At 59.3% G+C, this 57,671-nt stretch carries 49 protein-coding genes (1 of these 49 running past the window's edge); 19 read left to right on the top strand and 30 right to left on the bottom strand.

What is annotated here, in order from left to right; all coding sequences use genetic code 11:
• The 4 genes from BZL43_RS04945 to BZL43_RS04960 all read right to left on the bottom strand — a co-directional run.
• Positions 1-1,046, bottom strand: a 1,046-nt coding sequence (locus BZL43_RS04945) for a malate:quinone oxidoreductase (RefSeq protein WP_143517828.1), incomplete at its 3' end; no start/stop codon positions are given.
• A 315-nt stretch (positions 1,047-1,361) separates the two neighbouring features.
• The gene (locus BZL43_RS04950; protein WP_095631271.1) at positions 1,362-2,072 is read right to left on the bottom strand and encodes a GNAT family N-acetyltransferase; all 711 of its coding nucleotides are present in this window, start codon (positions 2,070-2,072) and stop codon (positions 1,362-1,364) included.
• Positions 2,073-2,131: 59 nt separating this feature from the next.
• Positions 2,132-2,701 (bottom strand): YceI family protein, encoded by a 570-nt coding sequence (locus BZL43_RS04955; RefSeq protein ID WP_095631272.1) that lies wholly within the window; start codon positions 2,699-2,701, stop codon positions 2,132-2,134.
• Between the two features lie 160 nt (positions 2,702-2,861).
• Positions 2,862-4,193, bottom strand: a complete 1,332-nt coding sequence (locus BZL43_RS04960; protein WP_095631273.1) for a PLP-dependent aminotransferase family protein — start codon at positions 4,191-4,193, stop codon at positions 2,862-2,864.
• A gap of 88 nt (positions 4,194-4,281) precedes the next feature.
• Here BZL43_RS04960 and BZL43_RS04965 point away from each other — a divergent pair, with 88 nt between their 5' ends.
• Together BZL43_RS04965 and BZL43_RS04970 are read left to right on the top strand one after the other, a co-directional pair.
• Entirely contained in the window at positions 4,282-5,178 is an 897-nt protein-coding gene (locus BZL43_RS04965; protein ID WP_095631274.1) for a DMT family transporter, read from the top strand.
• A 144-nt stretch (positions 5,179-5,322) separates the two neighbouring features.
• Positions 5,323-5,871 carry an Hsp20/alpha crystallin family protein gene (locus tag BZL43_RS04970; protein ID WP_095631275.1) on the top strand — a complete coding sequence of 183 codons (549 nt, stop codon included), beginning with the start codon at positions 5,323-5,325 and terminating at the stop codon, positions 5,869-5,871.
• Between the two features lie 67 nt (positions 5,872-5,938).
• Here the strand turns inward: BZL43_RS04970 and BZL43_RS04975 are convergent, their stop codons facing one another.
• Positions 5,939-6,856 carry a universal stress protein gene (locus BZL43_RS04975; RefSeq protein ID WP_095631276.1) on the bottom strand — a complete coding sequence of 306 codons (918 nt, stop codon included), beginning with the start codon at positions 6,854-6,856 and terminating at the stop codon, positions 5,939-5,941.
• 438 nt (positions 6,857-7,294) lie between these two features.
• Between BZL43_RS04975 and BZL43_RS04980 the strand changes: the two genes are divergently transcribed.
• A complete protein-coding gene (locus tag BZL43_RS04980) occupies positions 7,295-8,215 on the top strand; it encodes a universal stress protein (RefSeq protein WP_095631277.1) in 921 nt (306 codons plus the stop codon).
• Between the two features lie 45 nt (positions 8,216-8,260).
• Here BZL43_RS04980 and BZL43_RS04985 read toward each other — a convergent pair whose 3' ends face one another.
• Together BZL43_RS04985 and BZL43_RS04990 are read right to left on the bottom strand one after the other, a co-directional pair.
• A complete protein-coding gene (locus BZL43_RS04985; protein ID WP_218228024.1) occupies positions 8,261-11,101 on the bottom strand; it encodes a cation-translocating P-type ATPase in 2,841 nt (946 codons plus the stop codon).
• Between the two features lie 44 nt (positions 11,102-11,145).
• Entirely contained in the window at positions 11,146-12,534 is a 1,389-nt protein-coding gene (locus BZL43_RS04990; RefSeq protein ID WP_095631331.1) for an MBL fold metallo-hydrolase RNA specificity domain-containing protein, read from the bottom strand.
• 290 nt (positions 12,535-12,824) lie between these two features.
• Here BZL43_RS04990 and BZL43_RS04995 point away from each other — a divergent pair, with 290 nt between their 5' ends.
• Positions 12,825-13,472, top strand: a complete 648-nt coding sequence (locus BZL43_RS04995; protein WP_095631278.1) for a BON domain-containing protein — start codon at positions 12,825-12,827, stop codon at positions 13,470-13,472.
• Positions 13,473-13,520: 48 nt separating this feature from the next.
• A complete protein-coding gene (locus tag BZL43_RS05000) occupies positions 13,521-13,946 on the top strand; it encodes a potassium channel family protein (protein WP_095631279.1) in 426 nt (141 codons plus the stop codon).
• Between the two features lie 10 nt (positions 13,947-13,956).
• Here the strand turns inward: BZL43_RS05000 and BZL43_RS05005 are convergent, their stop codons facing one another.
• The gene (locus tag BZL43_RS05005; protein ID WP_095631280.1) at positions 13,957-16,236 is read right to left on the bottom strand and encodes a heavy metal translocating P-type ATPase; all 2,280 of its coding nucleotides are present in this window, start codon (positions 16,234-16,236) and stop codon (positions 13,957-13,959) included.
• A gap of 227 nt (positions 16,237-16,463) precedes the next feature.
• On the opposite strand from BZL43_RS05005, the gene BZL43_RS05010 reads away from it, so the two are divergent.
• On the top strand, positions 16,464-17,006 hold the full coding sequence (locus BZL43_RS05010; RefSeq protein ID WP_095631281.1) for an Hsp20/alpha crystallin family protein: 543 nt from the start codon (positions 16,464-16,466) through the stop codon (positions 17,004-17,006).
• A 158-nt stretch (positions 17,007-17,164) separates the two neighbouring features.
• Positions 17,165-18,532, top strand: coding sequence for an erythromycin esterase family protein (locus BZL43_RS05015; protein ID WP_095631282.1), 1,368 nt, complete (start codon positions 17,165-17,167; stop codon positions 18,530-18,532).
• 6 nt (positions 18,533-18,538) lie between these two features.
• On the opposite strand, the gene BZL43_RS05020 is transcribed toward BZL43_RS05015, so the two are convergent.
• Positions 18,539-19,216 (bottom strand): dienelactone hydrolase family protein, encoded by a 678-nt coding sequence (locus BZL43_RS05020; RefSeq protein WP_095631283.1) that lies wholly within the window; start codon positions 19,214-19,216, stop codon positions 18,539-18,541.
• 1 nt (position 19,217) lies between these two features.
• The gene (locus BZL43_RS05025) at positions 19,218-19,913 is read right to left on the bottom strand and encodes a phosphoribosyltransferase (protein WP_095631332.1); all 696 of its coding nucleotides are present in this window, start codon (positions 19,911-19,913) and stop codon (positions 19,218-19,220) included.
• A gap of 253 nt (positions 19,914-20,166) precedes the next feature.
• On the opposite strand from BZL43_RS05025, the gene BZL43_RS05030 reads away from it, so the two are divergent.
• Entirely contained in the window at positions 20,167-20,733 is a 567-nt protein-coding gene (locus tag BZL43_RS05030) for a phosphoribosyltransferase family protein (protein WP_095631284.1), read from the top strand.
• A 37-nt stretch (positions 20,734-20,770) separates the two neighbouring features.
• Here the strand turns inward: BZL43_RS05030 and BZL43_RS05035 are convergent, their stop codons facing one another.
• The 7 genes from BZL43_RS05035 to BZL43_RS05065 form a co-directional block, all read right to left on the bottom strand.
• A complete protein-coding gene (locus BZL43_RS05035; RefSeq protein WP_095631285.1) occupies positions 20,771-21,034 on the bottom strand; it encodes an acyl carrier protein in 264 nt (87 codons plus the stop codon).
• A gap of 9 nt (positions 21,035-21,043) precedes the next feature.
• Positions 21,044-22,159: a dihydrolipoamide acetyltransferase family protein gene (locus tag BZL43_RS05040; protein WP_095631286.1), complete on the bottom strand. Its 1,116-nt coding sequence runs from the start codon at positions 22,157-22,159 to the stop codon at positions 21,044-21,046.
• 40 nt (positions 22,160-22,199) lie between these two features.
• Entirely contained in the window at positions 22,200-23,174 is a 975-nt protein-coding gene (locus BZL43_RS05045) for an alpha-ketoacid dehydrogenase subunit beta (RefSeq protein ID WP_218228025.1), read from the bottom strand.
• Between the two features lie 8 nt (positions 23,175-23,182).
• The gene (gene pdhA / locus BZL43_RS05050; RefSeq protein ID WP_095631288.1) at positions 23,183-24,166 is read right to left on the bottom strand and encodes a pyruvate dehydrogenase (acetyl-transferring) E1 component subunit alpha; all 984 of its coding nucleotides are present in this window, start codon (positions 24,164-24,166) and stop codon (positions 23,183-23,185) included.
• A complete protein-coding gene (acsA, locus tag BZL43_RS05055; RefSeq protein ID WP_095631289.1) occupies positions 24,163-25,926 on the bottom strand; it encodes an acetate--CoA ligase in 1,764 nt (587 codons plus the stop codon). Before acsA ends, pdhA begins: the two co-directional genes overlap by 4 nt.
• Before the next feature lie 70 nt (positions 25,927-25,996).
• Positions 25,997-26,887, bottom strand: coding sequence for a universal stress protein (locus BZL43_RS05060; RefSeq protein WP_095631290.1), 891 nt, complete (start codon positions 26,885-26,887; stop codon positions 25,997-25,999).
• 212 nt (positions 26,888-27,099) lie between these two features.
• The gene (locus BZL43_RS05065) at positions 27,100-27,597 is read right to left on the bottom strand and encodes a BCAM0308 family protein (RefSeq protein ID WP_095631291.1); all 498 of its coding nucleotides are present in this window, start codon (positions 27,595-27,597) and stop codon (positions 27,100-27,102) included.
• Positions 27,598-27,918: 321 nt separating this feature from the next.
• On the opposite strand from BZL43_RS05065, the gene groL reads away from it, so the two are divergent.
• Positions 27,919-29,535: a chaperonin GroEL gene (gene groL / locus BZL43_RS05070; RefSeq protein WP_095631292.1), complete on the top strand. Its 1,617-nt coding sequence runs from the start codon at positions 27,919-27,921 to the stop codon at positions 29,533-29,535.
• Positions 29,536-29,562: 27 nt separating this feature from the next.
• The gene (gene ftsH, locus BZL43_RS05075) at positions 29,563-31,389 is read left to right on the top strand and encodes an ATP-dependent zinc metalloprotease FtsH (RefSeq protein ID WP_095631293.1); all 1,827 of its coding nucleotides are present in this window, start codon (positions 29,563-29,565) and stop codon (positions 31,387-31,389) included.
• 6 nt (positions 31,390-31,395) lie between these two features.
• On the opposite strand, the gene BZL43_RS05080 is transcribed toward ftsH, so the two are convergent.
• Complete coding sequence (locus BZL43_RS05080; RefSeq protein ID WP_095631294.1) at positions 31,396-33,777, bottom strand: phosphoketolase; 2,382 nt, start codon at positions 33,775-33,777, stop codon at positions 31,396-31,398.
• A 211-nt stretch (positions 33,778-33,988) separates the two neighbouring features.
• Between BZL43_RS05080 and BZL43_RS05085 the strand changes: the two genes are divergently transcribed.
• Together BZL43_RS05085 and BZL43_RS05090 are read left to right on the top strand one after the other, a co-directional pair.
• Complete coding sequence (locus tag BZL43_RS05085; RefSeq protein ID WP_095631295.1) at positions 33,989-34,735, top strand: cyclic nucleotide-binding domain-containing protein; 747 nt, start codon at positions 33,989-33,991, stop codon at positions 34,733-34,735.
• Between the two features lie 34 nt (positions 34,736-34,769).
• Complete coding sequence (locus BZL43_RS05090; RefSeq protein WP_095631296.1) at positions 34,770-35,753, top strand: zinc-dependent alcohol dehydrogenase family protein; 984 nt, start codon at positions 34,770-34,772, stop codon at positions 35,751-35,753.
• Here the strand turns inward: BZL43_RS05090 and BZL43_RS05095 are convergent.
• Entirely contained in the window at positions 35,743-36,663 is a 921-nt protein-coding gene (locus BZL43_RS05095) for a universal stress protein (protein ID WP_095631297.1), read from the bottom strand. The genes BZL43_RS05090 and BZL43_RS05095 overlap by 11 nt on opposite strands.
• A 223-nt stretch (positions 36,664-36,886) precedes the next feature.
• Here BZL43_RS05095 and BZL43_RS05100 point away from each other — a divergent pair, with 223 nt between their 5' ends.
• Positions 36,887-37,450, top strand: coding sequence for a GNAT family N-acetyltransferase (locus BZL43_RS05100; protein WP_095631298.1), 564 nt, complete (start codon positions 36,887-36,889; stop codon positions 37,448-37,450).
• 228 nt (positions 37,451-37,678) lie between these two features.
• Positions 37,679-39,487: a DAHL domain-containing protein gene (locus tag BZL43_RS05105; protein WP_095631299.1), complete on the top strand. Its 1,809-nt coding sequence runs from the start codon at positions 37,679-37,681 to the stop codon at positions 39,485-39,487.
• A 180-nt stretch (positions 39,488-39,667) separates the two neighbouring features.
• On the opposite strand, the gene BZL43_RS05110 is transcribed toward BZL43_RS05105, so the two are convergent.
• Both BZL43_RS05110 and BZL43_RS05115 read right to left on the bottom strand, forming a co-directional pair.
• Positions 39,668-40,486 (bottom strand): aldo/keto reductase, encoded by an 819-nt coding sequence (locus BZL43_RS05110; RefSeq protein ID WP_095631300.1) that lies wholly within the window; start codon positions 40,484-40,486, stop codon positions 39,668-39,670.
• 122 nt (positions 40,487-40,608) lie between these two features.
• On the bottom strand, positions 40,609-41,892 hold the full coding sequence (locus BZL43_RS05115; RefSeq protein WP_095631301.1) for an NTP/NDP exchange transporter: 1,284 nt from the start codon (positions 41,890-41,892) through the stop codon (positions 40,609-40,611).
• Positions 41,893-42,013: 121 nt separating this feature from the next.
• On the opposite strand from BZL43_RS05115, the gene BZL43_RS05120 reads away from it, so the two are divergent.
• Positions 42,014-42,802: an alpha/beta hydrolase gene (locus BZL43_RS05120; protein ID WP_095631302.1), complete on the top strand. Its 789-nt coding sequence runs from the start codon at positions 42,014-42,016 to the stop codon at positions 42,800-42,802.
• A 1-nt stretch (position 42,803) separates the two neighbouring features.
• On the opposite strand, the gene BZL43_RS05125 is transcribed toward BZL43_RS05120, so the two are convergent.
• The 8 genes from BZL43_RS05125 to BZL43_RS05160 form a co-directional block, all read right to left on the bottom strand.
• A complete protein-coding gene (locus BZL43_RS05125) occupies positions 42,804-43,316 on the bottom strand; it encodes a DUF6644 family protein (RefSeq protein ID WP_095631303.1) in 513 nt (170 codons plus the stop codon).
• Positions 43,316-43,666 carry a DUF6152 family protein gene (locus BZL43_RS05130; protein ID WP_095631304.1) on the bottom strand — a complete coding sequence of 117 codons (351 nt, stop codon included), beginning with the start codon at positions 43,664-43,666 and terminating at the stop codon, positions 43,316-43,318. Before BZL43_RS05130 ends, BZL43_RS05125 begins: the two co-directional genes overlap by 1 nt.
• Before the next feature lie 319 nt (positions 43,667-43,985).
• Positions 43,986-44,801 (bottom strand): YfaP family protein, encoded by an 816-nt coding sequence (locus BZL43_RS05135; protein ID WP_095631305.1) that lies wholly within the window; start codon positions 44,799-44,801, stop codon positions 43,986-43,988.
• A gap of 3 nt (positions 44,802-44,804) precedes the next feature.
• On the bottom strand, positions 44,805-46,424 hold the full coding sequence (locus BZL43_RS05140; RefSeq protein ID WP_095631306.1) for a DUF2300 domain-containing protein: 1,620 nt from the start codon (positions 46,422-46,424) through the stop codon (positions 44,805-44,807).
• 1 nt (position 46,425) lies between these two features.
• A complete protein-coding gene (locus BZL43_RS05145) occupies positions 46,426-51,000 on the bottom strand; it encodes an alpha-2-macroglobulin (RefSeq protein ID WP_095631307.1) in 4,575 nt (1,524 codons plus the stop codon).
• Positions 50,997-51,662 carry a DUF1175 domain-containing protein gene (locus BZL43_RS05150; RefSeq protein ID WP_371916201.1) on the bottom strand — a complete coding sequence of 222 codons (666 nt, stop codon included), beginning with the start codon at positions 51,660-51,662 and terminating at the stop codon, positions 50,997-50,999. Before BZL43_RS05150 ends, BZL43_RS05145 begins: the two co-directional genes overlap by 4 nt.
• Positions 51,632-53,356, bottom strand: a complete 1,725-nt coding sequence (locus tag BZL43_RS05155; RefSeq protein WP_095631309.1) for a DUF2138 domain-containing protein — start codon at positions 53,354-53,356, stop codon at positions 51,632-51,634. The genes BZL43_RS05150 and BZL43_RS05155 overlap by 31 nt, the downstream gene beginning before the upstream one ends.
• A 48-nt stretch (positions 53,357-53,404) precedes the next feature.
• Positions 53,405-54,196 carry a YfaP family protein gene (locus BZL43_RS05160; RefSeq protein WP_095631310.1) on the bottom strand — a complete coding sequence of 264 codons (792 nt, stop codon included), beginning with the start codon at positions 54,194-54,196 and terminating at the stop codon, positions 53,405-53,407.
• Between the two features lie 348 nt (positions 54,197-54,544).
• On the opposite strand from BZL43_RS05160, the gene BZL43_RS05165 reads away from it, so the two are divergent.
• From BZL43_RS05165 to BZL43_RS05175, 3 genes are all read left to right on the top strand, one after another.
• Positions 54,545-55,294: an SDR family oxidoreductase gene (locus BZL43_RS05165; protein ID WP_095631311.1), complete on the top strand. Its 750-nt coding sequence runs from the start codon at positions 54,545-54,547 to the stop codon at positions 55,292-55,294.
• Positions 55,295-55,556: 262 nt separating this feature from the next.
• Positions 55,557-56,072 carry a cupin domain-containing protein gene (locus tag BZL43_RS05170; RefSeq protein ID WP_095631312.1) on the top strand — a complete coding sequence of 172 codons (516 nt, stop codon included), beginning with the start codon at positions 55,557-55,559 and terminating at the stop codon, positions 56,070-56,072.
• Positions 56,073-56,093: 21 nt separating this feature from the next.
• A complete protein-coding gene (locus tag BZL43_RS05175) occupies positions 56,094-56,387 on the top strand; it encodes a putative quinol monooxygenase (RefSeq protein ID WP_095631313.1) in 294 nt (97 codons plus the stop codon).
• Between the two features lie 84 nt (positions 56,388-56,471).
• On the opposite strand, the gene BZL43_RS05180 is transcribed toward BZL43_RS05175, so the two are convergent.
• Positions 56,472-57,359, bottom strand: coding sequence for a LysR family transcriptional regulator (locus BZL43_RS05180; protein ID WP_256582806.1), 888 nt, complete (start codon positions 57,357-57,359; stop codon positions 56,472-56,474).
• 148 nt (positions 57,360-57,507) lie between these two features.
• On the opposite strand from BZL43_RS05180, the gene BZL43_RS05185 reads away from it, so the two are divergent.
• Positions 57,508-57,671, top strand: the start of a protein-coding gene (locus BZL43_RS05185; protein ID WP_095631315.1) for an SDR family NAD(P)-dependent oxidoreductase. Its footprint extends 625 nt past the window's final position; the window shows 164 of its 789 coding nt (coding positions 1-164); its start codon is at positions 57,508-57,510; its stop codon lies beyond the right edge, outside the window.

The following is a 57,671-nucleotide window of genomic DNA, read 5'->3' on the forward strand; positions in this document are numbered from 1 at the left end:
AGGAACTTGGTGCTGAAGGTCGCGAATGGGCCAAACAGGATGACGCGCTTGCCGTCCAGGACACGGGTGTCCAGGTGCGGAACCGACATGGGCGGTGCGCCAACCGAGGCTTTGCCGTAGGCCTTGGCCAGGTGTTGCTCGGCCAGGGTCGGGTTTTCGGTCACGAGGAACGAACCACCAACCGGGAAGCCTGCGTATTCCTTGGCTTCAGGAATGCCGGACTTCTGCAGCAGATGCAGTGCACCGCCGCCCGCGCCGATGAAGACGAACTTGGCGTCGGTTTCGGTTTTGGTGCCGTCTTTCAGGTTTTTGTAGCTGACGCGCCAGCTGCCGTCTTCGTTCTTGGTGATGTCTTGCACTTCGCTAGACACTTTCAAGTCGAACTTTGGCGTGGTTTGCAGGTGTGCGACGAACTGGCGGGTGATCTCGCCGAAGTTGACGTCGGTACCGAGCGGGCTCCAGGTGGCCGCGACTTTCTGGCTCGGGTCACGCCCTTCCATCATCAGCGGAACCCACTTCTTGATCACAGCCGGGTCTTCGGAGTACTGCATGCCGGCGAACAGCGGGCTCGCTTGCAGGGCTTCGTAGCGCTTCTTCAGGAACTTGATGTTGTCATCGCCCCACACAAAGCTCATGTGCGGAGTGGAGTTGATGAACGAACGCGGGTTCTTCAGCACGCCTTGCTGAACTTGCCAGGCCCAGAACTGACGGGAGATCTGGAAGGCTTCGTTGATTTCAACGGCTTTCGGGATCTGGACGTTGCCCTTGTCGTCTTCCGGGGTGTAGTTCAACTCGGCCAGGGCAGAGTGACCGGTACCGGCGTTGTTCCAGCCGTTGGAGCTTTCCTGGGCGACGCCGTCGAGGCGCTCGACCATTTCCATCGACAGACCAGGTTCCAGCTCATTGAGCCAGACACCCAGCGTTGCACTCATGATGCCGCCGCCAATGAGCAGCACATCGACTTTCTTTGCCTCTTCCGCTTGAACGGACGTGATCCCCATCGACAAAGTCAGCCCCAGCAGGGCCGTGTTCAGTTTCTTAAACATCTGTAGCACCTATGATAAACGCCATCCGCCCTCATTCCTCAACATGAGCAACCCAGGTGTACGGATACGCAGGCAGCGTACCGTGAGTTCCTGCATCGATAAGGATTTGAAGGTGGGCACACAAGGCCGACGTGTCTCCATCGACCTCAGTTATATGTCCCTCGTGCACTGACTTTTTATCATTATTGGCTCAGTTACTTGAGCGACATTGATTCTGTCGGACGTCTGTGAACGTACGAACCGAATAAGTCAAACCAAGTTAATGCGACAGAATATCACGCCTCGGCCAGCCTGCGCGCCCGAAAGGACTGCACGCTAGTCGGGACGAGACCCACACCCGGCATCTTTGCTCAAACGATCCAGCACAAACGCCTTGGCGTTGCGCGTCATTTGGTCGAGATGCCGGTCGCGCTGCTTCTCCGCATCGATCATTGCCCGCTTGCCGTGTTTTTGCAGCAGATACGTATGTATCTGCCGCACCTCCACAGAACTGTAGATCGAGGTGACATCCAGCAAGCCCATCAAGCCTTCGGTGCCGTGATCACGGGTGTTCATCAGCACCTGAGTGCCGCGCACACCCAGCACCTGGAAGCCCATCGATTCGAACCAGGGCACCTTGGCGACGGTGCAGGTCAGTTCGGTATGCGGGTAGCGGTCGAGCATGTCTTGCAGCATCGCCCGGGCGACGCCCCGCCGCCGGTGGCTGGCCTGCACCGCCATGTACGCCACACCGCACGCCTGGGGGTCGTCCTTGACCGGCAAATACAGCAGAAAGCCGATGACTTGCTCCGGGTCTTCATCATCCGTGGCGACGATCAGTTCGACCGCGATGCCTTTGGCGCCACTGAGCGCTTCGAGGTAGAGATGAACCTCATAACCCACCGCGTATTGATAGATGTTGTACAACGGGTTGCTCGGCGCGATGCCCACCATGCTGATGTCGGTCAGGTTGTCGACGACCATCTGCAGAATCTGGCTGTTGATGGGCTCCGGGCACGGGGTGGCGAAGTGGGTGAGCTGGGGCATTGCGTTTTAGACTCCGGGTTAAGCCCGCTATTGTCACAGATCGAGCCCTCGCAGGAAAATCACCGCTCGGGCGCGACGATGCGGAAACGGATATTGATGTCGTTGGAGACAACATTGTCCGCCCACTCCCCTTCGCCGATCTTGAAGTCCCGGCGTTTCACGATGATGTCGCCATCGAAGAGGCCGATGCCCTTCTCCGGCTTCAGCAATACCGTGACCTGCAACTTTCGCGTCATGCCCCGAAGGTTGAGATTGCCGGTGATCAGGTAGCGGTGATTGCCCAGCGCTTTTACCCCAGTCGATTCAAAGGTCGCCACCGGATACTCCGCCGTGTTGAACCAGGCAGGTTTTTGCAGCTCACTGTTGGCATCGCTGCCCCCGGCGTCGATGCTGGCAAGGTCGATGGTCAGCTTGGCGTGGGCCGCGGTGGGGTTCGCCGTATCGAAATCGAGCGTGGCGTCGAACTTGCCGAAGGTGCCGTACGCCCTGGAGCCGAACTGTTTATAGGTGAACGAGATCTTGCTGGCGGTGGTGTTTACTTGCGTGTATTCGACGGCATGGGCGCAGGGCAAGGTGCCGGCCAGGAGGATGGCGAGCAATGCGGCGAAACGCGGGAATCGAGGGAACATGGGATTCTCCGGTTGAAGCGCCTTGGGATTCAATCACCACACAGGTGTGTCAATGGACTTAAGCAAATATTCGTTGAATACGCTAGGTCCATGGATAAATGCGATCCATAGCCGCTGGCGAAGCCGGAGCTCGACAGCTGCTACAAGGATTGGCGGCTTATTACGAATAAGCTCCAATCATCCACTTCACTTTTTCCAGCGCCGCCCTCAATGCGCCCAGCTCCACCGAGCCCAGCGCCAGACGAAACGCATGGGGAACGTTGGCTGACGTGGCGAACGGTTCGGCGGTGGAAACCGAGACATTTACGCGCATCAACGCCATGGCGATCTGGTCGGCCCTTGCGTCTTCCGACAACGGCAGCCAAAGAAAATACGACGAGGGATGGCGAATGCAGCGCAGCCCCGCCAGTACCTCGCCGGCCACGACTTGCCTCGCTTGCGCGTCCTGGCGCTTCTCGGCTTCCAGTTGCATGACGGTGCCATCGTCGAGCCAGGCAGTGGCGATTGCTGTCATCACACCGGGAGTGTTCCAGGTGGTGGCTTTGACCGTGCGTTCCAGCGCGGGCACGTGTTGAAGGGGGGCGACGACGAAGCCGACGCGCAACCCCGTGGCCACGCTTTTGGAGAGCCCTGACACGTAAATCGTCCTCTCAGGGGCGAGTACCGCCAGCGGCGCAGGAGGATTCTCCGCGAGGAAGGCGTAAGCGGCGTCCTCAATGATCAGCAGCCCATGCCGGCGCGCAATCGTCACCAGAGAATCGCGTTGATCGGCACTCATCACCCATCCCAACGGGTTATGCAGAGTCGGCATCGTGTACACGGCCCGTACGCGCCTGTGCCGGCACAGGCTTTCCAGCGCCTCCAGATCCGGGCCGTGATCGAGCACGGGAATGGGCACGATTTCAAGGTGCAATGAGTCGGCCAGGGCCTTGAAGCCTGAATAGGTCAACGCGTCCGCTGCAATCACGTCACCGGGTTGCAACAGCGCCATCATGGTCACGGCCAGCCCTTGCTGGGCACCGGTGACGATCAGCACCTGCTGCGCCTCGACCGCCAGGCCTCGGACGCGCAAATGACGCGCCACCGAAGCACGTTCATGCAGACGCCCCGCGTGTGGCTGGTAGCGCAGCAGCGATTCCAGATCGCCGGCCGAGGCGAGCTGGCGCAGGGCATTTCGCAGCAGTTCCGCCTGCCCTGGAAGCGCCGGATAGTTGAAGTTCAGGTCCGTCATGCCGGCGGCAACGCTATGCTGATCGATACTCTGGCCCGGCGACCACGAGGTTTCTCTCACGAAGGTGCCCCGCCCCATTTCCCCGCTGACCAGGCCCATGGCTTCCAGCTCCGCGTAAACCCGGCTAGCCGTCACCAGTGCCAGGCCTTGCGTTGCCGCCAACTGACGGTGGGTCGGCAGGCGCGTGCCTGGCAACAGTCGTCCTGAACGGATGTCCGCGGCAAATTCATCGACCAGTGATTTGTAGCGTGAACGAGGCATGGGCAAGTGTATCCATGACAATATTTTGATTGTATTGAGTTTCGTCCATACGATGCCTCCTATGCAACTGGCATAAAGGGAGTCCTCAATGGAACGCACATCGAACCTGCAAACCCACACCACGGTAAAGAGCGCGAGCGGCTGGCTCAACGGGTTCCTCGGCGTGCTCATTTTCAGCGGCTCGCTGCCAGCGACGCGGGTGGCTGTCCTGGAATTTGACCCGGTCTTTTTGACGGTTGCCCGGGCCAGCATCGCTGCCTTTCTGGCGCTGGGGATGTTGCTGCTTTTCAACGAAAAACGGCCGGCCAAGGGTCAGCTGCTTTCCCTGGCAATTGTGGCTTTTGGCGTTGTAGTGGGGTTTCCGCTGCTGACGGCGCTGGCGCTGCAATATGTGACGTCTGCGCACTCCATCGTCTTCGTTGGCCTGTTGCCATTGGCCACGGCAGCCTTTGGAGTCTGGCGCGGTGGTGAGCGTCCGCGGCCGGTCTTCTGGTTTTTCTCGGTGTCGGGAAGCCTGCTGGTGGTGGGGTTTGCCGTCTCCCAAGGCCTGAGCGCTTCTCCTGCGGGGGACATTCTGATGTTGCTGGCCATCCTCGCCTGCGGATTGGGCTATGCAGAAGGCGCCAAGCTTTCAAGAACACTGGGCGGCTGGCAGGTGATTTCCTGGGCCCTGGTGCTGTCGCTGCCGGTCATGATCCCGCTGACCTGGTTCCTGAGCCCGCCTTCGCTTTCGGGAATAACGCCGACTGCATGGTTCAGCCTGGCTTACGTCTCGCTGTTCAGCATGTTTCTCGGCTTCGTGTTCTGGTATCGCGGATTGGCCCAGGGCGGGATTGCCGCCGTCGGTCAACTGCAGTTGTTGCAGCCGTTTTTTGGCCTGGCGCTGGCGGCCACGCTGCTGCATGAACACGTCAGCCTTGGCATGTTGGGTGTGACCGTTGCGGTGATCCTTTGCGTGGTCGGTGCACGCAAGTTCTCGAAATAGACTGCTCGCCGTCAGAAACCGACTGTTGGTCGGTCTGGCCGTCGCAGGAATACTAACCTTTTAAGGTAAGGCCTGAATCGTCATGGTGGACCGGCCTCCGAGTTGTTTCCGGCCCACCGCAGTACTCGAGAGGAGGAATGAAAAATGGCCGATTTAGAGAAGAAAATGCCGGTGCAGACCGACGAAGAAAAAACCAATCAACAACAGATGGCGACATCAGACCCTTGGCGTCCTCTGGAAAAACTGCGCCAGCAGGTCGATCACCTGTTCGAAGACTTCAATCGTGGCTCGATGCTGACGCCTTTCCGGCGTGGGTTATTCGATGTCGAACCGTTCTGGAATCGGGAATTCATCGGTCGCAGCGTGCCGGCGGTGGACATTACCGAGAAAGATGAAAGCTTCGAAATCACCGCCGAACTGCCAGGCATGGATCAGGAAAATATCGACATCAAATTGTCCAACGGCAATCTGATCATCAAGGGTGAAAAGAAAGAGGACAAGGAAGAAAAAAGAAAGGGCTATTACTTGTCAGAGCGTCACTATGGCGCCTTCGAACGGGCATTCAGCCTGCCAAAAGGTGTCGATCCCGACAAGATCGAAGCAAATTTCAGCAAAGGTGTGCTGAGTATTTCGCTGCCGAAAAAACCCGAAGCCATGAAAGCGGAGAAAAAGGTGCAAATCAAATCCAGTTGAATCGCCTGCAGTAACAAACAAAGCCCTTGCCGGGAAACCGGGGGGCTTTTTTGTTGTTTTGCGCCTGTCAGTCGACCTGGGACGATGGCTTGATGATCGTCAGACTGCAAGGTGCCCGGTTCAATACGCTTTCGGCTGTACTGCCGATGAAAATATCGATCCCGTGATGGTAGGTTGTCCCCAATACCACCATGTCGAAGGCGTGTCGTTGTGCAAAATGTGCGATCACCTCAGAGGGGATCCCAGGCAATAGATGTTGCTGTTGTTTCTCGATTCCGTAGCGCTCGGCAAGCACCTCGAAGGCCTCCAGCTGAGCATCGATGACCGCGTCTCGCAAACTGCCATCCAGTGTGGCTGTCGGCACGTTCACCTCAGACTCCCCCAACTGCGACCAGCCGTTGACGTTGAGCAGGTGCAAGGTGGCGCCGCAGGATTGCGCCAGTGTCGAAGCGAGGTCGAGAATCCGGTCATTCAGCCCTTGGGTCAGCGCCTCCAGATGGGACAGGTCGACGGTGGCGAGTATGCTCGACGGGTTTGGGTGTACGGCATCGGTGACCAGGTGCAAAGGCGCCGGACAGCCTCGCAGCAATTGCCAGTCCAGCGGTCGGTGGAAGGCCCGGTCGAGTGCCGACACACGGTGGGTGTCCTTGATCACCAGGTCCGCATGGAAGTCATTCACGTACTCAAGCAGATGCGCCAGGCTCGGTCTGGCCCAGACTACTTCAGTGGTCACCTGCAACCCCTCGCATCGTTGAAACCGGGCTTGCTGTTCCAGCCAGTGGCGATGCACCTGCAAGTAACCTTCCCGCGCCTGGGCCATTGCGTCGTGATCGAACAGGCCGGCCACCGCCAGTGCCTGAACATGATCGAAAGCGACGATGTGCAACATTGCACCGGTTGCACAGGCCAGGGCTCGCGCCCGATCGAAAGCCGGTGTATGGACCATTTCGGTCGGGGCAATCAATAGCAGACGTTGAATGTTCACCTCTACTCTCCTTGCACCATCGGCCATTGCATCGCACGGGCCAACAGGGCGGCCCGGTCGAACGCCGGAGTACGAGTCATGGCACAAGGAGCGATCAATAGTAAACGCTGTGTCTGCGACATAGGGCACCTCGGCGCACGGCCATCTCGATGCAGCGGATAGAACCACAGAGTGAGCGTTTCAGAGCCGCAGGATTTGATCTTTGTCAGCTATCGGGTCGACCGTTCTTCTGAATCGTCAGTTTGCTGCAAACAAACCCGAAAGCGGCTCTGCAACGCCTCCACCACACGTCGGGCTGCATGCGGCATCACTCGCCCGGTTGATAAAGATCAATCCCGTTCCCCCCGTCAGTGACAGGATAAATACAGGGTTTCGGTGCCCAAACGCAGGGGGCCATGAAGCACAGGTGTTTATGCAATTTTTGACGGGAGTTTTGTCATGTCTGAGCAATTACGCTTCATGCTGGTCGTCTCGCCGCTCATGGAAAACAGCCCCGCGTTCGACCGGGCCGCCGCGTTGGCCAAGGCCTCGGGCGCGGCCCTGCACATCGTCGCCTTCGATTACCTGGAAGGTTTGGCAACGGCCAACCTGGTCAATGGACAAGTGCTGGAGCAGATGCGGCTCGGGTATGTCGAGCGCCATCGCCAATGGCTCGAAGAACAGGCCCGTCCCTTGCGTAAAATCGGCGTGCCCGTCACCACTGAGGTGGTTTGGGTTGAAAGACCGTTGCAGGAAATCCTCGTTCACCTCAAAGAACAACCGATGGCAGTCCTGATCAAGGCTCTGGAATACGAGTCGCTGCTGTCACGGATCATGTTCACGCCTTTGGATATTCATCTGCTGCGCGAATGCCCGGTTCCGCTGCATTTTGTCAGCCATGTGCAGCACGCGTTGCCGCGCAAGATCGTCGCCGCGGTCGACCCCTTCCACAGCAATACTCAGTACAAGGATTTCAACGACAGGATTCTGCGCGAGGCGTCAAAACTGGCCAGCACCTGCAACGCCGAGCTCGATGTTATCTACGCCCATGACCTGTCATCGATCAGCGCGGACGAGTTCGATTTCGATAACAGCTCGACGTTTTTCGCTTCAGGCAAAGCCAAGACACTGTTCGACGCACAAGCCGATGCCTTCCGCGAACTGGCCGAACGCAACGGTATTGCGCCGGAGCAACAGCACATGATCATGGGCAACCCGGCCAAGGTCCTTACCCATTACGCCGATGCGTACAACGTCGATGTGATTGTCATGGGCCGGGTCGGCCATCGTGGCATGGATCGACTGGTGGGCAGCACCGTGGAGCATTTGCTGTACAAAATGCCGTGCAGCGTATGGGTGCTTTCACCTGAAGACCTGTAGAGCGAAGCCGGGACCTCGCTCGGGCGCTGAGCCGGGCCAGCAAACTCAGGACAATTTCTGGCACAGGTTCTTTTCTCGCCACGGGCTGCTCAAACGCAACACAAGTTTGCGCAATTCACTGAACCAGAAAACTGTGCTGGCCATAGCAAAACACAGGCCCCACTGGCCCAGCGTCAATGCACTCGTATTGAAAGCCTTGTTCAGTGGTGGCCAGTGCACCACGGCAATCTGCAAGGTCATCGCCAGGACTATTGCACCCCAGAGCCACTGGTTGGCGAATAATCCGATGAATGCACTGGCTGATTCCGAGCGAGCACTCAGTGCATTGAACAGTTGCGCCAATACCAGCACCGTAAAACAGGCCGTACGGGCCTGAACCAGCGATTCATTGCCCGGTATCAGGCCACCAGGCAGCATCCAGTCGACCGTCAGCAAACTCGCCAACGCCATCGCCAGACCGACCTGGAGCACGCCGCTCCACATGTTTGTGTCGATGATTCGATCCGTTGGCTTGCGCGGGCTGCGTGTCATCACATCCTCACTGTGCGGATCGAGCCCCATCGCGATGGCAGGCGCCGCATCAGTGATCAGGTTGATCCACAGAATCTGTGTGGCCAGCAGCGGCAGGATGATCCCGCCCTTCTCGTCTACCAAGCCAATAATCCCGGCACCGACGACGGCAAGAAAGACCGTTAGAACTTCCCCCATATTGGAAGACAGCAAGTAACGAAGAAACTTGCGGATATTGTCCAGAATCCCGCGCCCTTCGCGAACGGCCAGCACGATGGTCGCGAAGTTATCATCAGCCAGAATCATTTTTCCCGCCTGCTTGGTCACCTCCGTCCCGGTGATGCCCATGGCAATGCCGATATCGGCTGACTTCAGTGCCGGTGCATCATTCACACCATCCCCGGTCATCGCCACCACATGCCCCTGCGCCTGAAGCGCGTCGACAATCCTCAGCTTATGCGAGGGCGCCACGCGTGCATAAACAGATGTCGATTTGACCGCCTCGGCCAAGGCCGCATCGTCCAGTTCATCCAGGTCGGCACCGGTCAAAGCCCCTCCACCGGCCTGGATGATGCCCAGGTCCTCGGCGATGCGGGCAGCCGTTCGCGGATGGTCGCCAGTGATCATGATGATGCGGATGCCTGCCCGATGGGCCTCGGCAATGGCTGGCGCGACTTCTTCGCGCGGTGGATCACTGATGCCGACCGTCCCGATGAAAACCAGCGCTTTCTCAAGGGGTTGACCGGCCGTGACATCCTCTTCGGGTGACAACGGACGGTACGCCACGGACAGCGTGCGCAAAGCGGCACCCGATAATTCATTCACATCGGCCACGGCTTTGGCACGCAGGTCGTCGGTGAGTGGCACGACATCCATGCCGACCTGAACGTGTGTGCAATGTTGAAGAAGCACATCCGGCGCGCCCTTGCTGATCAGCAATCGCTCATCGTTGCGCTCATGATCGATGACCAGTACCGACATCATTTTTCGATCAGAGGTAAAGGGTATTTCCGCCACGCGCTCGAAGCGTTCCGTGCTGCGAACCGGGGCATCAAGCTTGCGCTCCGCCACCAGAAAAGCGCCCTCGGTCGGATCGCCTTGAATCACCCAGCTGCCCTCTTCCTGCTGCGTCAGCGCGGCATTGCCCGCCAGGCTTCCACCACGCAGTAACAGCACATTTTCGCTGTGCACCGGGCCGCCGCTCATGGGCAGGTCCTGGTGGTGAATCTGCCCCTGCGGGGCATAACCGACGCCGCTGACGACCCCTTTGCCTGATGCCGTCATGGTTTGCTGGATGGTCATTTCAGAACGGGTCAGCGTGCCGGTCTTGTCGGTGCAGATGACCGATGCAGACCCCAGGGTCTCAACCGAAGACAGTCGCTTGATGATGGCTTTGTTGCGGGCCATCCGCAGCATGCCGAATGCGAGCACCAGTGATAAAACCGCAGGCAGCCCCTCTGGCACCGCCGCGACCGCCAGAGACACACCCAGCAGAAGCACCCGCAGCACGTCGTCGACCGTGTGAACATCAGTGAGCATCAGCACTGCCGCAACGACAACCGCCGCGATCAGCAGAACCGCCATGCCGAGCATCCGCCCTATGGCGCGTACTTCCTTTTGCAGTGGCGTCACCTCTTCGGGCGTGACGTCCAGCAGATGAGCGATCGCCCCGATTTCAGTCGCCATACCAACGGCCGTGACGATGCCGAGCCCCGAACCCTGGGCGATGGCTGTGCCTTTGAACACCATATTGGAGCGCTCTGCCAAAGGGACTTCGGTGCTCGAACACGTAGTGTTTTTCGAGACCGCTTCACTTTCTCCGGTCAGCGATGCTTCCAGGACCCGCAAGGCATTGGCCTGAACAAGACGAGCATCGGCGCCCACCGAATCACCTTCGGATAACACCAGCAGATCGCCGACTACCAGTTGCTCACTGGGGATACGCGTCAAGGCTCCATTGCGAATGACGGAGGACGAGGTTTGGGTCAGTCTGGCCAGCGCTGCCACAGCTCGCTGTGAGCGGGTTTCCTGGAAAAATCCGAGGAATGCATTAGCCAGCACAATCAGGGTGATGACCAATGCATCAACAGGCCAATCGCGGCTATCGCTCAGCCACCAGATGGCCAAGGTAATGGCCACTGCGACGAGCAGCAGATACACCAGCGGATCCTGAAACTGCACCAGTAGATAATGCCAGGCGGGTTTGACCGGTTGAACCCGTAACGCATTGGGCCCGTCTCGGTTCAGACGGGCCTGGGCTTGTGCACTGGACAAGCCCAGGCCGATGTCAGTGTCCAGCTCACGGGCAACCATTCCCACGTCTTCAAGGTGAGGGTGAGTGATCGTGTGGCTGCCAGACTCGACTGTCATGCTCATCTTATCCCCGGCTCCTTGCCGGACAACCGGCCAAGGGGTTTATGTCACAGTGATGAGCTTGAGGGCTGATCGAGGGGGGTTAATTCAACACTGTCGCGGTACTCCGGCACCGACACCGACCAGCCCAGTTCCAGACTGATACGCCGGCGCAGTACATCCGAGGCATTCGGTTCCCCATGCACCACATAAGTGTGTTTCGGCGGCCGTTTGAACCCGCGCAACCACTGCATGATTTCATCCGCATCGGCATGAGCGGACAGCGTTTGCATCGGTACCACCTCGGCCCGGATCGGCACGTCTTTGCCATGAATACGCACCGATGGCGCACCGGCGACGATCTGCGCACCACGGGTACCGCCCGCCTGGAAGCCCGGCACCAGCAACGTGTTCAACGGGTTGGGGGCCAGTGCCTTGAGGTGATGAAGGACGCGCCCACCGGTGGCCATGCCGCTGGCGGCGATGATCACCGCCGGGGTGCGTTGCTGGTCCAGTTCGATTGAGTCTCGGGTCGAGCGCACGAACTGCGCGACATGGCACATGCCCTCGCACTCTTGCAGTGATAAGCGGTGTTCACTGCGAAAACGCTGATAAAGGCGCGTAACGTCGGTGGCCATGGGGCTGTTGAGGTAGATCGGCAGGTCCGGAATCGCCCGTGCCTGGACAAGCCTGTACAGGTAATACATCAGCAATTGCGCGCGTCCGACCGCAAATGAGGGCACCAGCGTGATGCCGTGGCGCAAAGCGGTGCGGGTGATGACCTGAGCCAGTTGCTCCTCCGGGGATTCAACCGGGTGCTGGCGGTCACCGTAGGTCGATTCCACCAGCAGATAATCGGTCTGCTCGATGATTTGCGGGGCGAACATCAATGGATCGTTCGGCCGCCCCAGGTCCCCGGAGCACACTAGCGTCATGCCATCGGCCACCACTTCCACCGTGGCGGCGCCCAGTATGTGCCCGGCGCAGCGCAACAGGATGCTCATGCCCGGAACAATCTGGACCCGGTGATGCAACTCCACCGGATGCAACAGCTTGAGCGCCTGCTCGGCGTCGTGCTCGGTATAAAGCGGCAGCGCCGGACTGTGTTTGGAGAAGCCATGGCGATTGGCAAACTCGGCTTCTTCTTCCTGCAAGCGGCCACTGTCGCGCAACAGGATTTTCACCAGTTCACAGGTTGCGGGGGTGGCATACACCGGCCCGCGATAACCGTTGCGCACCAGCACCGGTAAATAGCCACTGTGATCCAGATGGGCATGGGTCAGCACGATGGCATCGAGGTCGCGAACCGGTACCTGGAAACGGTCCCAGTTGTGCAGACGCAGTTGTTTATAGCCCTGGAACAAACCGCAATCGATCAGCACATGGTGGTCGTGATGTTCCAGCAGGTACTTGCTGCCGGTCACCGTGCCCGCCGCACCGAGAAATGTCATACGCATCATCATTTCCTCATGCCAGGTATCGCTTTACCCGACGGATAAATGCTTATCCATGGTTTTCCCCTCGGTTCATGGCGGCAGGGAAGTGTCAGGTTGTGATGAACAGTAGCTGGCGGATGGCCGTGGGACTCTGATTTTTGTCAATGAATGACCGCTAGTGACAGCCGGACGCACCCACAGAAGCGTTGTTGATTTAACTCAATGTCTTGATGCCATTCACGTGTAAAAAAACCTGATCGGGCCAGGCTTTGCGCCCGCTGCAATCCATCCATCGGACAGAGGGCATCACCATGAGCGACTTGAGTTTGCGTCAACGCATTCTGGAAGAGCTTGAGTTCCAGCCAGGTATCGATGCTGCCAACATCGGTGTGACCGTGGACAACGGCGTCGTTACCCTCTCCGGCCACGTCAAGAGCTACATACAGAAAATCAATGCGGAACGCGCGGTAAAAAGCATCAAGGGCGTACGCGCGCTGGCCGAAGAAATTCAGGTCAGACCAGAGAAAAACGCTGGTACGGCGGATGACACCATCGCTGCCCGGGCCTTGAACATCATCGCGTGGAGCTCAGACGTTCCCGAAGATGACATCGAAATCACGGTGCAGAACGGCTGGGTCACCCTTGAAGGCGAAGTGGACTGGCAATACCAGAAAGAAACCGTGGAGCGGGCCGTGCACAAATTGTCGGGAGTGGTCGGCATCGACAACCTGCTGACCCTTCGTGCGCGGGTGAATGCAGTCGATGTCCAGCAACGTATCGAAGATGCCCTCAAACGCAATGCCGAAGTCGATGCCAAGGAGATCCACGTCAAGGTCGAAGGCGACACCGTGAAGCTTGAAGGCAGGGTTCATTTGTGGCGCGAACGCAAGATCGCGGAACGTGCAGCCTGGTCGGTGCCCGGCGTGAAGCAGGTTGAAGATCATTTGCTGCTCGCCTGAGTCAATGACCTGTGGATCGCACTGGCCGCGTTTCACTGGAGGGGCATGATGTTCGCGGTCACATTGATCAATACGCTGGTGGTGATCAGTGTCGTGGTGATTCACTACGAATGCCTGTTACGCCTCAATGACTGGCTGCCGAAGCTTAAACTCTGGAGCCGCTTCAGGATTGTCGTCGGGGTGTTCGGTGCTCTGGTGGCCCATGCCATAGAGGTGTGGTGCTTCGCGCTGGTCTATCACCTGATGGTGCGCTCCGGAAAATGGGGCAGCCTGATCGGCAGTTTCGACGGTTCATTGATGGACTGCGTGTATTTTTCATTCACCACGTACACCACAATCGGTTTCGGCGACATTGCACCGGTGGGCAACCTCAAGTACCTCACGGGTCTGGAGGCCCTGACCGGTCTGGTGCTCATCACCTGGACGGCATCCTTTCTGTTTATCGAAATGCAGAAGTACTGGAAGCGCAAATAACCCTCCGCCCTTAGCGCCTGTCGAGATAACGGAACAGTTCCTCCTCCTGGTCGAAGTGCAGTTGCACAAGGGTATCCAGACGAATCAACTGGTGCTGAATCTCATCGGCGCAAGCCGTTGCAGGGTCGGCACTGAAGTCAGCGCTCATGCGCGCCAGCACATGAATAAGGCGAAAGATCTCTCGATGGGCATGGCTCAATGCCGACAAGGGATCCTCACCCTGCATATTTCGCGTCAGCAACGGGTACAGGTTTTTTTCATCTTCGTGTTCATGGCGGGCCAGTGAGGTTTGCAGCTTATTCACCAGTTCGTCCAGGTCGGTCTGTGCTTGCTCAAGAGGACGCAGGGCAAAGTCGTTGGCCATCTTATGCAGATCGCTCAGCACTGCGCAGAGTTGATCGTGTTCATCCTGCAGGCGATCGATATGCTCTCCGGCAAGCTGTTGGCGCAGACCTCGCGACGGCATCAATGCACGCAGGGCATTGATAATGATCACCACGTCGATGCCTTCCTGCACAATCGCGCCAATAAGCGGCGGCAGGTAACCGAAGGCCGCCACAACCATGGCCAGCAAGGACATGCCCATGCCGACCAACACGCCTTGGCGGGCGATGTGACGGGTTCGGCGGGCAATGTCCAGCGCCTCTACCAGGCGATCCAGGCGATCCACCAGCAGCACAACCCCCGCGGCTTGCGCAGAGGCCGTGGCACCGCTGGCTCCCATCGCCACACCGACATGGGCCGCCGCCAGTGCGGGGGCATCGTTGATGCCATCGCCCACCATCAGTGTGCTGGCGCGCAGGCAGCCTTCCTGGACCACACGCACTTTATCCTCAGGGGTCAACCCGGCACGCAGCTCGTCGATACCGGCCGACAGCGCAATCATCTCGGCGGTTTCCAGGCGATCACCCGTGAGCATGACGACTCGCTCGATGCCTCTGTTGCGCAGTCGACGCAGGGTTAGCGGGGTTTCCCGACGCAGGTTGTCCGAGAAAACCAGCAAACCGGCGAGTGCCCCATCCACTTCAATGAAACTGCCACTGCACGCCAGGTAATCCATGTGGCGCAGCATGGTTGTGGCCCAGCCAGGCACAGGCATGTCTTTATGAACGAACGACAAGGTGCCGAAACGCACCCGCAGGCCATCGATCAGCCCGCTAAGACCTGCGCCCGGAATTTCCTCAACGTCCTGCGGCAGGCTGAGCGGCAATCCACGCTGACAGGCCGCTGTGACAATGGCCTGGGAAATCGGGTGCGTCGAGGCTTGCGCCAGCGAAGCGGCCAGGCCAAGCAGGCGCTGCGGTTCGAACGCTCCGTTGGTTTCAATCGACTGCAGACGGGCATGGCCGCTGGTCAGCGTGCCGGTCTTGTCGAGAAACACTTGCTTGACCCCGGCCAGCGCTTCCAGGGTCACGCCGTCCTTGATCAGGATCCCGCGCCGCGCCGCTCTGGAGATACCTGACATGATTGCGATCGGCACCGCCAGAATCAAAGGACAAGGTGTGGCCACCACCAAAACCGCCAGCGCTCGCAAAGAATCTCCACTGATGTACCAGGCGATCCCGGCAATCAGCAATGTCAGAGGAATGAAGAGCAATGCATAACGGTCGGCCAGACGCACAAAAGGCGCGCGCGAGCGTCGTGCGGCTTCGGCCAGGCGCACCACCCCGGCATAGGTGCTCTGCGCTGCCGTTCGCGTGGCAGCCAGGAGAATGGGCGCACCGACATTGGTCACGCCACTGGGCAGTTGCTCCCCTGCCTGGCGGGTGACCGGCAGTGACTCACCGCTGAGTGCCGATTCGTCCAGAACGGCGCCAGAACTGAGTAGACAGCCATCGACCGGTACCACCTCCCCCAAGCGTACAAGCAGTGTCTGCTGCGGCTGGATCTGCTCAACCGGTATCTGCCGTAAATCGCCATTTTCTTGCAGCCAGGCAAAGCGTGGCGCCCGGTCTACCAGCGCACGCAGCTCGCGTTCGGCACGTTGTCTGGTAAAAAACTCGAGGATGCGTCCTGACGCCAGCATCAAGGCAATCACCGCCGCCACCAGCGTCTGTTCAAAAAACAGCGCCGCTGCAATCGACAGCAATGCAATCAGATCGACACCGGCCTCGCGCCGGGCCAGGCGCCCGGCAATCTCGACGAGCAATACCAGGGCCATCACCAGACTGCCTGCGGCCCAGCAAATCGACGCCCAGTCAGACTGTTGGGCGATCTGCGCAATGCCCCCGACCAGCAGGGTCAGGGTGGTGAGCAGCAATAGCGCCGGGTCCAGCCACTTACCGAACATTGATGTGAGTTCCTGCACGCGACATGAATGGATAGAGCTTAGGACTCCAATGGCCGGCATGTCCGCAATGCGTCTGTATTTATCGTTAGCGCAACGGCTGCTGCCAGCCCCCCATTGCTGTCTGCGCTCTTTCTGATCTGGATCAAACTGGCTTTGGCCATTCACGTAGAGATTAAGAGTCAACGTTCACACCGCCGTATCTGCTATTCACTCAGTGGAGAAACGAAATGACCGACTCTGCGAAAAAAGTCCCCGTGAAAACCGAAGAAAAAACCGCTCTGCGCCCATCGACAACCGATCTGTGGCGGCCCTTGGAAAAGCTTCGCCAACAGGTGGATCACTTGTTTGAAGACTTCCATCGCGGTTCAGGGTTGTCGCCATTCAGCCGTGGGTTATTCGATGTAGACCCTCTGTGGCGCCGAGAGCTGTCAGGCCGCGGAATGCCTGCGGTAGACATCACCGAGAATGACAAAAGCTTCGAAGTCACTGCCGAATTGCCCGGCATGGATCAGAAGAACATCGAGATCAAACTGTCCAACGGCAGCCTGATCATCAAAGGCGAAAAGAAAGAGGAGAAAGAAGAGAAAAGGAAGGGCTATTACCTCAACGAGCGTAGCTATGGTTCCTTCGAGCGGATGTTCAACCTGCCCAAAGGCGTCGACGCCGAGAAGATCGAAGCGAGTTTCAACAAAGGCGTGCTGAAGGTCTCGCTGCCGAAAAAGCCTGAGGCCATGCAGGCGGATAAAGTCGTGCCGATCAAGGCCGACTGATCGCCCGACCGTCCTGCCCCTTGTCGGGAAACCGCCGAGGGGCTTTTTATCCTTGTGAAAATAGATCAAACAGTTCAAGTCAGTGCGGCCCCTGACAGTCGACGTGAATACCGCGCCGCATGGCACGACGGCCAACCCGCCTTTATGGGGTGACGTTCATGAACACACCTTCCCAAGATAGGCTGAACACACTTTATGGCGCGCATACGCACATTGACGAGGCCTCCATCGCCCCGCTCCTGCGTCAGTACGCCGAGCCCTTGCCGGAACTGAATTCGGCCGCATTGGGTGAAATGTTCGACCGCTACGCGGATGCGCGCGTGGTGATGATCGGAGAAGCCAGCCATGGCACCAGCGATTTCTATCGAACCCGGGCGGCGATCACCCAACGACTGATCGAGCAGCACGGGTTCAACATTGTTGCCGTTGAAGCCGACTGGCCAGACGCAGGCCATGTTGACCGTTATGCCCGAGGGTTGGCGCATTCGGCGTGGACACGGCACATCTTCAGCCGGTTCCCCACCTGGATGTGGCGCAATACCGATGTGCAAGCGTTCGCCCACTGGCTGCATCAGTACAACCATCAACATGCACCTGAACGCCGCGTCGAGTTTCGCGGCCTCGACGTTTACAGTTTGCGCAACTCGATCCATGAAGTGCTGAGTTATCTGGACCGAGTCGACCCGCAGCTGGCACACGAAGCTCGGCGGCGCTATGGCTGTTTGACGCCTTGGCAGGATGATCCTGCGCTGTACGGCCACTTTGTCGAACGCGACGGTGTAATGCCTTGCGAGCATGCGGTGGTCGAACAGCTCAATGCCATGCTCGCCGAACAGTTGGCCGGGCTTATCCAGGACGATGAGGCGTTCTTCGATGCAACGCAAAACGCCCGGGTCGTCCGGGCGGCGGAACAGTATTACCGCGCGATTTATCGAGGTTCGACCGCCTCCTGGAACCTGCGTGACCGGCATATGTTCGACACATTACAGGCGCTGCTTGAGCACCGGGGCCCTCAAGCCAAAGCCGTGGTGTGGGCGCACAACTCGCATATCGGCAATGCGGCCGCCACGCAGATGGGCTGGAGGGGGCAGTTCAATATCGGGCAGCTGTGCCGCAGTGCCTATGGGCGCGATGTCGTGCTGATCGGCATGAGCACCGACCGTGGCCAAGTGGCCGCGGCCGATGATTGGGATGGGGAGATGCTCATCAAGGACGTTCGGCCATCTCGTCCAGACAGTTGGGAGCGTCAGTTCCTCAAGGCCGGCGTGCCGGCTTCATTGACCGACTGGCGAGATCCGCAGCGAAAAGACCTGCGTCAAGCCCTGTCCGAACCGCTGCTGGAGCGGGCCATCGGGGTGATTTATCGCCCCGAAACCGAACGCAGCAGTCACTACTTCGAGGCGGTGCTGGCCGAACAATTCGACGCCATGGTCTGGATTGAACAGACGCAACCGGTGACGGCCTTGCCCTTGCCAAAAAGCCAGACGCTGGAACCGGAAGACGAAACCTTTCCATTTGGCGTCTGACAAGCATCAACCGGTGGAGGTCGACACTGGACCACCACCGTGCAGATACCGCTCGAACCAGTCGCCAGCCAGCCTGGCGACGGTTTCAAGCGCGCCTTTTTCTTCAAAAAGATGCGTAGCGCCCGGCACGACTTCCAGACGTTTCTCACACCGCAAGGCATGACTGCTTTGCACATTCAGATTGATCACCACCGGATCTTGCTCACCGACAATTTGCAGGGTCGGCGCCTTCACGCGGGCCAGCGCCGCACCTGCAAGGTCGGTCCGCCCTCCCCGGCTCACCACGGCATGCACCCGGTCCGCACGATCGGCCGCTGCCCTTAGCGCCGCAGCGGCACCGGTGCTGGCGCCGAACAATCCGATCCGAAGCTGTTGCAGTTCTGCATCCTGGCCAATCCAGTCGATTACCTTCACCAGTCGTCTGGAAAGTAGTTCGATGTCGAAACGCAGTTCCCGGGTCTGGTTATCCAGGTATTGCTCTGGTTCCGTGAGCAGGTCGAACAGTAAGGTACCCAGCCTCCGCCTGGCCAAAGACTCGGCAACGTGTTGATTACGCGGGCTTGAACGACTGCTGCCGCTGCCATGGACGAAGACCACCAGGCCGACAGCGTTCTTGGGCAGGCGCAAGTCAGCAGACAGCGCCACGTCCCCCAGGTCCAGCTTTCGATAGCGAGCCTCAATCATTTCAATCCTCCTGACCGGGAACACTCCAGCCGGATTCTCTGTGCCAGGCCCGATGCAAAAGATCGATAACTTCATCGTCCGAGGTCTGGGAAAAGTTCATGTACCAATAACCAATCGACATCATCCACTCAGGAATCAGCGGGCAGATCACCTCATCGACTTCGCTATACAGGGCTTCGAGCGTATCGAGCGGTGCCACCGGCACCGCAACGACGATACGCGACGGTGATTGCAGGCGCACCGCGCGTATCGCCGCCATCATAGAGGCCCCTGTCGCCAGGCCGTCGTCGACCAGAATCACCACCTGATCCTTGAGTTGCACCGGCACCCGCGTCCCACGGTAGGCACGCTCGCGACGCAACAACTCCTGCGTTTCCCGTGCGACCACGTTATCGAGTGTGCGCTGATCGATACGGTTCGCCCGCAGCGCCTCCTCATTGACGATTTGTATGCCGCCACTGGCAATCGCGCCCATGGCGAACTCCTCATGAGAGGGCACCCCGAGCTTGCGGACCAGCATCAGGTCGAGGCGAATCTTCAGGGCCGTGGCAATTTCATAGGCCACCGGCACGCCGCCACGGGGCAAGGCGAGAACGATGACATCGGGTCGATGAGCGTATTTGAGCAACGGTTCTACCAGTCTTCGACCGGCATCAACCCGGTCGCGCAAGATGGTTTGCGATGAGGAATTCCGAATCACTTGAAACCTCCCCGGACGATCACGCGTGTCGGCTCGTATTACACCACCCTGACTTCTCCAGTCTGTGGACAGCCATCACGTCTTCATTGAATCAAACATCATCTTCAGTTTAGATTCCGCTCCTGAAGTCTCCTTGTTGTTGATTTTTATCAAGTCCCCGCGCAAGGCTGTCCACTGGGCCTCCCAGGCGCATGCCCCACACAGCCCCTTACGCTATGATTCACTCACCGGCTCTGGATGGGAGGCTGCAATGCCTGACCTGCCTGCGAATCAGCGGTTGCGTTTGTACGACAGCGATGAACTCGATTCGGTGCTGCAGGCGATGGCGCGCCAGGCCGCAACCCTGTTACCGCCTGCACAAGCGGCAGTGGTTGGCATCCAGCGCCGCGGCGAGCCTCTGGCACAGCGTTTACGGCAACATCTGTCACGTCAGACCGGCCAGCCAGAGCTGCCTCTCTACCCGTTGAAGGTCAAGCGCTATGCCGATGACCTCAAGGTGCTGCATGAACACACGGCACTGACCGGCAACCCGCTTCTCAACACGCTGGACCTTGCCAATACCACGCTGCTGGTTGTCGATGATGTGCTGTTTGAAGGTCATTCTCTCCTGCGCACCTGTGCCTATTTGGCGCAATTGGGGGCTCGTCGGGTCTACACGGCAGTATTGGTCGACCGGCATGTCTGCCAGCAGCCGATCCATGCCGATATTGTCGGTGTGCACCTGCAAGTGGCCGCCCATGACATCGTCGAATGCAACGTGCCGCCCTATGAAATGGAGTTTTGCATTGAAGTGCTGCGTCATGGCGCCGCCCGCTGACGGTGCAACTGACCAAGGGATAACTGACCAAGGGGTTTCAAGGGGCCTGCTCGCTGGGTTGACCTTTTTGCATCAGATAGGCGACAAGTTTGTCCAGGGTATCCACCTGTTGGTAATCGGTTTCAGCGATGACAATGCCCAGACTCCGATGCAGGGCTTCGATGAGGCGAAGCCAGTCCATCGAGTCCAGATCAACCTCCTCGCGTAGCGACCGGTCACTGTGTAATTGCTCAGGCTCGATTTCAGGAGCGATGCTCTTCAAGGCGCTCAACACTTGATTGCGTACCAGTAGCGGATCCATAGGCTTACCTCAAAGGTTCTCTGGCGTTTGTAACAAGCGACGGACTTCCCCCAGAAAACGTGCGCCATAGTGACCGTCGCTGACCCGATGATCGGCTGACAAGCTGCTGACGACGGTGGGCATGACGCACAACTGGCCTTCATTCACCCAGGGGCGCTCGCAGATACGACCGAAGCCGACCAGAGCGACCTGCGGCGCATAGATCACACCCAGTACGCTGTCTACGCCCTGATCGCCGAGTTGAGTGACCGTTATGCCCGCGCCACCGAGCTCGGAGCTGCGCAGAGAGCCGCTGCGGGCGCGCTCGACCAGGCTGGCCAGCTCTCTCATCAAATCGGTCAGGGCTGTGTCCGCCACATGACGCAGAACCGGGGCGACCAGACCGCCCTGACGCAGGGTAATTGCCACTCCAAGGTCAGTATCGAGTGCGGGTTCAAAGGCATTGTTCTGCCAGGAACCGTTGAGCTGCGGATAGTCGCGCAGGGCCAACGCCACCGCTTTGAGCAGCAATGCACTGGGCAACAGGCGCTCCTGTAATGTGCCTTGTGCATTGTGTGCCTGCAGCCAGGCCATGGCCTTACCCAAGGCGATGGTTTCGCTCAGGTAATAATGGGGAATCTCGCGTTTCGAACGGCTCATGGCCGCTGCGATCGTGTGACGCATGGCCTGGTTATGGTCAGGCTCCGGGGCCACACGGGCGGCAGCCTCGACATCTTCCAGGGTAACCACACCGTGGGGGCCATGGCCTTGCAATTGGCTGAGACTGAACCCCAATTCGGCAGCGCGCTTGCGTGCAGCCGGAGAAATTCGCGGGCGTGCACCGGAGCGGTTTTCTTCTGCGGTCAGCACCGGAGGAGTGGGTATCCGTCGCGCAGTCTGCGCACTTTCACCGGGTTCCAGCAACAGCGCGATGGGTGTACCCACGGGTACCTTGGCTCCGATGTCGATCAGCAGTTGCAGGACCGTGCTGTCATGCCAGCACTCTACGTCGATGGCGGCCTTGGCCGTATCGACCACGGCAATCACCTGACCAGGCTTGACCGCATCGCCCGGATGGATTTTCCATTCCAGCAACGTGCCTTCATCCATATCGGCCCCCAGAGACGGCAATTTGAATTCGATCATGGTTGACCCTCCCGGCCTTGGGTTCGACACGTTGACGTCATCACGCTGACGTTCCCTGGCACAGCTCATGCGCGGCCGCGACGATCGTCGACACTTGTGGCAATGCAGCCTCTTCGAGATGCCGGGGATAAGGGATCGGTACTTCGGCGCTGCACACCCGGGATGGCGGAGCATCCAGCTCGAAAAAGCTCTGTTCGACGATCCGCGTGATGATCTCGGCGGCCAGACTGCCGCTACGCCAGCCTTCATCGACGACAAGGGCGCGACGGGTTTTACACACCGAGGCCATGATTGCCTGGTCATCCAGAGGGCGCAGAACCCGCAGGTCGATCACTTCGCAATCAATGCCCTCCCCGGCCAGTTGCTCAGCCGCCGTCAGGGCCTTGCCGAGTGTGCCGCCGTAGGTGATCAGGGTCAGGTCGTTACCGACACGCCGGACCTTGGCGCTACGGATGTCCAGCGTCTCCCAGTCGCCTGTATCGCCCTCCATGTTGTAGAGCTGGGCATGTTCGAAAATCAGCACCGGGTCTGGATCCAGCAGCGCTGGCCAGAGCATGCCGCGTGCGTCTTCGAGGGTCGCCGGAGCCAGAATTTTCAGGCCGGGAATATGCGCGTACCAACCTTCCAGACTGTGGGAGTGCTGCGCGGCGAGCTGACGTCCCGCGCCTGTGGCCATGCGCACGACCAGGGGAACGGAGAACTGTCCGCCGGACATGTGCCTCAGGGCTGCTGCCGTATTCATCAGAGGATCGAGGGCGAGCAGGCTGAAATTCACGGTCATGATTTCTACAATCGGCCGCATGCCGCCCAAGGCGGCCCCGATACCGGCCCCCACGAAGCCCAATTCCGACAGCGGCGCGTCTCGAATGCGCTCGGGGCCGAACGCTTCAAGCAACCCCAGGGACACGGCATAGCTGCCACCGTAACGGCCGACGTCCTCGCCCATCAGAAATACCCGTGGGTCCCGCTGCAGCGCGTCGCGCAGGGCCTCGCGCAACGCTTCACGATACGTCATGCGAGCGCTCATGATGCCGACCTCGAGGTGTAAACATCGTGAGACAAATCCTCAAGCGGTTCCAGGCTCCCGCTTTCGGCATAAGCGACAGCGGCTTCCACTTCAGCGTCCACCTCGGCCAGGATCTCCAGAAAACCGGGCTCGTCCAAAAGGCCTTCTGCCTTGAGTTGTGCACTGTAGGTATGAATCGGTCCGCGCGCCTTCCATTGCTCCACCTCAGCCTTGTCACGATACAGCTGCGGGTCGAACATCGAATGGGCACGAAATCGATAGGTGCGAAACTCCAGAAAAAAAGGCCCATGCCCCTCCCGGATATGTTTAACAGCGTCACAAGCGGCTTCGTACACCGCAATCACATCCATGCCATCGACGGATCGGGTATCGACCTTGTACGCCGAGGCTTTGGTACACAAATCGGTTTGCGACTGCGAACGCGCCAGGGCCGTGCCCATGGCATACAAGTTGTTCTCGCAGCAAAACAGCATCGGCACCTGCCACAACGCGGCCAGGTTGATGGACTCATGAAAGGCGCCCTCCGCCATCGCGCCTTCACCAAAAAAGCACGTAGAGAGACGCGATCCCCCCTGCATACGCTCGGCCAGCGCCAGGCCGACCGTGAGTGGCAAGCCACCGGCCACGATGGCATTGCCGCCGAAGAAACGTGTGCTGGCATCGAACAAGTGCATTGAACCGCCGCGTCCTCGCGAACATCCTTCCTGGCGTCCGTACATCTCGGCCATGATCGTCTTCATGGGCACACCCTTGATCAGTGCATGGCCATGTTCGCGATAAGTCGCGACCACCGCATCATCGGCAGCCAATGCATGCAAAACGCCGACGGCGACCGCTTCTTCACCGATGTACAGGTGCAGGAAACCACGGATCTTGCCCTCCCCGTACAACTCGCCGGCGCGCTCCTCAAGACGGCGGATGCGCACCATGTCCCGTAGCAAGTCGAGCGCAATATCCTGAGGCAACGATTGGAGACTCACGACGGATTCTCCAGGCTGGAAGTATCACCTTCAGGCAAACCCAGCTCCCGGGCCTTTAGCAGACGTCGCATGAGTTTTCCGCTACGCGTGTGCGGAAGTACCTGCACGAACTCCAGCTCCTTTGGCGCGACCACGGCACCGAGGCGCTTGCGTCCATGACCAAGCAACTCATCGTGCAGGGCCTGGCTGGCGGTGAAACCGCTCTTGAGCGAAATGAAGGCCTTCACGGTTTCGCCCAGCAGTGGATCGGGCTTGCCAATCACCGCAACTTCGGCCACCGCCGGATGTTCCATGAGCGAGCTTTCAACTTCGAACGGACCGATCAGGTGCCCGGCCGATTTGATGACATCGTCGCCACGGCTAACGAACCAGTAGTAACCATCGGCATCGCGACGCACCAGATCACCACTGAGGTACCACTCACCGACAAAGCTCTGTCGATAACGCTCCTCCTGCCCCAGATAAGTCCGAAACATGGCGGGCCATGGCCGCTTCAGGGCCAGATCGCCGACCTCATTATCATCGAGAAATACCAGTGCACCGTCCGCGCCGCGCTCGACGATGGCGACCTCGACGCCTGGCAGGGGTTTGCCCATCGAACCTGGTTTGATAGCCATCGAAACGGTATTGGCAATCATGATTCCGCCCGTTTCGGTCTGCCACCAATTGTCGTGGATCGGCAGCCCCAGCACCTCTTTGCCCCACCAGACCGCCTCGGGATTGAGCGGCTCTCCGACGCTGGCAATAAAGCGCAGACACGCAAAGCGATGGCTGCGCGCCAATGCGTCGCCCGCTTTCATCAACAGGCGGATTGCCGTCGGGGCCGTGTACCAGACCGTTACCCGTTGTTGTTCGAGAATCCGGTACCAGCGTTCGGCATCGAATTCGTTGCCCTCGACCACGCTGGTAACACCCAGCAACAGCGGCGCGAAGATCCCGTATGAAGTCCCCGTGACCCAGCCCGGATCGGCGGTGCACCAATAAATATCTTCGGGGTGCAAATCCAGCGCGTATTTAGCGGTGACACGGTGAGTCAGCGTGGCGCCGTGGACATGCAACACACCTTTGGGAGTGCCTGTGGTGCCGCTGGTGAAGTGTAAAAGTGCGGGACTGTCGACCGTTGTCCGGACGATGTCGAAAGTGTCATCGGCTTCGGCCAGCAGTCGATGCAAGCTATGGGCGCCCTCCACAGCCGTCGTATTCCCACCCTCTGCGTCATACAGCAACACATGTTTGAGTGTCGGCAAACGTTGACGAATAGCCGCAATCTTGCGCCGATAAAGCGTTTCGCTGGTCAGCAGCACGCTGCATTCGCCAAGCCGCATGCGGGTTTCTATGGGCTCAGGGCCGAACGCGCAGAATAACGGTGAAACCACGCAACCGAGCTTCAAGCCTCCCAGCACGCCCAGATACAGTTCCAACCCTTGGCCGCAGAGCACAAACACTCGTTCGCCGGGGGCCACGCCCAATTTTTTGAGCACATTGGCAAATCGGTTGGTCTGCGCACTCAACTGTGCATAGCTGATGTCGTGGTGCCCGCCATTGCGATCGAGAATGCGCAATGCCGTATGTTGGCGATTCCCGCCCATTGCATGCCGGTCCACGGCCTCATAGGCAAGGTTCAAACCGCCTCCCGGCAATCGGGCCAATTCGTCTGCTTCCACCTGCCACGAAAAGGCTTGGCGGGCTTGCTCGCTTTCCAGCCAATTGGGCGTAGTCGGCAAATCGGCGATTGTTTTTTTGATAATCGGCAAATGCATGTGATTTACCTCGTCGATACAGGGCTATTGCTCACAGCCAGTGGCCAACTTCAATGATGCCGGTCCGCCCTTAGACGGCCAGAACGCTGCAAGGCACCTGATACAGGATATGTTCGGTCGTGCTGCCCACAAGCTTGTTCAAGCCGTGAGACTGGACCCTGCCCATCACGATCACATCCACGTGTTGCTCAAAGGCGAACTCACTCAGCGCCGAGACGGGATGTCCCAGGATGAAATGCCGACGGTCAGACGGCACACCGTATCGACCGGCCAACTTGAGAAACGATTTCTCCAGGGTTTTACGCATCTGCCTGGTCAGTTCCAACAGCGTCAGACCGCCACCGCCCATATCCCCCAGATAGTCTGTCGAAGTGTCGCAGGCGTACAGCAGATGCAACTCGGCATCGCACTGCAACGCGAGCCCGGTAGCCTGCTGGATAATCCGCTCATTCAGCTCGCTGTCTGAAGGGTCGGTATCGCTAGCATCAACCGCCGCCACCACCTTGCGCGGCAAGGCATGGCCACTGGCGCCCACCAGATAGACCGGAATCGGACAGTGGCGCAGCAGGTGCCAATCCTGAGGAGTGAAGAGCGCGCGCTTGAGCGCTGACTCATGCTGAACTTCCTTGATCAACAGGTCGGGCTGCATTTCCGTGACGTGATCAAGAATGTCCTGCTGCAGGTCATCGGCCCAGGCCACCTCCGTCGTCACTTCGATCCCCCGACCACGGATATTTTTTGCCTGACTCTGCAGCCAATCGCGATGATCCTGCAGGTAGCCCTCCCGAGCCGTTTCCCGCACGCCCTCTTCCAGCAGCGACAGAATGTCCAATGACTTTATCAAGGCAACTATGTGCAACGTTGCCCCGCTGGCCTTGGCCAGGGCCGCTGCATGATGTATTGCAGGCGAGTGGCGCAGGGCCGGGTTGATGATCAGTAATAACCGTTGATACTGGCTCATGAGCTGACTCCAGACAGGTGGCTTTTCAACGCCTGCACTGCCTGTTGCGGAAGGCAGCCGTTGCATGCTCGCTGGGTCAAGCACCAGCGTTAACTTCAGACTCCTCCGTCGGGGTCTCCCTGGCGTTGATATAGATCAAATACCTGCGCCAAGGCAGGCTGCCCGCATCACTCAGCCTGGAAGCGATAGCAGTTCGTGCGCACCTGCTGGTTTTATTCGTCACGAGTCCAGCTGACGCTCAGCCCGTACTCGTCATCGTTGTACTGATAATCGGCATGTCCTTTGAAAGCCGCTTCAATTGCATGACCCAGGCGGTTCGCGAGATGGATACCGGTGGTGGTCACAATCAGCGCACCGTCCGAGTCGGTCAGGCTGATGAGGCGCTCCAGGGCATGCTCCGCTTTTTCCTGTTCCTCGGTATTTTTGATCAGGTTGATGATTTCATTCAGATGCTCAAGCAAGAAGCTGCCCGATAGCGTCAGCGTACCGGCAGGCTTGCTGTCACTGATACGCCGGCATGCAGGGCAGATCATCGATTGCGCGTCATGAATCACCGTGTTTTCAGGAATCTTCCAGGTCCAGTTACCCGCCTGATAAGCGGCTCCACACTGCGAGCAGATGGCAGAACCTTCGACTCGCGGCAAACAATACGGATCATGCGCCGGGGTTTTGAACAGCTTGTTTTTTTGACTCTGCTGATACTTGTCCATGGTCTTTTCCTCACAAATGTCCTGGATAAAAATCCCACGCGAAGCCGTGTTTTCAAATCGCCCCTCTTCCCGCGGCACCCACTGAAAACACCGTGAATTTCAAGATTTCATTTGGACCCGGTTCCTCGTTGCACAGGTTGATAATTGTCAATTCGTGCCAACAACCGACGGTCGGTCATCCGTGCGGAGGGTGCTCCGTATACTGGCATTCGAGGGGGCGGCAAGGTTGTGACTTTGTTGATAAAAGTCAACGCCGCACGGGTTACTTCATAGAAGCTGCAAGGACATACTTGTTGTAGAACTGCTCAGGAGAGCAACCTGATGGCTCACACCAAAATCCTGTTTCGTGCTGCCGCTCGCGAGAAAATCCTGTGCGGGGCAACACAGTTGGCGGACGCGGTTCGAGTGACCCTTGGGCCGAAATCGAAATCGGTGTTGATTCAGAATAAATGGGGTAATCCGACGGTCTGCAATGATGGCGTGACGATTGCCAAACGGATCGACCTGCTGGATCCCGAGGAGAACCTGGGTGCCCAGATGCTGCGTCAGGCGGCGGAGCGCACCAGCGAGGCGGTAGGAGACGGGACCAGTACATCAACGATTCTGGCCCACGCAATCCTGGCTGACGGAATACGCAACGTCGTCGCGGGTGCCAGTGCAATCGACCTGAAACGCGGTATGGACCGCGGGCTTGCTCTGGTCATGCAATCGCTGGTCGCCCAATCGCGCCCGGTCAGCACACCAAAGGAAAAGATCCAGGTCGCCACGCTTTCGGCGCATAACGACGCTGTCATCGGTCAGCTGGTTGCCGACGCTCTGGAGAAGGTCGGCATTGAAGGTGTGGTCAGTGTCGAGGAGTCCAAGACCACTGAAACAGTGGTCGACGTGATGGAAGGGATGCGCTTGGACCGTGGTTATGTCTCGCCCTACTTCGTGACGGACGCAGAGAAGATGCAAGTCGAACTCGATGATGCCTACCTGCTGCTCTGTGATTATAAAATCGGCGCACTCAAAGACCTGCTTCCATTGTTAGAGTTAATCGCCAAAAGTGGACAACCGCTGGTCCTGATCGCAGACGACATAGAAGGTGAAGCGTTGACCACGCTGGTGGTCAATCAGATTCGGGGCGTATTGCGGGCGGTGGCGATCAAGGCGCCAGGCTTCGGTGATCGACGCAAGGAAATGCTCCAGGACATTGCGGTTCTGACCGGTGCAACCGTGATATCCAATGAAACGGGCATCAACCTCGAACAGGTCGAATTGAGCCAGTTGGGACGAGCGCATCGGGTCGTTGTGCAGAAAGACAGCACGGCGCTGATCGGGGGGGCGGGTAAACGCGAGGCTATCGAGGCGCGTCTGCAGCAGATCCGTGCGCAAATGGACAGTACCACCAGCGATTACGACCGTGAAAAACTTCAAGAGCGACTGGCCAGGCTCTCTGGCGGAGTCGCGGTGATCCGGGTCGGAGCCCCTTCCGAAGCCGAGATGAAGGCACGTAAAGATGCCCTGGATGATGCGATTTCAGCGACCCGCGCGGCAATTGCCGAAGGCATTGTTCCCGGCGGCGGCCTGGCCCTGCTCAAGGCTGTGCCGATTATCGCGGCCGAGGAGGCCAACCACGAGGGGGACGTCAAGACTGGGCTGCAGATTCTTCGCCGTGCCCTGGAAGCGCCGGCCCGGATCATCGCCGAGAACTCGGCGGTGGATGCCGGCGTGGTCGTTGCGCGCATGCTCGCGGAACCGGGAAACACTGGCTTCGATGCGTCTGCCAATTGTTATGTCGACATGTACGAAGCCGGTATCATTGATCCGACCAAGGTGGTGCGCATCGCCCTTGAAAATGCCGTCTCAGTGGCCAGTATTTTGCTGCTTACCGAGGCGACCCTGACTGACATTGAGCAAAAGGAATCTCCTGCCCAGCCACCGTTTCCTGAATGATCGGCATGACGTGAGTAGCCCAAGGCCATGAAAAAGAACGAGCAGTGGAACCTGTCCTACTTCGCGATCGCTTTTATCGTGCTGAGCCTCATGCAGATATTCTTTGGCGAGCGCCAGGCCGTGCAGCCCCTCCCGTACAGCCAGTTTCTGCAACTGTTGAACGAGCAAAAAGTCAGTGATTTGCGGGTCGATAAGGACCAGATCAGCGGCAAGTTGCATGAGCCCATCGACGGACGCGAACGGTTCTCCACCGTGCGAGTCGATCCGGCGCTGGCGACCGAACTCTCTCAATCGGGCGTCGGTTTTACCGGAGTCACTGAAAATACCTTTATGAACAGCCTGTTGGGCTGGTTGTTGCCGTTTGTCCTGATTATGGTGTTCTGGCATTTCCTGTTTCGCGGGATGGCGGACAAACAAGGCCTTGGCGGGCTGATGAATGTCGGTAAATCCCGGGCCAAGGTGTTTGTCGAACGCGACACCGGGGTCACCTTCGCCGATGTCGCGGGCATCGACGAAGCCAAGGCCGAGCTGGTGGAGATCGTCTCGTTCCTCAAGGACAAGGCCAAATACGCACGCCTGGGCGCGCACATTCCCAAGGGCACCTTGCTGGTTGGCCCGCCAGGCACCGGCAAGACCCTGGTGGCCAAAGCCATTGCCGGTGAAGCCGGTGTGCCGTTTTTTTCGATCTCCGGTTCCGAGTTCGTCGAGATGTTCGTCGGCGTCGGTGCCGCCCGGGTCCGCGACCTGTTCGAGCAGGCCAGGCAGGCGGCGCCCTGTATCATCTTCATCGATGAACTGGACGCGCTGGGCAAGATGCGCGGCGTCGGTACGCTGGGCGGCAATGACGAAAAGGAACAGACCCTCAACCAGTTACTGGCCGAGCTGGATGGCTTCGATCCGCGCGAGGGCGTGGTGTTGCTGGCCGCGACCAACCGGCCGGAGGTTCTCGATCCGGCGTTGTTGCGGGCCGGGCGCTTCGACCGGCAGATTCTGATCGACCGCCCTGACCGCAAAGGTCGGGAGGCCATCCTCAAGGTCCATCTCAAAAAAGTCATTGTGGAGCCAGGGCTCGATGGTGCGCGTATCGCCGAGATCACCACTGGTTTCACCGGCGCCGACCTGGCCAATCTGGTTAACGAAGCGGCCATCGTCGCCACTCGACGCGGCGCCGAAGCGGTTAGCCTGAACGATTTCACCGCAGCGGTGGAGCGCCTCATCGCGGGGCTCGAACGCAAGAGCAGCCTGCTCGATCCCGACGAGCGCCGGGTGGTGGCCTATCACGAAATGGGGCATGCCCTGGCCGCCAGTACGCTGCCGGCGATGGACCCGGTGCATAAAGTGTCGATCGTGCCCCGCGCCATCGGCTCGCTCGGCTATACCCTGCAGCGACCGACCGAGGATCACTTCCTGATCAGTTGCCAGACGCTCAAGGACCGGATTGTCGTGCTGATGGCCGGACGTGCCGCCGAAGACCTGGTCTACGGCCAGATTTCTACCGGGGCCGCCGATGATCTTGTCCGTGCGACCGATATCGCCCGGCAACTGATCACCCGGTTCGGCATGAGCGCCGAACTCGGACAATCGGTGCTGGAGCGGCAAAACCCAACGTACCTGGGAGACCGCATGGCCACGGTGGGCGAGAAGGATTATTCGGAGCAGACCGCCCGGGAAATCGACCTGGGTATTCGCGCCCTGCTCGATGAAGCCTACCAACGGGCCAAGGCATTGCTGCAAAGTCGTCGGGCCGACCTGGATGAGGGGGCCCGCCTGTTGCTGGAAAAGGAAACCCTCACCCCTGAGGAATTCCCGCCACTGATGCCGCTCAAGCCGGCCCCGGCATTACCGAAACTGTGATCCCCATCAAGCCCGGTTATCCGGCGTCGGCGTCCATTGCCACTGCATCACTTCGGGCATGTCTTGCCCGTGTTCGATGAGATAAAGCTTGTGCTTCTCCATCGTCGCCCAGTAACGCGCCCGGGCAGTCTGGAGCTGATCGTGCAGCCGGGGCACGCGCTCGATGACATCCAGCGCCAGCTGATATCGGTCCAGGTTATTGAGCACCGCCATGTCGAACGGTGTGGTGGTCGCCCCCTCGTCCTTGAAGCCGCGAACATGAAAATTTTCGTGATTGGTGCGCTTGTACAGCAGTCGGTGGATCAGCGCGGGATAGCCGTGGAAGGCGAAAATCACGGGCCGGTCGACGGTGAACAGTTCATCGAATGCGTTGTCCGGCAAACCATGGGGATGGTGGTACGACGGTTGCAGGACCATCAGGTCGACGACATTGATCACCCTCACCCGCAAATCCGGCACGTATTCGCGCAGCAAGGTGACCGCGGCCAGGGTTTCCAGGGTCGGCACGTCGCCGGCACAGGCCATGACCACGTCGGGGTCGCTATCGTCCTGGCAGGCCCAGTCCCACCGTCCGATGCCGACCTGGCAATGACGAATCGCCGCATCGATATTCAGCCATTGCCACTCCGGTTGCTTGCCGGCCACGATCACGTTGACGTAATTGCGGCTTCTGAGGCAATGATCGGCCACCGACAAGAGGCAATTGGCGTCGGGCGGCAGATAGATCCGGACCACGTCCGCGGTCTTGTTCGCCACCAGATCAATGAACCCCGGGTCCTGATGGGAAAAGCCGTTATGGTCCTGGCGCCAGACATGGGACGTGAGCAAATAGTTGAGCGAGGCAATGGGTTTGCGCCATGGCACTTCAGCGGCGGTTTTCAGCCATTTGGCATGCTGGTTGAACATCGAGTCGACGATGTGGATGAACGCCTCGTAACAGGAAAACAGCCCATGCCGGCCCGTCAACAAATAGCCTTCGAGCCAGCCTTCGCACACCTGTTCGCTCAGAATCTCCATCACCCGGCCATCGGCCGCCAGATTGACGTCGTCGACGCCCAGCGGCTCCATCCATGCCTTGAGGCTGACTTCATACATTGCATCCAGACGGTTCGAGGCGGTTTCGTCCGGACCGAACAGACGAAAATTGCTCGACGCCAGGTTGGCTTTCATCACATCTCGCAAAAATGTTCCCAGCACCCGTGTGGCTTCTGCACGCAGACCACCGGGAACCTCGACATTCACCGCATAATCGGTGAACCGCGGCAGCTCCAGCGATCGCAACAGCAGCCCACCGTTGGCGTGGGGATTGGCGCTCATTCGCCGGTGGCCGGTCGGCGCCAGGGCAGCGATTTCGGGCAGCAAGGTGCCATTGGCGTCAAATAGCTCGTCAGGTCGGTAGCTGTAGAGCCATTCCTCCAATTGGCGCAAATGCGTGTGTTGCTGGAAATCGGCCAGCGGGACTTGATGCGCGCGCCAGGTGCCTTCGACCCGACGACCATCGACGAATGTCGGCCCGGTCCAGCCCTTGGGCGTGCGTAACACCAGCATCGGCCATAAAGGCCGTTCCGGTGTCCGGGTTTGCGGCCGTTGGCGCGCGATCCGCTGAATTTCCCGAATCTCCAGCACCATGGTGTCCAGCGTTTTGGCCAGCGCTTGATGAACCTCTGCCGGATCATCGCCCTCGACGAAATACGGGTCGTAGCCATAGCCATACATCAAGGCCGATAACTCTTCCTCGCTGATGCAGGAGAGTACGGTCGGGTTGGCGATTTTGTACCCGTTCAGATGCAAAATCGGCAGCACCGCCCCGTCACGCGCCGGGTTGAGGAACTTGTTGGAGTGCCAGCTGGCCGCCAACGTCCCGGTTTCGGCCTCGCCGTCGCCAATGACACACGCCACCATCAAATCCGGATTATCGAACGCGGCGCCGTAGGCATGGGCCAGGCTATAGCCCAGTTCGCCGCCTTCATGGATCGACCCCGGAATCTGCGCTGAAACATGGCTGGAAATGCCGTAGGGCCAGGAAAACTGCCGAAACAGTCGGGTCAGACCGTTGGTGTTGCACCCCACCGACGGGTTGAATTCGGTGTACGTCCCTTCCATGTAGGTCTGGGCCACGACCGCCGGGCCGCCATGCCCGGGGCCGGCGATGAAGATCATGTTCAGGTCGTGGGTCGTGATCAGGTGGTTGAGGTGCGTGTAGATCAGGTTCAACCCCGGCGTCGTACCCCAGTGTCCCAGCAGCCGTGGCTTGACATGCGCCAGTGTCAGCGGCTCCTTCATCAGCGGGTTGTCCTTGAGGTAGATCTGCCCCACCGCCAGATAATTGGAGGCCCGCCAGTAGGCATCCAGTCCTTCCAGTTGCTCGGCACTCAAAAAATCGTTCATGACGTTCTCCGCGAGGGGCTCGGTATACCGATAAACATGCGCCAATTCTGGGAGTCTGCAACGCGCAAGACTTGATTTACATCAAGTCTTGCCCCGGCCGCCCCGTCTCGATGAGAGAGAGCCTTTTCCCGCTCGTCGATTGCCTTTGTAAACGCCCGATTGAAGTTGCGATTCGAACTATCCTTTACCCCACTGTCAGGGGGCTACGGCGATGCCCGAAATACGGCCATATCAACATCATTATCTGAAGGCCGCGTGCTCCAACTGCAGCGTCCTGGAGTTGTGCCTGCCGATCGGCTTGACCGGCCAGGAGGTCGAGCGGCTGGATACCCTGATCGTTCAGCGGGTAAAGGTTAAAAAAGGCGCAGCCCTGTACCGGGCCGGTGATCCGTTGCGTTCGCTGTATGCGGTACGTATCGGTTCATTCAAGACCAGCATGCTGTCGGTCGACGGCCGCGAGCAAGTGACCGGTTTTCAGATACCCGGCGAGATGCTCGGCCTGGATGCCATCAGTGACGATCGGCACGCCTGCAGTGCTTTTGCCCTGGAGGACAGTGAAGTCTGCCCCCTGCACTACGCACAACTGGAGAAACTCGCCCACGAACTGCCCTCACTGCAACACAACATGAACAAGCTCCTGAGCCGGGAGATCGTGCGTGATCACAACTTGCTCATGATGATGGGCAACATGAACTCCGATGAACGCCTGGCGGCCTTTCTGTTGAACCTGTCGCAACGGCTGAGCATTCGCGGGTACTCGTCCAGCGACTTCGTGCTGAAGATGCGCCGCGAAGAGATCGGTTCGTACCTGGGCCTGCGCCTGGAAACCATCTGTCGGGGCATCGCTCATCTGCGGGATCTGGAATTGGTCGAGATTTGCGGGCGTAACGTCAAAGTCCTGAATCTGGATGGGCTCAAGCAATTGGTCGCCGGCTGTCACCGACAGTCGCCTACCTGACACCCCCAGGTGCATCGGCTTTTGGAGAATCGTCATGCGCGCCATGGTTTTGCATGCCCCCGGCCAGCCACTGCAACGGGAAGAGCGCGCTATCCCCAGCCCTGACGCGCACCAGCTGTTAATCAAAGTCCTGGCCTGTGGCGTGTGCCGCACCGACCTGCATCTGGTGGACGGTGAATTGCCGCAAGCGGTGCTGCCGCGGGTGCCGGGCCATGAAATCGTCGGTGAAGTGACGGCGGTGGGGGCCAACGTTGCACCCGACTGGGTGGGCAAGCGCGTCGGCGTTCCCTGGCTCGGCTGGACGTGCGGTGAGTGCACATTCTGCCGCTCGGGCCGGGAGAACCTCTGCGATCGCGCCCGGTTCACCGGCTGTCACCTGGATGGCGGCTATGCCGAGTTCACCGTTGCCGACGCCCATTTCTGTTTCCCCATCCCGGACGCGCTCTCGGCCGCCGAAGCCGCACCGCTGCTGTGTGCCGGGCTGATCGGTTTTCGCGCCTTGCAAATGGCCAAAGGGGCGCATCATCTGGGTCTTTATGGCTTCGGCGCGGCGGCGCATCTGGCGATTCAGGTAGCACGGGGCCGGGGGCAGCAGGTGTATGCCTTCACCCGACCGGGCGACAGCGAGGGTCAGGCCTATGCCCGAACCCTGGGCGCCGAATGGGCTGGTCCCTCGGATCAACCGCCGCCGCACCCGCTCGATGCCAGCCTGATCTTCGCCCCCGTCGGTGCGCTGGTGCCGTTGGCGCTGGAAGCCACCGTCAAGGGTGGCTGTGTGATTTGCGCGGGCATCCACATGAGCGACATCCCCAGCTTCCCCTATCGCCTGTTATGGGGCGAACGCAGTGTCCGTTCAGTGGCAAACCTGACCCGCGAGGACGGCACGGCGTTTTTTGCAGAGCTGCGTCATACGCCTGTCCACAGCGATGTGACCTGTTTCGCCCTGGACGATGCCAATCAGGCACTGGCAAGCCTGCGGGCCGGTCAGGTCAAAGGCGCGATTGTGCTCATCCCCTGACACGCGATCCCGGCTGTTTGACCGCCAGAATGCTACCCGGCACCGAGTAAAGCGCTCGCTCCGTGTTGCTACCAATCAATCGATCGAACCCCGTTCGATGCACGGTGCCCATCACCACCACATCGACCAGATATTCCTCGACAAACTCACTCAGTACCGGCGCCGGCAGGCCCATGATGAAATGCCGGCGCTCCGGTGGCACGCCATAGCGATCGGCCAGGCTGACAAACGCCTGGTGCAGGGATTGCCGCAATTCCTCCACTAAGTCTACGTTCCACCCGCCACTGACCAGGGGCACATCGCCATTGAAGGCCGCCGACAAGTCATACGCGTACAACAGATGCAGCGGTGCATCGCATTGCAGGGCCAGTGCATTCGCCGATTGAATGATGGTGTCGTTGAGGCCGCTGATTTGCGTCGAGGGGTCGAACGGGTCCACCGCCGCCACGATCCGGTGCGGCAAAGCATGACGGGCCTGATTGACCAGATGCACCGGCACTTGGCATTCGCGCAGCAGGTGGCAATCCAGAGGGGTGACGAACACGCGCTTGAGCAGCGGCTCCAGCGTGACATCCTTGACCAGCAGGTCGGGCTTGAGATCTTCGACGCACCTCAGGATGTCCAGCAATGGATGAGTGGTGAAGACCACTTCCACGCTCACTTTCAGCCCCTCACCGCTGAGGCGCTGAATTTCTTCCGCCATCCAGCGGCGATATCGGCGCAGATAGCGCTGGTACGCCGCCTCATCGGTTTTTTCTTCCCACAAATGGATGATCGGGGCCGGTTCAATGAACGCCCGCACATCCAGAATCGCGCCGCTGACCTTGGCGAGGGCAGCGGCGCGCTGCAAGGCCGGAGATTGGTACAAGGTTCGGTCGGCGATCAGCAACACCCGTTGATAGTGACCCATCACACACCTCGATTCGGTGCCGGTCCAAAGCGCCGGTATGTTCCCAGACTGCGCTCGTTATCCCCTGCCCCGGTTGATTTACATCAGATGCCAGCGTTTGAGCCTGCCTGTCACGAGTGTCTGATCCAGATCAGATTCAAGGGATGCCAGTGGCGTAAAAAGAAAGGAACCGCGTGGTTGGTTGCCACACGAGAGCCTTTCAACCCGGATGGAGGATTGCATCATGCTCACTGTTAAAGACCACAATGACCGAGCGGCCGCCGTCTACGCCGCCGTCTCCGGACAGTACTGGATTGAAGCGCTCAAAGACGGGCGCCATGTGCTGATCCGGCCGCTGAAAGAAAAAGACCGGGAGCGTGAATACGCCTTTATCAAGCACCTGTCCCCGGAATCGCGGCATATGCGCTTTCTGGCGCAAGTCAATGAGCCCGGCACGGCCATGCTCGACCAGTTGATGGATGTCGACGGCAAGAAGCGGTTGGCTTACATCGCGCTGATCCACGACAACGGCAAACTGGTTGAAATCGGTATCAGCCGCTATGCCGCCACCTCCGACAACGAGTGTGAATGCGCCGTGACGGTCGCCGATGAATACCAGCATCTGGGCCTGGGCACGGCGCTGATGGAGCATCTGATCAAGGCCGCGCGCAGGAATGGTTTCCGTCAGATGTATTCCATCGACGCCGCCAACAATGCCCCCATGCGCGATTTGGCCAAAGGCTTGGGCTTTGAGACCCGTCACGACCCCGATGACAGTCGTCAGGTCATCCATAGCCTCTCTCTGTAAAACAACGCCCCTGGGCGTCATTGAATCCGCCCGGGGGCGTTTCAACATTCAGGGCTGTCACAAAGGGGGCGCCTTGCCATTCGGTGTTTTTTTCAACGGTGTCCACCAACAACGCTAGGCTTACAAACAATGTGGTGATTATCGCCATTTTGCAGGGAGCGCAAAAATGGAAATCATTGACCGTTGGCAAAACCTCTCTCTCAAGATGGCCTGGGGAGGAATGCCGCAATGAAGCTTTCCAATCATTACAAATGGACGGCCCTGGGCGCCATTGCGCTGACCCTTTTCAGTGTATTGATATTCTTGCTGATCAAATCCTATTCCCATGACACATCGACCTACTTCGAGTCGCGCGATTTCGTTCGCCAACTCAAGCAGTTCGATGCCAACTGGAACGTGAAAATTCTGAGAGCAAAAATCGGCATGAACAACAATCTGCTTCTGGTGGCGCATCCTGAAGCAGAGCAACGATGGCAGCAGCTCGACGACCTCAACGCTGCCGGCCCGCTTTCGAACCTTTGGCAATCGCGACGCCAGGGGTATCTGGATGCAGTGGAAAACAAAACCCGATTGGTCGAGCAATTCAAACAGCACAACACGGTATTGCGAACTTCACTGGATGCCCTGCCCGAACAGGAAGATGACATTCAGGCATTGCTGGACAAGAACAGCCACCAGGATGTGATCGCCGCCTCAAACGTATTCGATCTCACATTGGCAACCCTTGAGTACGCTCTTTATGTATCCCGTAACAAAGCCGACGAGATCGCCCGTCAACTGAACGAACTCAACGAATACATCGGTCAACTGCCCCTTGATCGGCGCCAGCCTTTTACCGCATTTGTCGAACATGTGAATGCCATTGTTCGAGAACAGCCCATCGTCAATGACCTGCTGGATCGCATCAGTGTGATTCCGGTCGCACAGCAACTGGACAGCATCAACGAGTTATTGAACGAGACACAACGGCGCGCCGGTGCGACATATCGCCAATATCATCTTTATCTGGGAATATGCGCCGGCATCATGGCGCTGCTGCTGTTGTATCTGGCCGGCCGCCTGATTCGCAGTTATGCCGTGATCAACAAGATGAACAACGAGTTACAGACGGCAAACGAGCGGTTGGAGCAACGCGTCGAGGAACGCACCCGCGAATTGCTCGAAGCCGAGCGCGAACTGGTCGATGCCGCACGAATGGCCGGCATGGCAGAGATCGCAACCAATGTGTTGCACAACGTTGGCAATGTACTGAACAGCGTTAACGTCTCCGCAGATTTGATTACCCGCAAATTGGCGGTCAGCAAAACCCTGGGCCTGGGTAAAGCAGTCAACATGATGAACGAGCATGCCGAAGACCTGGGGCAATTCATGACCTTCGATGAAAAAGGCAAACTGCTTCGCGGTTACCTCAATCAACTGGTCGACTCCATCGCGGCCGAGCAATCGAGCATCGTTGATGAACTGTCACAACTCACCAACAGCATCGATCACATCAAGGACATCGTGTCTACTCAACAGGCCTATGCCGGGGCCGCCAGGCTGGTTGAGCCGTTGAGCGTCGTCGATCTGTTCGAGGATGCGTTACGCATGAACTCCGGCGCGTTGAGTCGGCACCATGTCGTCGTCACCAAGGACTACCAGGACACGCCGACGATCATCGGCGACAAACACCGACTGCTGTTGATCCTGATCAACCTGATCAGCAATGCCAAATATGCGATGTCCAAGATCAGCGACCGTCAGCGCCATATGACGCTGGGCATCAAGATCGTCGATAACGTAACGCTGCGCCTCAGCGTGGAAGATCAGGGCGAAGGGATCGCCCCCGAGAACATGACCCGCATCTTCAATCACGGCTTCACCACGCGCAAGGAAGGCCACGGTTTTGGCCTGCACAGTTGTGCGCTCGCGGCGGTGGAGATGAACGGGCATCTTCGCGTCCATAGCGACGGACCGGGTCACGGAGCGGTTTTCACCCTGGAGATTCCGCTGGAGACTGCCGACGCATTGCCGGCAGCTGGAATGTCAGTCAGTTAAGCCACTTCAGCAGCGACGCACTCCTTGTAGCAGCTGGCGAAGCCTGCGTTCGGCTGCGCAGCAGTCGTAAACCCTGAATGCGCGGTGTGCCTGACGAACAGCAGTGCCCGATTTCACGACTGCTGCGCAGCCGAACGCAGGCTTCGCCAGCTGCTACAGATGCGTTATTCGCCAACGGGCCTACCTCACCAACGCCATCAACTGTTGACGCTGCGCATCCGTGAGCATCGGGCCAAAACCGGCACCAGCGTTTTCCGCCATGTAGCGCGGGTTGCTCGTGCCTGGAATGACACAGGTGACCGCCGGATGAGCCAACAGGAACTTGAGCGCCAATTGCGCCCAGCTATTGACCTCCACTTGCGCAGCCCACCCCGGCAGCGGTGTGCCTTTCAATCGAGTGAGCAAGCCACCGCCGCCAAACGGCCGATTACAGATCACCGCCACACCGCGTTCGCGACACAGCGGCAGGATGCGCTTCTCGACGCCGCGGTCGTCCAGGGCATAGTTGATCTGCAAAAAGTCCATCGGCTCGGCTTTCAACACGGCCTCCACTTCGTCATACGCCGACGCCGTGTAATGAGTGATGCCGATGTAACGGATGCGCCCTTCTTTCTTCCATTGGCGCAAGGTGGGCAGGTGGGTTTTCCAGTCCAGCAGGTTGTGAATCTGCATCAGGTCGATACGGTCGGTCTGCAACAGCTTGAACGACTGTTCCATCTGCGCGATGCCTTCTTCGCGACCACGGGTCCAGACCTTGGTGGCCAGAAACGCAGGCGAACGAGGCCGATGGATCGACAGCAATTCACCGGTCGTCTGCTCGGCGCGCCCATACATCGGTGAGCTGTCAATCACCGTGCCGCCCTTCTCGAACAATGCACTGAGCACCGCGGGCAGTTGCTTGTAAGCGGCGTCGGACGGCGCGACATCAAAGCCGCGATAGGTGCCCAACCCGACCATGGGTAACGGCTCGTTGCTGGAAGGAATGGCTCGGGTCAGCATGTTCTTGCCTCCTGTTTCCGTCGACGGCACCGATGCAGCAAAGGCCCGGTCGAAGGTGAAGACCGCCGAAACACCGGCAGCCAGCGTAAGTAGTCTTCTACGCGTGAAGACAGCAGGACCGGTCATGGAATTCCCCCTGGCTGTTCATTCATGCTCGCCCTTTGCTCCTGGCGTCTGGCCAGCCACAGACATAACCAGCCCCACAGCCCGGCGAATGGCACGATCACCACCGCCACCAGAGCAAACCCCGCGCCCAGCGCGGTCAACCCGGCGGAGAGCCAGCCACTGGCGGCATCACCGCCGCGATACACCAGGGTTTCGATCACATTCTTGGCCTTGTACTTTTCCTCGCGGCTCACCACCGTCCACAACACTTCTCGCGCCGGGCGCACGATGGCGAACTCCACGGCGCGGCGCAGCCCTTGCGCCAGCGCGACGGTTGCCGGCACGGGCGCCAGAGCCATGGCGCCAAACGCCACAATCGTCGCCAACGGCAACGCCAGCAACGCCCCGCCGATACCGACCAGGCGGATCAATGGCGCGGTCAGCAGCAGTTGAAACAGCAACGTCAGCGCCGACACGATCAAATCGACGACGGCGAAGAATTGCGTCCTGCTGGCCACATCAGCATAGCTGCCAGCGACGATCCTTCCCTGTTCGAAATACAGCAACGTCGCGGCACTGGTGTGCAACAACATGAACAGCACCAGCCCCATCAGATAGCGCGAGCGCAGGATCAGTGTGATTCCGGCCAACATGCTGCCGCCCATGCGCCGCTCATCCAGCCAGCGACTGCCAGACTGCGATGTGGTGCGCGACAACAGCGCCCGATAACAGCGCACCGCACATTCCAGCAGCATGGCCGCCGCAACGGTCAACGCCACCGGCCCCAAATGGGTGGCCATGGTCGCGGCCAGCAGCGGCCCGATGAACGTGCCCAGGGTGCCTCCCGCCGCGATAAAGCCGAACAGCCGTCGCCCTTGCTCGCTGGAGAAGCGGTCCACCAGCACGCTCCAGAAAATCGAAACGATGAACAGGTTGTAGATGCTGATCCAGACGAAAAACACCCGCCCAACGGTCACCGGCGCAATGCGCTGAGCGATCAGCACGCCAAACACCAGCATCGACAAGGCGATCAAGCGATAGATCAGCGGCACGAAACGCATGGCAGGCAGCCGCGAAACCAGCGCGCCGAACAGCGGCACCATCAGCAGCATCACCACGAAAGTGGCGGTGAACAACCACTGCAACTTGTCGGCACCGCCCTCCAGCCCCAAGGCATCGCGCAAAGGCCGCACCAGGTAATAACTGGCAAGCACGCAGAAATGGAAGGCGAAACCCAACACCAGAGCCGTTCGTTCGGACGGCAGAACCTTGACCCATTTCAGCGCGTCGGTGGCCGTCATGGGACGGCGCCCGAATACAAGCGTCGAATCTCGGACATCGGTGCGCTCCCATACCGCCACTATCGATGTACTACACTCTGACAGCGCTCAAGCGATAGCCGTCGTCAGGCCAGAGCAGTCCATGTCGTTCACTAAACTTAGCCGAATGTCGCGCCCCCTGATGTCCCTCTTCGCATTCGTTGTCGTTGCCTACCTGGTGCTCTGTGCCACGCTGTTCGTATTTCAGCGTGCCCTGATTTACTACCCGCAACCCCGCGCGATCGACGCGCCCGAAACGCTGCTGACGTTGCAGGTTGCCGATGCGCAAGTGCTGGTGACCGTCAGGCCGCATGACGGCCCGAAAGCGTTGATCTACTTTGGTGGCAATGCCGAGGACGTTTCCCGCAATCTGCCCGATTTTTCCCGGGCCTTTGCCGATCATGCGATCTATTTGCTGCATTACCGCGGCTACGGTGGCAGTTCCGGATCGCCCTCCGAAGAGGCGATTCAGCGCGATGCCATGACCTTGTTTGACTTTGTCTACAACACTCACCCCACTATCGCCGTAGTCGGGCGCAGCCTGGGTTCGGGCGTCGCCGTGCGCCTGGCCAGCCAACGCCCGGCCTCGCGGCTGATCCTGATCACGCCCTACAACAGCCTTGAAGACCTCGCCGCCCGCCAGTTCCGCGGGTTCCCGGTGAAGTGGCTGCTGCGGGACAGGTTCCAATCCTGGAAATACGCCGCTCACATCACCGTACCGACGCTGTTGATTGCCGCCGAGCACGACGAAGTCATACCGCGTTCAAGCACGGAGCGCCTTTACACACATTTCGCCCAAGGCGTGGCCACGCTGCAGGTGATACCGGGCACGGGCCACAATTCGATATCCGAAAGCCCGCTGTATCTCCAGCTGCTGGGTTCGGCGTTGTGAGTCAGGTATAGGCCAACAGTCGGCCGCACAGCACCACGGAGACCCATAAGCCTATCGAGAGCACTGCCTGTACTTTGGCGATTGCAGGTGCGGCGATGCGTGTGTTCCACCGGCCGACTGAACGGTAAACACCGACGTGAAAAAGGGCAGCGTTGAGGCCCGCCGTCGCGATCAGGCACAACTTTAAAATGAAAATATTGTTGGTGGCGAAATCATGGGGATGGGCCGTAAACATCATCAGACCGGCCGGTACGATCAACACGAGGGCAGCAACGGACCATCTCAGCAGATGGCGAGCCAGTGCTGTCACCGGGATATCTTTGGACAGGCCAAGCACCCGCAGATCGAACATGAACACCGAGCCGACCAGCACCACGAAGCCAAGGATATGAACGACCTCGACTATCGGGTAAAGCCATAACTCACTGCGCATGGCCAGCCCGAGTTGCGAGTCATCCAGCCAGTCCAGCCAGCTCGCCTGACCTGTCCCCAGGCGGGCACTTGTGGTGTCCATCAGCGCAACTCGGTGGTTTTATCGCCGACAGTGATGCGCTCTGCTCGCAGTTCATCGGGTTTGTTTCGATTCGGATAACCGACCACGGTCGCCGTCGTACCGACACTCAGCATGTCTTTGGACAGCCCGCGGTTCTCCATGCGCGAGGGTGGTGCCAGAACGATGGTCCACGTCTTGTCGGCTGTTCTGAGCCGCAAGAGCCCGTGAGGATGGGAATAACCGGACTCCTCGATGGTTCCGCTCAATTGCATGGACTTGCTGGAGTCGTACTCACTCCAGCCGTGATGAGCGAACGCCGCAGTGGCCACCAGTAGTGATGACAGTCCGATGCTTCTGAGCAAGACGTTCATGATGCGGTTCTCCTGTTTTATCTGGAGCTGCTGGGGCTACGACAACGGTGGTTGGCAGGTTTCTTCATTGGCGAGACGAAAGCGTAGGCTAATCGTCGGGAGCAAACACGTGACCTACATCGATCGCCCTCAAGCAGGCTCGACCACTGCTGCCAGCCGACGCATTCCCTGTAGCAGCTGGCGAAGCCTGCGTTCGGCTGCGAAGCAGTCGTAAAATCAGGCAACCGGTTCCTTCAGGTGGGACCGTGTACACCGATTGGCGAGGACTTCGTCCTCGAACGCAGCCTCGCGGGCTCGGCAGCTGCTACAGGACTGCTAATCACGGATAACTAAACCCCTTAACCAACGTCAACTCCCCCACCGCCCGCATCGGCACCAGGAACGTTTCCATCTTCTCGTTCGGCGTCCCCTCCTCCGTAATCACTGTGATATGCGCCGTGGTCAGGGCTTGCGCTGCCTCTTCCTGCCCCTGCTCATCACTGCGATACCCGCCACCGTAGTAGTTCACGTAGACCTGGTATTGGCCCTTGATCGGCGCCGGCATGGCAAAGATTTCCGGGCCGTAGCCGGTGGTGACGTCGACGTCGAGTGCGCCGCCATTGGCGGCGACGCGGTTGCCGTACCAGATGTGGCCGCCTTCAGGCGTGACGACATGCAGATCGAGGTCGGTGCCGTCGCTGTCCCAGGCCAGCAGCACTCGCAACTTGGCCGGGGTGGCGCCGCCGCTGGTGTTGAGGAATTGCGTGCGGTGGCGTTGTTGCCCATCGGGGCTACGGACTTCAACGCTGTTGCTGCCGTTGGGGAATGAGAACGGGCGATCGTAGCGGCCGGCGGGATCGATTTTCAGCGGCATGCTGACGCCGTTGACGATCAGCTTGCCGGGCTCATTGCCCTTGGGCGCAGACTTGATCTGACCGGTGATGCGAGCAGTATTGGCCTGTCCCACCGGTGTGTTGACTGAGGACGCCGGGTAATTAACCGTCTGACGAAAGCTTTCGCCTTCGCCTTGGGGTGCGCCGGTGCGCCAGCCGCCGATGGGTGTGTCGAGTTTGACCGCGCTATCGGCGGCGAACGGGGTCGGCCATACGCAAAAGGAACAAAGGAACAGGAGGACCTGTGGGTAACGGAGTTTCATGGCCTATTCCAGCAAGAGGTGGCGGGCGAGCCCTTCGATGTAGGTTTCATCCTGGCCGTTGGGGTGTGCTTCGAAGGCCAGGTGCAGGTATTCGTGGGTCAGGTCGAGGCGATCTTGCAGCGACAGCACGCCGCGCACGTAAATGCGCTGGCGTTCGCGGTCGACAAAAGGACGGCCAAAGGCCAGGCGGCAAACGGCAAAAGTGCTGACTTCGTTGTAGCCGACTTCACTTTCCAGCCGTAGACGCCAGCCGCGACGCTGCTTTTGCAACCAGTCTTGCGCAGCGGGAAGCGCTTCGCAGGAGGCGACGGGGTTATCCCAGCGGCTGAGGCTGGCGCGTGGGTATGCGTGCAGCAGAATGGCGTCGTAGCGTTGACCGGCGTTGGCCTGCTCGACGGCTTGCTGCCAGGAGAGCTTGTCCGGCCCCGGTTGGTCGGAGTGATAAGTGATGTTGCTGCCGGCGAGGACCAGATCGCTGGTCCACGCCGCGATGTTGCGCGACTCGGTGGCGGCCGGGCGTGGGGCGACGCGCTGTCGGCTGCTGCTGTCATCGATGCTCAAGCAAGCGCCGTTGCGCGTGGCGTTTTGCAGCAGGTAGGTGCGGATCGCGACGCTCAGGGCTTTGGCGGCTTCGGCAGGTTCCGGTCTGGCTTCGCGCTGCAGGACGCGGGCGACGTATTCTTCGCGGTCCAGGCGGGCGACGAGTTTGTCGTTGAGCAGGAACAACTCGCCGTCGCTATGGATATCGAGTTGATTGCCGTTGGCGAACTCGACGCGATAGTCGCCTTGCAAAGGCCCGGGCGCCAACACGCGATCTCCCGACAGCACGCGTTTGAGCGGATACCGCGCAAACAAACCGACCTCGACGCACTTCCCTACCTCGGCGGGCCAGGACGAAGGCAGTACCGTCGCCAGTGCCTGACCGTAATTGCGCAAGACCATTTGACTGGTGCCGCGCCCACCGGCCCAGATTGGCGTACCGTCCGCTGTCCAGCCTGCGAACCCGCCCTGGCGTGATGAAGGGTCTTGATCCCCCAGCCAACTCCAGGTTTTCACCCGTAACCGACCCCCAAGTTCGCCCACGACATTGCCGTCAGCCGCATTCAACACCACATCGAGCAACACCCGCCGCGCCTGATCCTGCGCCGGCATCACGGCCAAGGCCTTCAGCAGCTCACCCACCGAAACCCGGGTCTGCGGTTGCAACGACGGCAGGTCCAGCAACCACTCTGGCGCTTGTCTCGCCTGCCAATACTCGCGCCACTCAGCACCGGCAATGCCCAGGCGCGCGGGCTCGAAATACAACCCGCAAGACTTCACCAACGCCTGATCACGCTCAATCCTGCCGCCCGCCGTGCAGCAATAAACCTCTTCCTTCGATTGCCCGCGACACTCATAAGCCGGTTCACGCGCGCCGGTGTCCACCAGCCAGCCGTAGACAAACAGCTTCCACAAGCTGCCCAGCGGCGTCTGCAGATCAGCAGGCAATGGCTCGCGCGCGATCACCTGAGTGCGGTTCAACGACAGCAGTTCATCCTTGAAGCCCAGGCGCAACGCTTCGTCCTGCGCGGTCGCCAGCGCAGGGAGCAAACACAACAACCACCAGACCAGACGCCGGGTCATGTCAGTGGACCGTGACCTGACCGAGTGCCGGTTTCTGTTCCTGAGCCTGATTCTGCGGTGCGTAAACCTGAGTGAAGCGCACCGGCGGCAAGTTGAACTGACCTTTTTGCGAGAAGCGCACCAGATGACGCAGGCGCAATTCACCGCTCAAGGCATCCACCGGAATCGCGTAAGCCATTTGCCCCGGTTCGAAGCGGGCCTTCTCCAGGGCGGTCGGCTCGGTGCCGGCCTTGCCCATCAGCTTGATGCCCCAGGTGGTGCGCTCGACGTCCGCGCCCGGAGGCAGCGGCACTTCGAGCATGCCGTAGCGCAGCGGTTTTGCAGCTTTACTGGTGATGATCACTTCATCCAGGTACAGGCTATCGCTGGACAACGGTTTGCTGCCGACGGCTTCGAGTTTGAATTCGAACGCTTCGTCACCTGGCACCAGACGCGACAGACGACGGGTGATGGTCACGGCCATCGGGCTTACTGGCGGTTGCTGGGTCCGATAGCTCAGCGCGGCGCGAAGCGGGCGCTCTTGCTCCCCGGTCAGCGACAACACTGCGGGCACGGGCGCAGGACCCTGCCACGTCCAGTACATCTCACCGGTGTCACCGTAGTTTTTCTTCCAGCCTTCGCCCGGTGCCAGTGCGATGGTGGGTGAAGCCTGCTCGATGCTGCGTTGCAGCCAGGTCAGCGCCAAGGCGCGTTCCAGGGTCGATTGCTGCGGCAACAGGCGTTGCAACAACGCTTGCGCGTGAGCCTGATCGAAGGCTTGCAGCGACAGGTTCAAGGCTTCGACAAACGGCTGGGAACTGGCAGCGACCTGTTGCTGCGCTGCCGCCAGTTGACCATTGAAAGCCTGCGGCAGAATGACCTTGGCCTGGTACGCCAACGATGCGGCCAGTACCCGAGCGCTGGCCAGCCCCAATGCCGAATCCGGATCGCTCATGACCAGGCTCTCTTCGCCGTCGTCCATCACGCTCGCCCCATGACCTTCGCCGGCTTTCACCAGGTCATCGATCAAACCGCTGAGCAGTGTGTTCACCGGCAATTGCATCTGTCTGGCAAACGACAGAATCAACGCCCGCTGCAACAACGGCGTGTTCTTCGACTGCTTCGCGTACACGTCCAACACCCGCTGCCAATGCTCCGGCGGCAGGCTCAGTTCCAACGCTTTGCTGGCGTGCCAGTCGGCGTAATAGGCGTACGCGGTGAGGAACGCATCCGGCTCACCGTCATAGCCCCACCAGGTGAAGCTCGCCGACGGGCCGGCCATTTGCACCAGCCGCAGGCGGCTGTTCTGCATGATCAAACGCAAGCGATCGCGGATCTGCGGGTTCGACGACAAGGTCGGATAAGCGATGCTCAACGGCAGCAAACGACTGGCGGTTTGCTCGACGCCGCCGTACGGATAACTCAGCAAATCATCGAGGGCCGAACGGAACAGCGCTTGCGGGCTGTCGTCCAGACGCAGGCGAATATCCGTGGCGTCTGCGGGCAAGGTCAACGGCGTATCACCGCTGGCCACGTCCAGGCTTTGGCTTTGAGTCACCTGCCAGCCTTCGCCGGTCGCGCTCAGGCGCACGGCCAGGGCATCAGCGGTTTTGCCCTCCTGCACCAACTCGGCGGTCCATTCGCCATTGGCCACTGTGAACGCCGGCAAGGCGATGTAGTTGATGCCGTTGTTCAAGGTCACCGGCACACGCTGTTCTGCACCGCCGTAATGAATCACCAACTCGGCCTTGACCGGTTTATCGGCCTGACTGAAAGCGAACACACCGAGGTCCGGTTTGTCGCTATTGCGGAATCTGGTCGGCCCGCTCCACTTCAGGTACAGCGGTTTTTCCGAGCGCACGAATTGCTTTTTCTGCCCGACCTGGCCGTCATCGGCAATGGCGCGGGCGGTGATGCGCCAGCGGGTCAGCGAGTCCGGCATTTTGAAGGTGAAGCGGGTTTTGCCATTCGCATCGGTGATCAATTCCGGCTGCCACGCGGCGGTGTCGACGTCTTCACGACGTGGCCGCTCCAGCACTTTCACCCCGCGTTCACTGCGGTTGGCTTTGCCCGGCGCGCCTGGGCTGCCCGGCAATGCTACGTCGTAGCTGATGAACGACAAGCTGGCGCTGGTGCGTACGTTGTTGCGGCGCGGGTGATAGAAGAACTGGTCAATGGTCGGCGCGACTTCCGGTTGCAGGGCGTAGACCATTTCATCGACCACACTGACCGTCAGGTGCGCCGGAATCGGCCTGCCGGCGAACTGCGTGGTCAGGTCAACCGACACGGTATCACCGGGCTGATACGCCTCTTTGTCGGTGGTGATGGCCACGTCGATTTGCGGCGCGACAACCTTGATCCCGGCGTTCTGGAAGCTGTACTGACCACCCTTGGTGTAGAGCACGGAGAAGGTCAGGTTCGGCGCAAAATTGTCCTTCACCAGGATGCGCGCACGGTATTGGGTGTCGCTGAGTTTTTCCATCGTCAACCAGTCGCTGCCCTTGGACAGCAACGCCGTGGCCTCGACCTTGTCGCGTTCCAGCGACAACAGCGCATCGATGATCGGCTCGGGGAAAGTGATCAACGCGAGGGCTTCATCGCCGGCTTTGTACTCGGGTTTATCGAGGACGATTTCCACGGTGCCCGGCACGGCTTTGACGCCTTCGCCAGTGACCGAATGACCGGTTGCGCCAAGCACGCGGCCGTGATCATCTTTCAGCGTCAGGTTGTAAGTGCCCGGACGATCGAAGGCCAGGGTGAAGCCTTTATCTTGGGCGGTGAGTTTACCTTCGCCAGTGGTCTGATCTTCCAGTCGCACCCAGCTGTAGCTGCTCGGGTTGACCGCTTTGCTCTGCTCGCTGCCCCCTTCGTTGGCATAGCTGAAGGCAACCTGGCCGCCCACCGCGCTGAACCGCTGCGGCGCGCTCAAGCGGAAACTCGCAGCACCGCGATCGATGAGGATTTCCTTGGTGGTCTTGACCCGATACGCCGCGCCATCGCTGGCGAACACGGTGAGCATGTAGCGGCTCGGTTTCTCGGCGGCGGGCAGATCGAGGCTGGCGTTGCCCTTGGAATCGGTGGTCAGTTCGGCGCTGGTCAACTCCACCGGGAATTGCCCCAGGTATTGCAGCTCGTTATCGACCATCGACAGTTGCTGGGCGCGCAGGCTCAGGCTCAACTTGGCATTGGCCACCGGTTTGCCGTCTGGGTACAGCAACACCAGATTGCCCTTCACCGGTTCGCCGGTGCGGTAATCCTGCTTGGCCAGATTCAGGGAAATCTCGAAATGCGGCTTGATGTATTCAGCGACACGGAAAGCGCTGCTATAGGCCTGATCCTTGTAGCTGAAACGCAGTTCATAACCGCCCGCCACGGCGTTGTCCGGCAACTGGAAACGGCCTTGGGTACCGACCTTGGAATCGAGCTTCAGTGCCAGCGATTGCAGCGCCGTGCCCGTGGCATCGAGCACGGTGACGTTGACGTCGGCAGCGCTCGGCGCCACGGAATCCCGCGCGTTCTTGAACTCGCGACCCACGATTTTCAGCGACACCCAATCCCCCGGCCGATACAGCGGCCGGTCGGTGAATGCATAAAGTTTGGTGTCGTAGATTTCGCTGTCGTAATAGAAGTTCTCGGAGACGAACACCCCGCCCTCTTCGTCTTCGCCAATCACGAACGAGCGCTCGGGGCTGACGTGTTTCAGACGCAGCAAACCATCGGCGTCAGTCGCGCCACTGCTCATCACGCCCAGGCCATCGGTCCACAGCACATTGACCTTGGGCACCGAACTGCCTTCGTGTTTGCGCGCGGCCCATACCAGCAGTTCATCGCCGGCAATCTTGCTCACGGCCACAGTGTTGGAAACGAAAACCATGGTGGTCGCGCGGTACTTGCCGATCAGCGCTTCCACCAGATACAGACCCGGCTTCAGGTTGCCCAACGGGATGTACACGTTGCCCGGCGAGACGCTGACGAACTGGCTGGAAGAACCGGCCAGGTTTACGCCTTTGGGCGGCTGGATCGGTTTGGCTTGCCACAGCGGATAACGGAATTGACTGACCACCGGCAGGCCCGGAATCAAGGCGAATTGCGGCTGTGCGTCGTAAGGCGTTGGCGCGGCGATGGCGGTGCCCATCTTCAGTTCCGGCACTTCTTCGGTGACTTGTTTGCGCGACTCATAGGAAAACGCCCGCTGCATCACCCGACGGGATTTGCGGTACCAGTTGTCCCACAGGTACGCCAGGGTATTCGACAAGCCTTCGCCCTTGAACTGGCCATCGCTGACCACGCGGTGCAGGTTCTTCTGGCGCTTGAGGAAATCCAGCGGCTTGTCGATGCGGTACACACGAATGTCGGCGCCGCCGTAAGGCTCCATGCGGAACCGGCGGTAATCACGGCCCGGCGCTTCGAGGCGAACCATTGCCTGTTCGTCACTGGCGAAACTGCTGTCGGCTAGCAGGAAAAAACTTTCACCGGCCACCGGCGTATAGCCGCTTGGCTCGACGGTGTCTTCGGCGTTGACCGTTGCCAAAGGCGCCAAAAGGGCCAGCAGCAATAGAATTGGAGAGCAAATGCGCAGCATGCGGGCACCGGTCATTGGGAGAGGAAGTTGAGTCGATAGACGCCGATGAAGTTGGGGTTGGCTGCGTCGGGTATCCATCGGGTGTCCTTCCATGTCATGAGTTGTTGCAGGCTTGCGGAGCGCATGCCGTTGTCAGTGGGGGTGGTGGTGCCGGTGTGATAGGCGATGAAGCGGCCTATCCAGATCATCAGGTGCTGGTCGTCGCCCTGATCGAAAAACATCAAGTCGCCGGGCCGGGCCTGGGCCAGATCGCGCCCCACCAGATGACTGTTGAACTGAATCAGTTTGATCGCGTTGACGTACGGCCCGACCTTGCCGCCGCCCTGCTGCCATTGCTGGGCGAGGCTGCGTTGGGCATCGCTCAGCTGCAGTTCCGGCGGCAGGTAGCGGTTGGACAGGCCATTGCTGCGCAGCCATTTGTCGTCATGGACTTTGAGCGCTTCGTTGGCGGCAAACCGTACCAGCCCGGCGCAGTCCTGCTGATACCAGCGCGGGCTCGGGCCTTGGGTCAGTTGTTCCTGGGCGATACGCACGAACCAGGCGCGAAATACCTGGGATTGCTGCGGGTCGAGCGCGGCGGCTTCGCTGGCAAAGGTGCGAGTCCCCAGCAACAACGCCAGCAGGCCGAGGCCTCGGATAAGTGCTGTCACAGGGCTTTCCACTCCAGCGGCAACCATTGCCAGTGGCCGTCGGGCTCGCTGCCTTCAGGCAAGGTCAGGGCATATTTGCCATAGCCGCCGAGGGTGCGCAGTTTCGGGATCAGGTAGGTTTGCGCGGCGTTGTAGAACACCGGCTCCATGTCTTGCGGCAGGCTGTCGAGGGTTTCCTGTTGCATCAGTTGCGCCATGGAGTCCGGGCCGAAATAGATCGGCATCAGCAGGTCTTTCGGCACGACGTCAGCCATGGGCGGGAAGCGTTTATCAAGTGTGCCGAGGGCTTTGTCGACCAGTTTGTCGTCCAGGGAGAACAGCAGCGTCGAACCGTGGCGCGCCAGGCTGACGCGCATAAAGGCTTTGCCAGTGATCGCGTCGGGTTGCTCGGCATCCTTGGCCTTGTAGGGACCGAAGTTGGAGCTGACCTGGCGCTGCCACTGATGGGTCTGGCCTTCCTGTTTCTCGATCACCGGGAACGCATGCTCGGCGACATTGCCTTCGTAGGCGCCGACCATCGAGCTGAACAGGTTGCCCAGGTCGCCGTCGAGTTTGGCGCTGTCATCGTCGTTCAGGCTGGCCACCAGCAGCGGCGTGTACAGCCGCGAATCGGCGTACCAGCACAAGCCAGCGGCACCCGCCATGTGTTCGGTCAGGGCCTGGGCCACAGCGTCGTCGGCACCGAGTTTCACCAGCAGCGGTTTCTGTTGTTCGGCGGCCAGCGGCAAGGTCACGCAAGCACTGGCGCCCATCGGCATGGCCTGCCAGATCGGTTTGAAGTCGAAGTCGGGCTGGTTCTCCAGTTCGTCCATGGCGAGGAAGCTGTGCCAGCCTTTGTCGTCCATGTCGAAACGCAGGCCGGCGAAGTTCGGGATAAAGCGCTGGTAACCCATGGCCAGAACGCTGGAATTGACCGAGAGGCGTTGTTTGACCTCAGGCGCGCGGGGTTGCAGGCCGAAGGCTTCAGGGAACAGTTTCTGGCCGCCGAGCAGTGCTTCCAGCGATTCGGTCGAGACCATGCCGGGTTCGTCGACTGGACCGTGGCCGGTGTCATAAAGCTTGGCCGGGTTGGACAGCACCACCAGTTTGTCGCCATGTGAGGCAAACAGCAGCGCTTTGCTGTTGTTGTAGGAGAGTTGATAAAGCGGCACCACATCGCCGGCGACTTTGATTTCAGCCAGCTTGCTCAGCTGCGTATCATCCAGCGCCACTTTCGCCAGCGGCTCCAGCACCTTGGCCAGCCCGCCGCGATCCATCACCAACAGAAAATCCTTGAGACGCCCATCCGCCCCGCGCCACAGCGCCACGTCCGCCGGTTGATCGAACAGCTGCTCGATCAGGCTGTCCTGCCATTTCAGGTCATGCTCGTAAATGATCCGCCGCAGACTGCCGATCAAACCGAGGCGGTCGGCGTGGGCCTGGTAATAGAAGACGAAATCTTCGGTCAGGGTTTCCTTGAGAAACGGCACCGCCAGCAGATCCTTGGGCAACTGGCTCAAGGAGTGGGTTTCGAGCAAACCATCCGGTCGGCTCATGCCCAGTTTGTCACTGGCCAGTTCCGCGGGCGGAGCCTTGGGTTTGTTCAGGAACCACCCCAAACCGCCCGCCACGCCGGCCACCAGACACAGCCCGATGACCAGCGCCGGCCAGCGACGGGAAGTGTTGGCGGCAGGTGCGTCGGCGGCCGGGGGAACGGCTGGTGAAATCGTGTTATCGCTCATGTTCACGCTCATGTTTACAAAGCACAATTCATCCGTGGTGCGGGATGTTTAATAGTTGAAAGTCTTGACCAGCAGCAGGTCGCCGATCGCCCGCAAAGGCACGATGAAGGTCTCGCGTTTTTCGTCGACGGTGTTTTCGTTGAGCACCAGATTGATTTGCGAGGTGATGACCTCGTTCTGGTTGCTGGTCTCATCGAAGTTATAGCCGCCGCTGCCGAAGTTGCCCCAATAGTTCACGTAAACGAGATAAGTGCCATGCATCGGCGCAGTCATGGTGAACATTTCCGGGCCGGGGCCATCGACCCCGTCCGGGTCCAGGCCACCGCCATTGCTCATCGCCGGGCGAGCCCAGAATGCATGCTGGCCGTCGGGGGTAATGATGTGCAGATCAAGTTCGGCCTTGGGATCGTCCCACCCCAGCACCACGCGAATACGCGCCGGCGTGCGCAAATTATTGGCTTCATAGAATTGAACGCGCTTGAGCGACTTGCCCTCGGAACTGCGCACTTCGACGCTGTTGGAGCCGGCGCCGAACGCATACGGCCGGGCGAAACGCCCTTGGTCGTCGGTGTACAAATTCAGGGGATTGCCGTTGACTGCCAGGCTATGGGGCGGACGCAACGTGCCGAGGGCTTTGAGCTGGCCTTCGATCATCGTCCGATTGCGCTGCACGCCCCGGTCGATGGGCGGCGTGGGATAGGCGACGCGGGGATGTTCACTGCGGTCCAGCAGGCCGTGATAGCGCCAGCCGCCCACCGGTTCCGACAATTGGGCCGTGGGCTCGGCCCATGCCACCTGGGCACAGACCAGCGTGATCAGCAGTGAAAGAACACAACGCATGTAACGCCTCCTGCCATGCATAACGAAACCTGGCGCCCGATCCTCGGCGCGTTATCAATCTTACTGCTGGGTACTGAAAAGCGTTTGAGTCGCCTTAATCACACTTCATGTTTCAAAGCATGACGAGGTACAAAGGCTGGCAATATAACATTCCCGCTAATCCGTTTTTCCGGTCTTTTTGTGCACATCTCTGCATTTTTTCAAGATGCCCGAATCGTCGTCCGGGCGAACCACCTATCGGACAACACGGAGCCATTGCATTGCGGGTCTTTAATGGTTGCAGGATTCAACGTCAGCCTCTCGATCTGTCCACACACTCGGGACTGACATCGCATCGGGAGACTCGTCATGAAAATCGTCGTCATCGGCGGTACCGGGCTGATCGGCAAACACCTGTGCAAAAACCTGCAAGAGCTGGGGCATGAAACCCTGGCCGCATCACCCAGCACCGGCGTCAACGCCCTCACCGGCGAAGGACTGCAAACCGCCTTGCAAGACGCCGACGTGGTGGTCGACGTGGCCAACTCGCCCTCCTTCGAAGACGCTGCCGTGCTCGAGTTCTTCGAAACCAGCGGGCGCAACCTGCTCGCCGCCGAGAAAACCGCCGGTGTCAAACACCATGTCGCCCTGTCGGTGGTGGGCACCGAGCGCATGCTCGACAGCGGTTACTTCCGGGCGAAAATGACCCAGGAAACACTCATCAAAGACTCAGGCATCCCCTACACAATAGTGCGGGCCACGCAGTTCTTCGAATTCATCGGGGCCATTTCGCACTCGGGCATGCAGGACGGCGACACCGTCCGCCTGACCTCCGCCGAGCTGCAACCGATTGCCGCGGTCGATGTCGCGATAGCGCTGGCGAAAGTGGCGGTGCAAGCACCCAGCAACAAGACCCTGGAAGTGGCGGGCCCGGAGCGCTGGCCGCTGGTGGAGTTCGTGCGCCTGTTTTTGCAACACACTAACGACCCGCGCCAGGCCCAAGCGGACGACACGGTCCCCTACTTCGGCGCGCCGATCGATGACCACTCGCTCACGCCGGGAGAACACCCCATCATCGGACCGACGCGCTTTGAAACCTGGCTCAAGAGCAGCGTTTGATACGTAAATGGGTAATTGCACAGACTTGTCCACCCATTTGCATCGACCTGACCAGTCATTTGCATCGGAATTGAGCATCACGCTTTGTGATCATGACCGGCAGAGAACGGCGATTAGCAGCCATTCGGCTTGCTCCACTGCTGGCTGCGTGGCTCGTGCGGTTTGAATTGGATTCATCAAACATGTTCCCGCCTGGTGGCTAATCCCGATCTATGGGCCAATGGATACTTGCCTCCATCAACGGCTCAACGAGATCGTCACCATGCAACCTTCTTTCCGAAAGCTCCTAACCCTCGGTGCGATGCTGATCGCCATCCAAGGAATGACTCAAAACGCGACTGCTTCTCCTGAGCAGCAGTCGTCCGCTTCAATCTTGCCTGAGCTGATTAACCCCAGCCAATTTAAATGGCAGAAGACCATTCCGCAGTTGGGAAAAAGATCCCCAGAGTACGCCATTCTTCATGAGGATAAGGCGACCGGCCTGACTACGTTGATGTTCCGTACGCCTGTGGCAGTGCACATCAAACCCCACACCCATCAACGCGCAGAAACCCATGTGGTCATGGTAGGTGGTACACATGACTTCGAATCCGAAGGGGTGCACTACAAGATCCAAAACGGAGGCTTCTTTCGCGCTCCTGGTGGAGTCGTGCACGAAGCTTGGTTACCAGCTGGGTCACAAACATTCAACATCTTGGAAAGCGGTTGGGTCGTGGATTGGGTGAACGGTGGCCCATCGGCGGAAGACATTGATCAGTACCCGCCTAAAGTCCAGTAACTTCGAAAAGGAGAAAAAACGATGCATGGATCCTTGGTAATCATCGCCCGCGCGCGGGCTAAGGAAGGCTTTGAGGAACAGATGATCAATGCTCAAAAAGCGTTGGTCTCCGTGACTCGCGAGGAGCCAGGCTGCCTTAGCTATGAGCTTTTTGTGTCCAATCAGGAGCCTGGTCTGGTGACGTTTTTCGAGCGTTGGGAGTCAGTTCAAGCTTGGCAAAAGCACATGCAGGGCGAAGCTGTAAGCACGTTTCGTAATACCGCTGGACACTGCATTCAAGAGTTCGAGCTTGACGAAATGCACCAAGTGGCCTGAATCGGGTTCGTAAAAATTTGCTGACAGGGACGAAGTTTCACGGAAAAAAGACAGAGACCGCAGTTAAGACTGCGGTCTTTGTTTTTAGCGAAGCGAACTCAACAACGGCCCGATTCGTTCCACCAGAAAATCAATAAAAACTCTCACCCGCTGCGGCATGTAGCGTTGATTATTGAAGATCGCGGTGATGTCCTCAGTGTCTCCCGCATTGAAATCAGCGAGCAATTCGACCAGCCTGCCCGCTTTCACATCTTCAGCGATATGAAACATTCCAAGCCGACTAATCCCTAATCCATTGATCGTCATCTGGCGCATGGTTTCGCCATTGTTGGTCAGCATATCGCCGCGCACCGCCAGGTATTGCGTTTGTTGGTTCAGCTTGAAAGGCCACTCATCACGAGATCGGCGGAAGTTGAAATTAAAACAGCGATGATTCTCCAGCTCATCCGGCGTTTTCGGCGCACCATGGCGAGCTAAATACTCGGGTGACGCCACGACTGCACGGCGGCTGCTTCCCAATATGCGTGCGCGAAAACTGGCGTCATTCAGCGGCCCCATACGTATCGCTACATCAATGCGCTCACGCTTCAGATCTACCAAGGCGTCTGTCAGTGAAAGATCGAGTGTGATGTCGGGATACAGGAGGTTGAAATCACTAATTATTGGCAGGAGCTGATGCGTGCCGAAAGGCACCGAAGTATTGATTCGCAAGAGGCCGCTGGGCACCGCTGTCGAGCCGACCGCATCGTGCTCTGCCTCTTCAATGTCGTTGAGTATGCGGACGCAGCTATCGTAGAAGCGGGCCCCCTCGCCACTGATTACTAGCTGTCGTGTGGAGCGCTCAAAAAGAAGCACGCCTAACCGCACTTCGAGTCGGGTAATGAGCTTGCTTACTGCTGACGGCGTCAGGTTCAGTAGCTTTCCTGCCCCTGAGAAACTGCCGGTCTCGACGACCTTGGTGAATACCTGCATTTCTCCGCTTCGACTGTCCATGACCACCTAACATGTGAATTTTATTCTTCAATGATATTCCATTGCGTGCGCTAATCAATGCAGCCGATGCTCCGCATACTTATCTCCAGCGGATTGATCCGCCTCAATCTCAACGTTGGAGAACAGTATGAACCTTGGTCTGGAAGGCAAAACCGCGCTGGTAAGCGCCTCTACAGCTGGTATCGGCCTGGCTATTGCTACGCAGTTGCTGGAAGACGGCGCTCGCGTAATTATTAATGGAAGAAGCGAGGCTGGCGTGGCGCAGCGCGTCAGTGAGCTGAACAAGCGCTT

It is taken from the genome of Pseudomonas sp. PICF141 (genome assembly GCF_002286815.1).
Lineage (GTDB): Bacteria > Pseudomonadota > Gammaproteobacteria > Pseudomonadales > Pseudomonadaceae > Aquipseudomonas.

Excerpts from the sequence above, each read along its gene's own strand:
- BZL43_RS04950 (WP_095631271.1), bottom strand. The coding sequence starts at position 2,072 with ATGCCCCAGCTCACCCACTTCGCCACCCCGTGCCCGGAGCCCATCAAC.
- BZL43_RS04955 (WP_095631272.1), bottom strand. The coding sequence starts at position 2,701 with ATGTTCCCTCGATTCCCGCGTTTCGCCGCATTGCTCGCCATCCTCCTG.
- BZL43_RS04960 (WP_095631273.1), bottom strand. The coding sequence starts at position 4,193 with ATGCCTCGTTCACGCTACAAATCACTGGTCGATGAATTTGCCGCGGAC.
- BZL43_RS04965 (WP_095631274.1), top strand. The coding sequence starts at position 4,282 with ATGGAACGCACATCGAACCTGCAAACCCACACCACGGTAAAGAGCGCG.
- BZL43_RS04970 (WP_095631275.1), top strand. The coding sequence starts at position 5,323 with ATGGCCGATTTAGAGAAGAAAATGCCGGTGCAGACCGACGAAGAAAAA.
- BZL43_RS04980 (WP_095631277.1), top strand. The coding sequence starts at position 7,295 with ATGTCTGAGCAATTACGCTTCATGCTGGTCGTCTCGCCGCTCATGGAA.
- BZL43_RS04985 (WP_218228024.1), bottom strand. The coding sequence starts at position 11,101 with ATGAGCATGACAGTCGAGTCTGGCAGCCACACGATCACTCACCCTCAC.
- BZL43_RS04990 (WP_095631331.1), bottom strand. The coding sequence starts at position 12,534 with ATGCGTATGACATTTCTCGGTGCGGCGGGCACGGTGACCGGCAGCAAG.
- BZL43_RS04995 (WP_095631278.1), top strand. The coding sequence starts at position 12,825 with ATGAGCGACTTGAGTTTGCGTCAACGCATTCTGGAAGAGCTTGAGTTC.
- BZL43_RS05000 (WP_095631279.1), top strand. The coding sequence starts at position 13,521 with ATGTTCGCGGTCACATTGATCAATACGCTGGTGGTGATCAGTGTCGTG.
- BZL43_RS05005 (WP_095631280.1), bottom strand. The coding sequence starts at position 16,236 with ATGTTCGGTAAGTGGCTGGACCCGGCGCTATTGCTGCTCACCACCCTG.
- BZL43_RS05010 (WP_095631281.1), top strand. The coding sequence starts at position 16,464 with ATGACCGACTCTGCGAAAAAAGTCCCCGTGAAAACCGAAGAAAAAACC.
- BZL43_RS05015 (WP_095631282.1), top strand. The coding sequence starts at position 17,165 with ATGAACACACCTTCCCAAGATAGGCTGAACACACTTTATGGCGCGCAT.
- BZL43_RS05020 (WP_095631283.1), bottom strand. The coding sequence starts at position 19,216 with ATGATTGAGGCTCGCTATCGAAAGCTGGACCTGGGGGACGTGGCGCTG.
- BZL43_RS05030 (WP_095631284.1), top strand. The coding sequence starts at position 20,167 with ATGCCTGACCTGCCTGCGAATCAGCGGTTGCGTTTGTACGACAGCGAT.
- BZL43_RS05035 (WP_095631285.1), bottom strand. The coding sequence starts at position 21,034 with ATGGATCCGCTACTGGTACGCAATCAAGTGTTGAGCGCCTTGAAGAGC.
- BZL43_RS05040 (WP_095631286.1), bottom strand. The coding sequence starts at position 22,159 with ATGATCGAATTCAAATTGCCGTCTCTGGGGGCCGATATGGATGAAGGC.
- BZL43_RS05045 (WP_218228025.1), bottom strand. The coding sequence starts at position 23,174 with ATGACGTATCGTGAAGCGTTGCGCGAGGCCCTGCGCGACGCGCTGCAG.
- acsA (WP_095631289.1), bottom strand. The coding sequence starts at position 25,926 with ATGCATTTGCCGATTATCAAAAAAACAATCGCCGATTTGCCGACTACG.
- BZL43_RS05060 (WP_095631290.1), bottom strand. The coding sequence starts at position 26,887 with ATGAGCCAGTATCAACGGTTATTACTGATCATCAACCCGGCCCTGCGC.
- BZL43_RS05065 (WP_095631291.1), bottom strand. The coding sequence starts at position 27,597 with ATGGACAAGTATCAGCAGAGTCAAAAAAACAAGCTGTTCAAAACCCCG.
- groL (WP_095631292.1), top strand. The coding sequence starts at position 27,919 with ATGGCTCACACCAAAATCCTGTTTCGTGCTGCCGCTCGCGAGAAAATC.
- ftsH (WP_095631293.1), top strand. The coding sequence starts at position 29,563 with ATGAAAAAGAACGAGCAGTGGAACCTGTCCTACTTCGCGATCGCTTTT.
- BZL43_RS05080 (WP_095631294.1), bottom strand. The coding sequence starts at position 33,777 with ATGAACGATTTTTTGAGTGCCGAGCAACTGGAAGGACTGGATGCCTAC.
- BZL43_RS05085 (WP_095631295.1), top strand. The coding sequence starts at position 33,989 with ATGCCCGAAATACGGCCATATCAACATCATTATCTGAAGGCCGCGTGC.
- BZL43_RS05090 (WP_095631296.1), top strand. The coding sequence starts at position 34,770 with ATGCGCGCCATGGTTTTGCATGCCCCCGGCCAGCCACTGCAACGGGAA.
- BZL43_RS05095 (WP_095631297.1), bottom strand. The coding sequence starts at position 36,663 with ATGGGTCACTATCAACGGGTGTTGCTGATCGCCGACCGAACCTTGTAC.
- BZL43_RS05100 (WP_095631298.1), top strand. The coding sequence starts at position 36,887 with ATGCTCACTGTTAAAGACCACAATGACCGAGCGGCCGCCGTCTACGCC.
- BZL43_RS05105 (WP_095631299.1), top strand. The coding sequence starts at position 37,679 with ATGAAGCTTTCCAATCATTACAAATGGACGGCCCTGGGCGCCATTGCG.
- BZL43_RS05110 (WP_095631300.1), bottom strand. The coding sequence starts at position 40,486 with ATGCTGACCCGAGCCATTCCTTCCAGCAACGAGCCGTTACCCATGGTC.
- BZL43_RS05115 (WP_095631301.1), bottom strand. The coding sequence starts at position 41,892 with ATGACGGCCACCGACGCGCTGAAATGGGTCAAGGTTCTGCCGTCCGAA.
- BZL43_RS05120 (WP_095631302.1), top strand. The coding sequence starts at position 42,014 with ATGTCGTTCACTAAACTTAGCCGAATGTCGCGCCCCCTGATGTCCCTC.
- BZL43_RS05125 (WP_095631303.1), bottom strand. The coding sequence starts at position 43,316 with ATGGACACCACAAGTGCCCGCCTGGGGACAGGTCAGGCGAGCTGGCTG.
- BZL43_RS05130 (WP_095631304.1), bottom strand. The coding sequence starts at position 43,666 with ATGAACGTCTTGCTCAGAAGCATCGGACTGTCATCACTACTGGTGGCC.
- BZL43_RS05135 (WP_095631305.1), bottom strand. The coding sequence starts at position 44,801 with ATGAAACTCCGTTACCCACAGGTCCTCCTGTTCCTTTGTTCCTTTTGC.
- BZL43_RS05140 (WP_095631306.1), bottom strand. The coding sequence starts at position 46,424 with ATGACCCGGCGTCTGGTCTGGTGGTTGTTGTGTTTGCTCCCTGCGCTG.
- BZL43_RS05145 (WP_095631307.1), bottom strand. The coding sequence starts at position 51,000 with ATGACCGGTGCCCGCATGCTGCGCATTTGCTCTCCAATTCTATTGCTG.
- BZL43_RS05150 (WP_371916201.1), bottom strand. The coding sequence starts at position 51,662 with ATGGTTGCCGCTGGAGTGGAAAGCCCTGTGACAGCACTTATCCGAGGC.
- BZL43_RS05155 (WP_095631309.1), bottom strand. The coding sequence starts at position 53,356 with ATGAGCGATAACACGATTTCACCAGCCGTTCCCCCGGCCGCCGACGCA.
- BZL43_RS05160 (WP_095631310.1), bottom strand. The coding sequence starts at position 54,196 with ATGCGTTGTGTTCTTTCACTGCTGATCACGCTGGTCTGTGCCCAGGTG.
- BZL43_RS05165 (WP_095631311.1), top strand. The coding sequence starts at position 54,545 with ATGAAAATCGTCGTCATCGGCGGTACCGGGCTGATCGGCAAACACCTG.
- BZL43_RS05170 (WP_095631312.1), top strand. The coding sequence starts at position 55,557 with ATGCAACCTTCTTTCCGAAAGCTCCTAACCCTCGGTGCGATGCTGATC.
- BZL43_RS05175 (WP_095631313.1), top strand. The coding sequence starts at position 56,094 with ATGCATGGATCCTTGGTAATCATCGCCCGCGCGCGGGCTAAGGAAGGC.
- BZL43_RS05180 (WP_256582806.1), bottom strand. The coding sequence starts at position 57,359 with ATGCAGGTATTCACCAAGGTCGTCGAGACCGGCAGTTTCTCAGGGGCA.